Origin of the sequence: Flavobacterium panacis (assembly GCF_024649945.1) — a bacterium.
Lineage (GTDB): Bacteria > Bacteroidota > Bacteroidia > Flavobacteriales > Flavobacteriaceae > Flavobacterium > Flavobacterium panacis.
In genome coordinates, this window is the sequence record NZ_JANKMS010000014.1 from 1 (window position 1) to 57,671 (window position 57,671).

Genomic DNA, 57,671 nt, shown 5'->3' on the forward strand with positions numbered 1-57,671 from the left:
GTCTACGCCGCATCGATGGCGCAGGCAAGTGCTTTGGGAGCAGCATTGGCCATTCACGAGAATTGGAACCCGAAACCCATTCAGAATGATTTAATTGATTTGAAATATTATAAGCATTAAGTACAAAAATCATTTCAGATTTTGTCATGAAGTTTAAATGCGACATTTTTTATCAATGAGATAAACAAGTATAAAACATAAAAACATCTGTCTAATAGAAAGCATTATGAAAAAGAAAATATTTAGTTTACTGTTTGTATTATCGGTGCTTTTTTTCTCCTTTAAAAAGGCATCTTCGTCTGTAGTTTTAGAGGAAGTAACCGTGAAAGCACCATTTGAAATGCCGGTCATTAAAATTCCGAATTTTAGTAACTGCAAGAAATTTTCTATTGTAGATTTTGGAGCCATAAAGGGAGATAAAGAAAAAACTTCTGATGCCATTACAAAAGCAATTGCAAAAGCTAGTAAAGCCGGAGGTGGAACTGTCGTAATACCTGAAGGGGAATGGCTGACAAAGAAAATCCATTTTAAAAGTAACGTCAATCTTTTTTTAAGTAAAGGTGCTGTTTTGCTTTTCTCAGAAGATCCGAAAGATTATCTACCTGCAGTGAATTCAACTTGGGAAGGTTATGAGTGTTACAATTATTCTCCTTTGATTTATGCTTATAAATGTAAAAATATTGCCATAACAGGTGAAGGTGAATTAAAAGCAAAAATGGATGTTTGGAAACAGTGGTTTGCTCGTCCGAAGGCACATATGGAAAGTTTAAAAAGACTGTATTATCTGGCTTCTTATAATAAACCAATGAAAGAAAGACAGATGGTTAATGATACTGCAAATTTCCGTCCGCACTTTATCCAGTTTAATCGTTGTGAAAATATTGTCATGGATGGTGTCACGATTACAAATAGCCCGTTTTGGACCATTCATCCCTTTTTATCAAAAGATGTTGTATTACGCAATCTAAAAGTATATGCACATGGTCATAATAACGATGGTGTAGATCCTGAAATGAGTCAGAACATGTTAATTGAAAACTGTGTTTTTGATCAGGGAGATGACGCAATTGCTATTAAATCGGGAAGCAATCAGGATGGATGGCGTTTACACACTCCATCTAAGAATATTGTCATGCGTAATTGTCTTGTAAAAAACGGACATCAATTGGTCGCTATTGGAAGTGAACTTTCGGGAGGTATAGAAAATGTTTTTATCGATAATTGTACTGTCGCTGAAGGCGCAAAATTAAATCATCTTTTGTTTATTAAAACGAATGAAAGAAGAGGTGGTTTTGTAAATAATATTTATATGACTAATGTAAAATCTGGTAAAATTGATCAGGGAATTTTGGGTATTGAAACGGATGTTTTGTATCAATGGAAAGATTTAGTTCCAACAATTGAACGCAGACTTACTCCCATTAAAAATGTTTATCTTGAAAATGTGAATGCGACAAGCGTAGAGTTTATTTCAAGAATTCAAGGTCAGAAAGAACTTCCCGTAGAAAATATATTCTTAACTAATGTTACTGCAGAGAAGGTAAAAAGAGAAAATGAGATTAACGAGAATGTGCTAAATTTTACAAGAAAGAATTAATCTTTTTTGAATTAAAAAAATAACGAAGAAAAACTACATATTTTAACTTCACTGGAACTGTCTTGTCCGATAGAAAATGTACTTTAATTATATTTTAAAGTATGATTTGTCTTAAGAACGAGGTTTAGACAAATTTCTGTCGTACATGACAATAGTTCCCGCTACAGCTACATTTAAACTTTTCTCAGATTTAAATTTTACTAGATGATGACATTTTTCCATTACTTTTTTGGATAAGCCATGATCTTCCGCGCCCAATATATAAACACATCTTCTTGGGTGTTCAAAGGTTTCTAAATCAGAAGCTTTTTCAGATAATTCAACACCAACTAATCTTGCTCCTTTAGGTAAATTTTCAAAAAAGGCTTCAAAAGTATCGTAATGAAAATAAGGTATTGCTTTTACAGCATCGTGGGTATCACAAGCTTGTTTGGCATATCTGTTTCCTATGGTAAATATATACGTAGCGCCTAAATTTTGAGCAGATCTCCATAAAACGCCTAAGTTTTCTGGTGTTTTACCATTTTGTATTCCTATTCCAAAATACTCATTTGTAAAGTTATCATTCATAGCTGCAAAAATACAAACTGTAAATACATAAATCAATTTTTATTACAATTGAAATAAGTTTATAATTAGTAATTCAATAAAAATCCATAACAAAGAGCTATTAAAAGTACTCTGTTGTTATGGATTTTTTAATTATAAACGTTTATGATTTATGAAGAAACTGTCTTAAAACGTATTGAAGGATTCCGTCATTTTTGTAATATTCGATTTCGATCTGTGAGTCAAGTCTTGCTATAGCTGTAAAGTTGAATATTTCTCCATTTTCTTTTACAGCTGTAATTACTAATTCTTTTAAAGGAGTGATGTTTTCAGCAATTCCGGTTATGCTGAAGATTTCTCTTCCCGTAAGTCCTAAACTTGCTGCATTTTCACCATTTTTATATTGCAATGGTAATACACCCATTCCGACCAGATTGCTACGGTGAATTCTTTCATAACTTTCTGCCAAGACCGCTTTTACTCCAAGTAAAAAAGTTCCTTTAGCCGCCCAATCTCTTGATGATCCGCTGCCATATTCTTTTCCGGCAAGAATGATTAAAGGTGTTTGATCTTTTTTATAGTTAACAGAAGCTTCATAAATACTCATTTCTTCTCCCGTTGGAAGATAAGTTGTAAAACCTCCTTCTTGTTTCGCCAATCCGTTTTTGATACGCACATTTGCGAACGTTCCTCTGATCATAACTTCATCATGACCACGACGTGATCCGTACGAATTGAAATCATTTTTTTCTACACCACGGCTTAGTAGATATTTTCCTGCAGCAGAATTTTCTTTGAAAGATCCTGCAGGCGAAATATGATCTGTAGTTACACTATCTCCCAAAACTAATAGGGTACGGGCATTGGTAATATCCTGAAGTGCTTTTGGTTGATCCGGAAGATCTTTAAAAAACGGAGCTTCTTTTATATAAGTTGAATTATCGTCCCAGCGGTAAATTTTTTGATCTGGAATTTGAAGCTGTTGCCAAATTTGATTGCCTTCAAATATGGTCGAATAACTGGATTCAAATTGCTTTGGAGTCAGAACTTCATTTAAAATTTTACTGATTTCATTCTGCTCTGGCCATAAATCTTTAAGATAAACCGGAAGCAAATTAGAATCGTATGCCAGTGGTTCATTTATAATATCGAGATCAACCCTTCCAGCTATTGCAAAAATAACTACAAGCATTGGAGACATTAAAAAATTCATTTTGATTTGTGGATGAATTCTGGCTTCAAAATTCCTGTTTCCCGAAAGTACAGAAGCAAGCACAAGGTCATTTTCGTCTGCAGCTTTAGCAATATGTGGTGGAAGTGGGCCCGAATTTCCAATACAAGAAGTACAGCCATAACCAACCACATGAAATTTTAATGCTTCAAGATCTTTTAATAAATCAGCTTTTATTAAATAGTCGGTTACAACTTTTGAGCCTGGAGCAAGTGATGTTTTTACCCATGGTTTTATATTGACTCCTTTTTCTCGTGCTTTTTTTGCAATTAATCCAGCACCAATCATCAAAAACGGATTAGAAGTATTGGTACAGGAAGTAATAGCAGCAATACCAACTGATCCGTCAGAAATGGTAAACTGTTCAGATCCAATGGTTACAGATACACTTTTACTGCCATTTTCTGTTTTAGGATCGATTTGTACTTCATCAGGAACCGGTTTACTTTCGTTTAAAGGTTGTGAGCCACCTTCAGCAAACCAAGTGGTCATTTGCTTAACGGTTTTATTGTATTTTCTACCAAAATTTTTATCTAATGCATCAACAAAAGCAGGTTCAAGATTTTTAAGGAGAATTTTGTCCTGAGGTCTTTTTGGACCAGCAATTACAGGTTCTACTGAAGAAAGATCAAGTTCCAGTACATCGGTATAAACAATATTATCATTGCCTTTTCTCCAAAGTAGATTGGCTTTGCAATAATCCTCTACTAATTGAATCTGCTCTTCGCTTCTTCCACTGAGCTTCATATATTCTAATGTTTTTTCATCAGTAGGGAAGTAGGTCACTGTACATCCAAATTCTGGGGACATATTTCCTATTGTGGCACGATCAGGTACACTTAGATTATCAAGTCCGGGACCAAAAACTTCTACAAATTTTCCCACGACACCATATTTTCTAAGAAGTTCGGCAATGGTAAGCACCATATCTGTGGAAGTAGAACCTAACGGTATTTTTCCTGTCAGTTTAAGTCCTATAACTTCTGGCATGATAAAGTATATAGGTTGTCCCAGAATTGCGGCTTCGGCTTCAATTCCACCAACACCCCAGGCAATTACACCAATTCCGTTTACCATCGGAGTATGACTATCTGTTCCTACAAGAGTATCTGGAAAAACTTCTCCATTTCGTTCAATAACACCTTTTGAAAGATATTCAAGATTAACCTGATGACAGATTCCCATTCCGGGTGGTACTACACTAAAATTGGTAAAAGATTCCTGAGCCCATTTTAGAAATTGATAACGTTCGCTATTGCGTTTGTATTCTTCATCCATATTGCGCTGGTAAGCGTATTCTGTTCCAAAATAATCTACTTGAACAGAATGATCTACAACCAAATCTACAGGAATCAACGGATTAATAGCATCGGGATTTTTTCCTCTTCTTGCCGCTTCAGCACGCAGCGATGCAATATCTACTACTGCAGGAACTCCCGTAAAATCCTGCATCAAAACTCTTGCAGGTTTAAACGGAATATCTTTATCTGACGCTTCCGGTTTCCAGTTTAATAATGTTTCAATATTTTCTTTTGTAATGGCAAAATCATCAAAATTTCGCAATACATTTTCTAACAGAATTCGGATAGAAAATGGCATTTTTTCGATTTCATATCCTTTGTTCTGCATTTCAGCAAGACTGTAGTATGAAAACTCTCTGCCTGCCGTTTTTAGTACTTTTTTAATCTGGTAAATGTCGTTTTGCATAGTAAAGATGTATAAAATTAAATATCAATAAAAGTTACCATTTCTGAACCGATTTTGGTCATAAGCAAAAGTTAAAAAAAGCCAGCTAATTTTGAACCTATTTTGAAGCATCGTTGATTTTGAATCAATTTTACAATGTACATTTTAAAACAAAACTTTTAGTTTGCTTAAATCTCATTGCTACTTTCAACATGTTATTAATGCTGGTTTTACTTCTTTTTAATAACTCCGTTATAATATCTAAAAATAGCAATAGTTCTTTCAACCACTAAAGATGAGTATTGACTTGTTTGAATATTTGATTGCATTGTCCCGCCTCCTGAATAGTGTTCATCAGTCATCGTTCCAATTAGTTTGGATTCAGCATCGCGAAACGCTAGCCAAGCTCTTTGCGCCGTGATAAGCACTTTTTTATCTTCAGGTTTAAGTAATTTCATAAGCTTATTGTAATACTTATTCATTAACTTATCATAAGAATTAGTTAGTTCATCTACTGATATATTCATTCCAGTTGTCGAATAATCAATGTCTATTCGTCTGGAAGTTATTTCCTGTATTCGAAACGTATCTATTTTAAATTCAATTTCATCTGCATTCAATTCTTGTTTTGCAAGTTTAAGCTTTAGTTTAGGGATTTGTGCTTCAACTTCGCTTGTGATTTTTTTTAAGATTTCTGGAGATATTTGTTTTGGACTATTTTGACCTACAGCAACTTGTCCAAAAAAGCAAATCATTATTGATAACAAAAAGGATTTCATATTTCTCAAGGATTAAATTTTAATATATTTTTGATTTTTGTGATTGATTATCAATAGTTAAGTGTACTAATCTATTTCATCTTGCCTGTAATATCTTTATCTTTGTTTAAAAGAAATAAATCTAACAAGGTTGATTCTTTGATAATCACTCAAATTTAAAATATTTTCCTATAAATATTCCAAAATCCTTAGAATTCGCTAAACAAAAAGCCATCCCAATAAGGATGGCTCTTTCAAAAAATAGTGGTGTGTTTTGGGTTAGACCCAGTTTAGTATTTGAATTAATTGATTTTAACCAAATGTTTTTCAATTGCGGCTCTTTGAGGCTCGTATTGTGCTGGAAGTTTTAAGTTTTTACCCAATTCTTCTAAGCTTTCATCTACTGTAAACCCAGGATTATCAGTAGCAATTTCGAATAAAACTCCTCCTGGTTCTCTGAAATACAAAGAGTGGAAATATTGTCTGTCAATTTGTGGTGTAATCTGCAATCCGTAGTCTTCGATTTTTTCACGGAAGTGCATTAAAATTTCATCATTTTGAACACGGAAAGCTACGTGGTGAACAGTTCCGTTGGCATTAAGACCACGTTTTTCGTCAGCCAATTCTACCAAGTCTACAATTGCAGCGTTTTCTACAGCATCTGTAGCATAACGGTAACGGTTTACATCTTGATCAATTAATTTGTAACCAAAGATTTCTGTTAAAACTGCAGCCGTTGCTTTGATATCGTTTAAAGTCAAAGTAATATTATGAAAACCTTTTGTAGCAACGTCAGTTTTTACTTCGTCAGTTTCCCAAGCTTTTCTGTTGTCTTCTGTTTTAGATTCTATTAATTCTAATTTTAAACCATCTGGATCTAAAAAAGTCAAATATTTTTCACCGAATTTCTCAGCTGGTTTATTGTAGATTACATTGTATTTTTCAAAACGTTTTTGCCAGAAATCCAAGCTTCCTTTTGGAACAGAATAACCAATTTCTGTAGCCATTCCAGAACCTTTTCTTCCTTGTTGAATTCCTTCTCCCCAAGGGAAAAAAGTTAATATCGTTCCTGCACTTCCAACCTCATCACCAAAATAGAAGTGATATGTTCCAGGATCGTCAAAATTGACTGTTTTTTTAATGAAACGTAATCCTAATATGTTAGCGTAAAAGTTGAAGTTTCTTTTTGCGTCTCCTGCAATTGCAGTAATATGGTGTAAGCCTAAAATTTTATTTTCCATGGTATTTGTAATATTAAATTGTTATTTGATTTCTCATTGATTTCTTTTACAAATTTACACCCGTTATAGCTCTGGATCGATTAACCTAGATTAAGAAATAAGAGACCTATAAATATCATTATAAAAATAAGAACCAAATAATATTATTTTTGTTTTAATATGTTGTTTATTAGTGTTTTATTTGTGATGCAAGTTATCGTTTTACAATATATGGCAATTAAAAGTTTGAGGTCTTTTTATTTAGAAAAGCTATCGAAATAATAGTAAATGAAAAAGCCGACAAATTGCCGGCTGTTTATAATTTTATAAAGATTGATTTTCGAAGTTTGGGTTCGATATTTTTAGTTTTATGCCCTTTTCCTGTAGTATCTTCAACCAATAAAATAGATCCTGTTTCAATTTTTCTTTTTTCTCCTAAGGAAGTTTCGATTTCGACACCGCCTTCCAATAAAACAATATATTGGCGGTCTGGTGCATTATGAAAATCATAGTCATAAGAAGGTTTAACTTCTCTAAAGACGATTGATTTTACAGGTTCATCATCAGATAAAAATCCGATATCGCCATTGTTTTTCAATGGAACTTCGAAGTCTTCAAAATGACTTTCGCCGTGGGAATCACTGTAAACTCGGGTTATCGTAATCATTACTTTTTATTAAAAATCAATGCATTGGCGCAGTCCACTTCATCTTTACTAATCGTATGCCCCATATTTGGATAAATCTTTTTGGTAACATCTGCGCCCATTTTTGTCAGAAGAGTTTCTGAATCATTTACTCTTTCAACAGGAACATGAAAATCAGGATCACTTGTTCCTATGAAAATAGGAGTGTTTTCGAAATTTCCAGCATAATGATTTTCATATACTTTATCGCCAATAAGTCCGCCTGTAAAAGCGACAACACCTCCATATTTCGCTGCATTTCTAGCCGTAAATTCTAGAGCTAGACAAGCTCCTTGAGAAAATCCAAGGAAATAAATATTCTCTTTTTCGATTCCGTTTTGTTGAATAGCCACCACGACTTGGTGAATGGCTTCTAAAGATTTTGAAAAAGAAGGTTCATTTTCGTTAAGAGGCGCTAAGAAAGAGTAGGGGTACCAAGTTCTGTTTTCTGCCTGAGGTGCGACCAATGCAAAATCATCAACTTTGAGATGTTTTGCAATTGAAAGAATATCATGAGCGCTGGCACCACGTCCGTGAATTAGAATTAAAGCTTTTTTGGCTTCGTTTAAAGGTACACCGTCAGTTAATATATCAGTATTCATAAGTTTTGTGTTTGAATTAATTTTTAAAAGAGTTGAAATTATTTTTTCCAAATATCCTGATATTCTTCAGGGTGTCTTTTAAATTGTGCGTGAACATAAGGACAAAGCGGTAAAACCATCAAATTATTAGCACGAACATATGATGTCATTTCATCCAAAAGTTTTTTGGCATAACCTTTTCCTTCAGCTTCTGGTTCAACTCCTGTATGATAAACAGTAAGTAAATCAGGTTTTAGACTTACCGTCATTTCTCCTTGCTTTTTGTCATCAACATAAAGATTAAAAGCTCCATGTTTTTTTTCGTCTAATTCTAGTTTTATCGTTTCCATATTTTCTATTTGTGGTAATTTGTATATTTAATTTTTACTTTTAAAAATGAAGTCTGCAATCGCTTTTTTTTTACAGACTTCATTTTTCTTTCCTTTTAACGTTATTCTTTAATGAAAGCCAAAATATCTTTGTTAATTGTTTCTGCTTCTGTGGTTGGCATTCCGTGAGGAAATCCAGGATAAGAAATTAATTTTCCGTTTTTCAAAAGTTTTGCCGCTTTTGGTGCTTGATTGTAAGGCACAATTTGATCGTCTTCTCCATGCAATACAAGAACCGGAATATCTAAACTTTTAAGATCTTCTGTAAAATCTGATTCAGAAAAAGCTTTAATTCCTTCATAATGAGCCAATACAGAACCCATCATTCCCTGACGCCACCAATTGTGTTTTATTCCTTCTTGTACTGTTTGTCCTTCGCGATTCCATCCATAAAACGGAATTGGGAAATCGTAAAAATATTGTGATCTATTGAATCCTGTTCCTTGTCTTATTTCATCAAAAACAGATAAGGGCACACCATCAGGATTATTTTCGTTTTGAATCATAATAGGGGTTACAGCGCTTATGATTACTGCTTTCGCAACACGTCCTTTTCCATATTTTGCAGCATAACGAATTACTTCTCCGCCACCTGTTGAATGCCCTACGTGAATTGCATCTTTTAAATCAAGAGCTTCTGTCAAAGCTGCAACGTCAGCTGCGTAAGTTTCCATATTATTTCCTTCTGAACTTTGACCAGAACGACCATGTCCACGACGATCATGCGCGATAACTCTATAACCTTGTTTTAAGAAAAACATCATTTGTGCATCCCAATCATCGCTTGATAAAGGCCATCCGTGGTGAAAAACTATTGGTTGTCCAGTTCCCCAATCTTTGTAAAAAATTTCTGTCCCGTCTTGTGTTTTAATAGTGCTCATTTTTCTTTTGATTTAGATTAATAAATTTTAATTTTTCTTGTTGTTAAATTTCTTTTACAAACTTAGACAAGACCCAGAAGTCTGTCGATTAATCTAGATTAAGAAAAGAAAAATGAGTTGTTTTAAAATACTTTCTCGATCTAATATTCCTTATACCTAAAGTTACAATATCTAATAAAATTATGAAGTTAATTGTGTAATTTGTTGATAATGAATTGTTTTTTGGTTGTTCGAATCAAGAGGAATCAATAAAGAAATTCTGAGTACTTCGTTGAAAAATATTCTGCATTTTAGTGATATTATAGAATAATTTATATGAGAATAGTAAATCGTTCTAAATTGTTTCTGGTGAGCTCAAATCAAAAAAGCCTTTAACTTTTAAAAAGTTAAAGGCTTTTTTGATGTAAATCAGGTTTTTGAATTCCTTAATTATTATTTTACTGTCACAGTAAAAGCAGTCAGAGTATTGGCAGTACCTCTATAAAATCTCATTCTGTTGTAGGTTCCCGCAGGAGTTCCCGCAGGAACTTTTAATACTATTTTATAGGTAGATGAACTTACAATCTCTACAGGATAAGTTACAGCTGCGGCAGTACTGTTATACATTATAACAGAGGTAACCGTATTCATTAAGGCACCACGTACTTCGAAAGTATCTCCTCCCTGTTTTTGAACAGGAGATCCAACTAATTCAGCACTAAATAAAGTAGGGTCAATAACACTAACTTTGAATCTGTTTTCTACACTTCCATTCTGCAGGATATATTTCCCATTTTTTACACGTAAATCATAAGTTCCAACAGGCATATCCTCAGGAAGAAAATAATAAATTCCATAACTGATAAAAGGTGTAGTAGCTGACGTTCCTAATGGTCCGCCTAAATGAACGATTTCTGCTGTATATTCCGTTTTCTGATCAGCTGCAGCTACTAGATATACTCTGGTATTTTCTAGGCTTAACCACAGATTTTCAACTCCATTCGTACTGCCACCAGTCGCAATGTTAACTAATCTCTGCAATGAACCTTTTGTATAGGTTTCTGGAGCTGCATATGTCCATGTCTGAGGCTCAACTTGTCTAAAATCTATTTTTAAAGTATATTTTTTTGTAGTTCCTGCTTTTGATGTTACAGTATACTCAGTACCATCTTTAAAAGCAATTTCTGCACCAGAAGCTGGCGAAATAGTAGCTTCAGTTCCCAGCACTATTTCTGGTTTAATTGTTGTTGGAATTGTAGTATTCGTACTCAAAGTAACTATAATGTTTGCATCGGTAATTGCTGCGCTGATTGTATTGTTCTCAGAATCTTTAAAAGAGAATGTTTCAATTTGGGTGTAGCCAGAAACCTTTATAACATCGCCTGGAATTGTATTTACTTTATCAATATATTCTGTGTCACACGAAAAAAATAGTACTGATAAAAAAAGTAATCCAACTGAAAATATATTGGTATTGTTTTTTTTATTCATGATTGTATTGGTTATGTAATTTTTAAATGATTTTATTTTATTAATTTTGCCATTATTGCTAAATGGGCTTTAATATTTTTTAAAATGCCTGTTTTCAATGCTCACAGTAATTCAAAAAGCTGTTTGATAGTCATGGGGTAATGAGATGATAATTGTAATTTGCAGAGACGCCGGTCAAGCTTTACTGCAGTACTTTTAATTATTTCGTAATCCCATGTTACTTTTTTTAGACTTTTATAATTACAATACTCTTGTCCAAGTATAACTAATTGTACTACTTGAAGCTCCTGGAGTTACAGTGCTTACAGTAACTAAATAAGCTTCTGTTGCTGCTGCAGGATTAGTAATTGACTGCGAATTAAGACTTGCAGGAACCGTGTCTACTGCTTTCCAGATTACAATAGCTTTTTCAGGAGTCATGGTGTGATTACTAAGAAGATAAGAGTAATATCCTAACCCATAGTTAGTTCCTGAAATAGTTCCATTGTAGCCTAAAACATTATATTTATCAGTTGGTGCAGCACCAAGATTAGCATTTTTTACATCAATGTTACTTTTCCATGTATTCCAGAATTCGCATTCTGAATCTAATTCTACTGTTCCAACGTACCAATGATCAGTATTGTTTACAGGGCGTATTGATGCACCATAAATACCTTCCCACTGTACATTTACATTGCCAATAGTTGCTGCTACTGGTGTCCAGTTTGAATCCACAGATGATGGAGCCTGCCATCTATTAACCGTTACTGATGTTGAAGTGGCTACACAAGTTTCTTCTAAAGCTGTTTTTGCAGTTTTATTTGTAACCTGCTGTTCTTGTGCTTTCGCCGTTCCCTGAGAATCGACAGTTTGTTCGTCTGTACTACATGATGTAATTGAAATAGCAGCTAATGCTAAAAATGATAAGATTATTTTTTTCATAATGATATATTTAATAGATTAATTTGGGCTTCTTTCATTACCTAAGCAGAAAAGACAGGCATTTTTTATTTTTATTTTGTAATTCTGATTGGATATTTCATTTTTGCTGTCAGATTATAGCTTTCCATTTGTATCCAATAGTCAGTATTAGTCTCTAAGGTCACAGCTGCAGGTAAAGCTCCAAAAGAATATCTTCCAGAAAAAGTAAAAAGATCCAATCCATCGTTATACTGCTGAAATTGCCATTTTTTATTTCCCTGTGCATCTACAGCATATACTTTTGTAACTTCGTAAGAGGGAATGAAATTTTCTCCTTTTACTAGCAAAGTTGTTGCCACTGGTACAGACAAAGTAGTTGTCTCAGTAGATAATTCATTTAAAACTAATTTTGGCTGTTGAATTACCACTTTTACAGTATAAATAGCTGTTGATCCATCTGCTGCTTTTGTAGTATATAAAAAAGGCGTTTTTGCAAATACAGGAACTAGTTCTGTCGCTGCAGGAGAGATAGTTGTTTTTTCAGGCAACGCTATAGAAGTTTCCAGATATTCATATTCATAATAAGAAGGTAGGTAAACCGTTATAGTTCTGTCTAGATTGTTTACAGCGCTATAAATAGCTTGACTTTCTCCTGGGTTTATTACTTTAAAAGAAATAATTCTTCTTGCATCTAAATCGGTTACAATTTCTGTAACATCATCTTCTTTTACATCTGTCCATCTGTCTTCTTCGTTGTCACAAGAAGTTAAAAGACTAAATAATGCAAAAGCAGTAAAAAGTAAAGGTGTTTTAAATTTATTGATTTTAGTATTCATTGATTATTATTTGGATTGGTTATTTAATTTCAAATTTGGTACTTCCTTTTGGCACCATCACATAATCAAAAGTGTAGTACATATGAGGCGTATCTTTGAACCACTCTGATGAACTATAAACATCTTTATAGACAGAAATCATTTTGATTTTAGCATAATTTCCATTAGCCGTTTTAAGAATTACAGTTCTTGCAGGAATAGTAGTTCCGTTTCTAATTTTAAGCGGATCTCCAAGTGCATAAGCTACGTGTGCTTTTTGAGGATTTGTTCCGTCGCTTACTACTACGCCATCAAAATCGTATAAGTACCATCCTGTTCCGTTACCAAAAGCACCAGCATCATCAGTTCCGACGATGTCGATTCCTGTTTTAAATTCGCTATCAGCAGGAATATCTACTACTTCGTCAAAAGGTTTGGCAACAATTGTAATTCCTCCAACACCGCCTGCCTGATAACCATTGTTTTGCGTATTAGTTCCATTATTTCCAGACAAAAAGCTGGCATAAAGTCCGCCAAAAGCTAAGTCCCATTTTTTTGTTTTTTTATAAGAACCATCAACAGACTTATTTTCTTCTAAACTATAGTATAAAGTTGCAGAAGGAGCGGTTGGATTATCATCAGAAGTACTTCCTTGATAATTTTTTACATGTAGAAGTTTATTAAATAATGTGTTATTTGGGACTTCAGTGCCTGGTTCTTCACCATTTCCATTTTCTTCTGCAGGTTTATCATCAGATGAACACGCTGTTAATGTTACCGCGATTAGAAAAAGAGTCAATACGGTATGTGGTATTTTCTGTATTGAAAGTTTAATTTTTTTCATTGGATTATTATTTTGTATTTAAATTTTTGGTTCCATCATTTTGTACATAATATCTAAAAGTAAAGTAGGGAGCAGGCCAGTTTAAATCGGTTACAGCTGGCGGATTTCCTTTATAAGCATTAACTAATTGCAGTTTTGCATATTTGCCATTCGGAAGTTTTATAACGTAAGTTCTGTTCGGAATAGACTGCATAATATGGCTACTCAAACTGTAATAAAACCATCCTGCAGAACTTGCAGAAGATGACCATCCGATTTTTGTAATTTCACTTGCAGCAAATTCGCTGTCAGACGGTGCCTGACTAACATTCTTATAATCTTCATTAATTAAAACTACAGCAGTGTTATTTGCGGGTCCTTCAAATCCCGGGTTATATTGATATTTTGAATTGTTGACATACACTTCACTGTTATAAGGTCCTGTAAAAGCAATATCCCAGTCGTTTGTTTTCATGTATTGTAAAGAATCTGCCTTAGTATGCAGCCATATTTGTTTTTGATCGCTGAAACGAAATAAAAACGTATGAAATCCTCTCTGTTCTTTACCATCTGTATTGCCTCCCATTGAGGCTCCCGTATCTCCTGCAAGGTCTGTTATCACAGTACTTTTACCATCGGCAAGTGAAGCAGAATTATCTTCTTCATTACTACTACATGAGCTTATAACCACTGCGATAAAAAGCGGTATGAGCCACATGCATTTTTTAACTACTTTGTTTGTTTTCATTTGGAAATTATTAATGTTAGTTATTTTTGTGATCTTTAACGAAACGATAACTTAAACCTCCCAAGAGTATTCTTCCCGGTTGTCCTGGCATAAGTGGATCTGTATAGTTGAAAATATTATCGGCAGTAAATCGAATGCTGAGATGATCATTTAAAAAACGCTTTTCTAAACTGGCATTTGTCAGCAAATACTCTTTTACGAAAATGTCATATTTGTCTATAAATTGGTTTCCGTTTCGGTCTCCAAAAGGATATTTTCCTCTGAAATTGACTCTTACACTTGCACTGATTTTCCAAGGCTCATAACGGTAAAAGATTGCTGTGTTGGCCATGTGCCTTGATCGGTTTTCAATTCCCCAGTAATCCTTTGGTCTTGGTTTATAAGAGTTTCCTGTTGCTGGATCATGAATGTTTTGATTATAAGGCCATTTTCCAGCTCGGATACTGTCTTTGACACTTAAGTCCTGAGCAATTAAATACTGATAGCCAGCACTTATTTCGAGGTTTTTTATGGGACTCAGTTTAAGACCAACTTCAAATCCTTTATTAACAGCTTCGGGTAAGTTTTGATAGGTATAAATAATTCGATTATTCGAACCTGTAGCAACTTGTATACTGTTTATTTGATTGGTTATTTTATGATAAAAAACATTTCCTTCAATTTTAATTTTTTTAGAAGGTTCTAAAACTAGTCCAGCATTATAAGAAGTGCTTTTTTCTGCCTGAAGATTCCCTGCGGTTTGATTGAGTACATATTGTCTGATTTCACTAATCTGACCGTCGTCTTGTAATTGTTGAAGAGTAGGAGCGAGAACCGCATTTCCGATTACGAGATAATTACTGCTGGAATTATAAAAGACTAAGTAGTTTGTTTTAAAGTCAGGGGCTTTAAATCCTGTTCCGATTCCTGCTTTTAAGGTTAATTTAGGGGTCACAAAATACTGTAATCCAAAACTAGGGTTTAATCTTCCTCCAAAATTGTTGGTATGATCGTATCGTAAACCACCAACTGCTTTTAATTTCTGAATGGGTGACCATTCACCTTGAATGTAAGAGAAAAAAGTCTGTAACGAATTCACACCATTTAGAGCTTGATCATTCATGTTTTCAACGCTGCCGCCAATTCCACCGACGAGCTGATATGAATTATTGTGACTAAAAGAAAACTGCTGTTCCAGACGGTGTAGCGTTTGTCTAAAAACATCCTGACTTACCGAACTGTTGGTTTGTTGCCAGGCTACACTCATATCGGCTGTATAATTGGTGAGATAATATCGCGTAATGCTTCTTAGATTGCTATTAAATCGATGATCGAAAGAAAGCGATAAATTAAGATCCTGCTCATCCTGATTGTCTCCGGAAATATGCCCCAAACCAAAATCTTTTTGCATAAACGAGCGACGAAGTCCGTAGCGTCCACTTAAATTCAGGAAACTATTTTCATTGATTTGATAACGGGATCTTCCTTGAAGACTGTAATTGTCATACGGAGGTGAAGTAGTACCCTGAATATATTTTGAGTTGGTATTAAAACCATCTGTTCTGTAATAGTTGGCTGCAATATTTGCTGTGCCTTTATTATTTAAAAAAGGAGTTTCGCCTTCTAATGTTGCGTCGACGATATTTAATGATCCGTAACTTAAAGATGCCTGTAGTTGTGGATCAATAACTCCATGTCTTGTAATAATATTGATAGTTCCACCTAAAGCTTCACTTCCATAAAGACTAGAAGAAGCCCCTTTTATAATTTCAATACGTTCGATGTTTGAAACGCTGATTCGGGAAAGATCAAAATTTCCATTATTTCTCCCTACCATAGGTTGTCCATCAATTAAAACCATGATATATTCACTTCCAAAACCTTGCATTTGAACACCAACCGATCTTGCGCCACCACTAATGTTATTGACTACCGCAATTCCGGTTTGTTCTTTTAATATTTCATCGAGTCTTCTGCTGCCCATGAGTTCTATCGTTTTACGGTCGATTGTAATTACTGGCATTGCACTGTATTGAGCTTTTATTAGAGTTTCCGGATTATTTTTAGTAGTAGTGCTTCGACTGTTTACATTTACCTCTTTTAAGTCAATTCCAGTTTCTTGATTGTTAATTTGGGCTTGTATGAAATTGATGTATAATAAAACAAAACTTAAAATGACTTTTTGTTGATTCAGACCGAAGATGCTTGTATTTTTCATTGAATTTTTCCGACGTCTTTATTTTAAGAATTCCCTCATTTATTTATTCTTATTTAGACTGTGTAAAAATAGTTATTTATGATATACTAATAGTATTTTTTTTACAGACGAAATATGAAAGCTATTCTTTTTTTTAAAGTATTACTTTGTATAAGTTTGTTTAAATGCCATATATTTAGATATTTATGTTTTTTAATGTATTTTTGCCTATTTTAATATTTTAAGAAAAATTTAACATAATTAAAGTTTTAATATTATGTTAAAAAAATCTCCAATTTTGGTAAAATATAACAAGTTTAAAATCGACTTTTCTTAGATATAATCGAAAGTAGAGAGGATGTAATTCTGTAAAATCATAAAGAATTTGGAGCTCATAAATTATCCGATTAATAGACGATAATTTGGACAGAATATTCTATTTTTTGACTTTGTTTAGAAGTTTTGCTATTTAATAATCATTCTTAATTTCAATGAGGATTACTTTTAAAAGCCTATTTTTTTACATCATTTTAGTTATGTTTTGCAATGAAAGATTTCTTTTCTCTTTTAGATTTCTTATTTTTAGTATTTAAACCCAAAAATCCGATTCTGATATGAGTTTAGATTCAAAAAAACGTTTATTGTCTTCTTTACTATTGTTACTGGTATTTTTCATTAAACCGGAAATAGTTTCAGCTCAGTTATTAGGAGCAGGGAAAAGTACAACTGAAGAAACTGCAAAAGCACCTGAAGATTCTCTTGGAAGAAGAACTCCTCAAGGAACCGTTAACGGATTTATTAAGGCAATTGGCGATCAAAATTACTTGCGTGCCAGTCAGTATTTCGTATTAAGTAAACGTTCATATCGTAAAACCGCTGAAAGGATTCGTATTGCAAAGACTTTTCAACAACTGTTAGATCAGGGAGGAAATTTATCACCATCTTCCATTATTAGTAATAAAGAAACTGGAAGAATGGACGATGATCTGGCAACTGGCGTTGATCATGTTGGAAACATAACTACAGGTAAAAGTGTAATTGAGCTTTATGTCGAAAATCAATCAGATGACAGTCAGCCACCTGTATGGCTTTTCTCTGCAGAAACAGTAGAATCTATTTTATCTGCTGATATAACAGGAGAAAAAAGCTTTTTAGATAGGGTGCTTCCGACTGTTTTAAAAGAAAGGAAGTTAGGCAATGTTCCAATCGGGCATTGGACCGTAGTGGTTATAATGACTGTTTTATCTTATTTACTGGCAAGATTACTGGTGTTCTTAATTGGTTTGCTGGTTCAGAAAACATGGAAAAAAGCGGCGACTGAACAAGGAACAGCAATTATAGAAGCCCTTACATTGCCACTTCACATGTATCTGACCGTAATTTTATTTGTGGCATTTACTCAACGTATGGGGATTTCTATAATCGTTCGACAGCGTTTCAGTATTATTATCATTACAATCTCAATACTTGCTTTTTTAATACTGCTTTGGAGAATGACGGACTTTGTAAGTATGTTTGCCCGAAGCAGAATGAGTAGAAAAGGTCGTATTTCGGCTATTTCCGCTATATTATTTTTAAGTCGTACCACCAAAGTTGCCATTGTTGTAATTGGTATTATTGCTTTGCTCGGAATTATCGGAGTAGATGTAACGGCTGGACTTGCTGCACTGGGGATAGGAGGGATCGCTTTGGCATTAGGAGCACAAAAAACAATTGAAAATTTTGTGGGAAGTGTCAGTCTTATTGCTGATCAGCCGCTTCGTGTTGGGGATTATTGTAGAGTTGATGATATAAAGGGAACTGTAGAATCTATCGGAATGCGTTCTACAACGCTGCGTACTGCCGCGCGAAGTATTGTAACGATTCCAAATGGTCAGCTCTCAGCCAGTAAAATAGAGAATTATGCACATCGTGATCGCTTTATTTTCAATCCAATATTTAATTTCAGAATGGAAACATCTCCAGATCAAATGCGTTATTTATTGGTTGAATTAAGATCTTTATTATTTGCTCATCCATCGGTGTTAAATGTAACGCCAACAGTACGTTTTACTGGTATTACAGCCGATGCATTAAAAGTTGAAGTTACGGCATATATTCAGGCTATTAATGTTGAAACTTCACAAGAAGTACAAGAAGATTTATTATTACGAATGATGGATATAATAGAGAAAAGTGGAACTTCACTAGCGTACCCATCGCAGACATTGTATATGGCGCGTGATACTCCTTTCTCAAGTGAAAAAGCAGAGGAAATTTCCAAAACAGTTCAAAAATGGAAAGAAAATAACGAATTACAACTCCCAAAATTCGATCCTAAACGTGTAGAAGAATTAAAAGATAGTCTTAAATATCCGGGAGACGGTAGTTTTAATCCCGATGAAGAAAACATATTCTAAAATAATAAAAATGGCTGTCATTCTTGACAGCCATTTTTTACTTTAATCTTTGATAATGCTACCAGAACTTAACATAAAGCGCTACAATGATCAATAACGTAATTACAATAAGAACAGTTGTTTGCGGTTGTACTTTAAACATTCCAGGCTCAGTCTCGAATGCTTTAGGGTTTACTTTTGGTCCAGCGAAACTGATCAGGATCATGGCAATCATTGTAAACAAGAATGATAATCCCATACAGATGTGGAACGGAATTTCGAAAGCTCCTTTTCCGTTAGCGTAAGCTGTATATAAAAGTGTATCGTTTCCAAATAAAGCCGGAGCGTATTCGTTGAATAAAACAGATAATAAGAATCCTAAGATCACCCCAACGATTGCAGCTGTTCCAGTAGTTCTTTTCCAGAACATACCCAAGAAGAACATAGCAAAAACTCCAGGGCTGATGAATCCTGTGTATTTCTGGATGTAGGTGAATCCACCAACACCACCGATTCCTAAGATGTCGTTCCATGTAAATAAAACCGCTAAAAGCATGGCAACAAATACAGCAAGACGTCCGATGTTTACCTGTTGTTTTTCACCCGCTTCTTTTTGGATGTATTTTTTATGAACGTCTAATGTGTAAATTGTAGAAATACTGTTTACTTTTCCAGCCAAAGATGCTACGATTGCAGCAGTTAAAGCCGCAACAGAAAGTCCTTTTAATCCAGTTGGAAGGAAAGTCAATACAGCAGAATAAGCTCCGTCTTTTCCTCCAACCAATTGAGGTAAATGTCCGTTTGTATATAAAACGTAAGCAGCAATACCAGGAAGCATTACGATTAATGGCATTAATAATTTCAACATACCAGCAAACAAGATTCCTGTACGAGCTGTTTGTAAATCTGCTCCAAGTGCTCTTTGCGTAATGTATTGGTTACATCCCCAATAGTTCAGGTTGATGATCCAGATACCAGCAGCGTAAGATAACAACCCAGGGAAAGTCAAATATTTGTCAATCTCAAGTTGAGAAGATGCTGCAGTTGGTTTTGGGATAATCATTTTGAAATGCTCAGGAGCTTCTTTCATCAAAACTTTGAAACCTGCAATTGCATTTTCACCAACACCAAAGTATTGTCCAACTGTTGTAAGAGCGATGTAAGAAGTTACCAAACCTCCAATGATCAATACAGCCACCTGAATAACGTCTGTGTAAGCCACAACTTTCATTCCTCCAAGAGAAATAAATAAAGCAAAAACAGCCAAACCGATCATAATAGCGTGAAGATATTCTCCTCCCGCAAGACCGTTGATAGCAACAGCTCCTAAATATAAAATAGAAGTCAGGTTCACAAAAACATAAAGGAACAACCAGAAAACCGCCATAATAAGAGCAGTAGATTCGTTGTAACGAGTTTTTAAGAATTGTGGCATCGTGTAGATCTTGTTTTTAAGATATACAGGAATAAACCATACAGCTACAATAATAAGAGCAATAGCAGCAAGCCATTCGTAGGCAGCAACAGCGATTCCTAAGAAGAAACCTTCACCGCTCATTCCGATGAATTGTTCTGCCGAGATATTAGAAGCAATAAGAGAAGCCCCGATTGCCCACCAGGTTAAATTTCCTTCAGCCAAAAAGTAAGCTTTAGCATCTTGTTCGTCTTGTTTACGTTTGCGATAAACGGTGTAACCGTAGACAGAGACTACGATAAAGTAGATAATAAAAACCGCATAGTCTGCGAAAGCGAGGTTTTGGTTCATTGTAAAATTTGATTAATAAAGTGGTTAATAGTTAGTTTTATAGTTGTAAAAGGTTATTTCTCAAGCGTAATTGTTTTGCCCGTAAAGTTTATTCTTCCGCTTTGAATATCATTAGAACCATCAGGTTGTTTTCCTCCAACAAAAATGGTAAACCAGCCTGGTTCTACCACACGTTGTTTTTTCTTGTTGATCATAGAAAGCTGTCTTGGCGTAATGATAAAACTAACGGTCTTTGTTTCTCCTTTCTTAAGATGAATGCGCTCAAAACCTTCTAATTGGCAAATCGGACGTGGAGTAGAAGCTTTTTCATCTTTTACATACAATTCAGCCACTTCATCACCATCGCGATCTCCTGTATTGGTGATATCAACAGAAACTTTAAAATCTGCATCAGAATTGAAGTCTTTTGGAAGCTGTAAGTTAGAATATTTGAAAGTAGTATAACTCAAACCAAATCCAAACGGATATAAAGGTGTTTTATGGAAATAACGATACGTTCTTCCTTCCATATCATAATTTTCAAATTTCGGAAGCTGATCTACTGATTTATAATACGTAACAGGAAGCCTTCCTGCTGGATTATAATCTCCAAAAAGAACATCAGCAATCGCATTTCCGCCTTGTTGCCCCGGATATCCAGCTGTTAAAATAGCAGGCAGATTATCATTTGCCCAATTGATAGAAAGCGCACTTCCGTTAATTAAAACCAATATAACAGGTTTTCCAGTAGCTTTAACGGCTTTTATCAGTTCTTCTTGATTGGCCGGAAGATCCAGACTTGTTCGGTCACCGCCATTAAAACCATCTGCTTCCACTTTCATTTCTTCGCCTTCTAAGCGCTCATTCAATCCTAAAACCAAAATTACAGCATCGGCTTGATTGGCATTTTGCACCGCTTCCTGAACTAAGTTTTCTTGAGGTTCAGCCCATAACAATTGCGCAATGGCATCTCCGTAGAAATTCTGGTATTTAATCTCTATTTTGTATTTTTTTCCTTGTACTAAATCTATTTTCTGAGGACGAAAACGCGGATGGTGATTGTTTTTTCCGCCCGTACTTTTTCCGCCTTCAATTTCAACAGTCATAAAAGGTTTTGACCATTCCGATATATTATAAGTTCCCGATTTTGGAACCGTAAGATAACCTGTCCATTTTACACTATAATTTCCCATTTTTAAACGAGGATCAGGCGTGTTGATATCCCAATGAAAATCGACATTATCATCTGTACGAGTAAAAAGAGGTTTTCCGCTCCATTCGCTGTTGTCGTAATATTCTCCAGTTAATCCCTGAGTTCCGTTTTCATTTTGAAAATATATGGATGGTATAATTTTCATAGCAGGAACTCCTTTTGCTAAGTCTGTTCCTTTGGCATATAAAACTTTTGTACTTGGTTCTAATTTATTTTGAATTCCCTTTAAAACAGTAACAGGATTACTTGGAACTCCGCTGTAATTTCCCCATAACGATTGAATATCATCAGCATTTGGGCCAATTACAGCAACTGTTTTGATATTTTTAGAAAGAGGCAGTGTATGATTTTCATTCTTCAAAAGAACAATACTTTTTTGTGAAGCTGTTCTAGCAAGAAAATCATTAGCTGCATTATTATTCGTTGAATATGGAATTTGTGCAAAAGGAACAATCTCGTCTGGATCAAACATTCCTAATTTAAAACGAGCTGTAAATAAACGTTTCACAGCAATATCAATATCGGCTTCTGAAATTATTTTGCGGTCAACAGCTTCTTTTAGAGACTTAAAGCTACTGCCACATTCCAAATCCAAACCATTTTTTACCGCCAACGCAGAAGCACTTGCAGCATCATTTGTAATTTTATGGTATTTCCAAATATCGGTTACAGCACCACAATCCGAAACGATGTAGCCGTTAAATCCCCAAACATTTCTAAGAATATTAAAAAGAAATGGACTCGCACTAGCCGATTCTCCTCTAAAACGATTGTAAGCGCCCATAACAGAATAAACATGTCCGTCTTTTACCAAAGTTCTAAAAGCTGGAAGATAAGTTTCATAAAGATCGATATCACTTGTATTAGCATCGAAAAAATGTCGAGATGGCTCTGGTCCTGAATGAACTGCATAATGTTTGGCCGTTGCAACTACTTTTAAATATTTGTCATTTGTACCTTGAAGTCCGTTTACGTAATTAAGTCCTAATTGGCTTGTTAAAAACGGATCTTCTCCATATGTTTCATGCCCGCGTCCCCAACGTGGATCACGAAAGATATTTACGTTTGGCGACCAGAATGTCAAGCCTTGGTACATTCCATGTTGTCCTCTTCTTAAATATTCGTGATGTTTGGCACGAGCTTCATCAGAAATCGCGTTGGCAACCTCTAATATCAATTGACGATCCCAAGAAGAGGCAATTGAAATAGATTGCGGAAAAACAGTTGCATATCCTGCACGTGCAACACCATGCAACGATTCATTCCACCAATTGTATTCGGGAACTCCTAAACGATCAATTGCAGGAGCAGAATCCATTAATTGATTGATTTTTTCGTCTAATGACATTCTTGACACCAAGTCATTAACACGTTGCTCAGTTGGTAAATTAGGGTTTTTGTACGGAAAACTTTCTTGCGCAAAGGTGGTTAAAGCAAAAAAATGTAACGCAATAACTATGGATTTTCTTTTCATAGGTTTTGGATAGTGTTAGATTTATTATTTTTTGATTCCTGTTTTTAAGAAAATAGAAATACGAATTAACAAGGATTTAAAGAGAGTAAACTATTAAGTTTCTGCCGACTCACAAAATTATGTTTTTATACTGCTAAAGTTAGGATAAATTGCTATTTAGAGTGTGTTATAAAGCTTTGTATTAATCTTTTATGATTTTGGTTGAAATGCAAAAGGGAGATAAATCACTATTTTTATGGTGGTATTTTGCTTAAATAAAGACTTCTTTTAGGTTAGGAAAGGAATTTTGATATTTTTGTGATTTGCTTAATTTTATAAAGTTTTAAATGAAAAGAAATCTACTCGTATTCTTTTTTTATTGGATTACTATTTTATGTACTGCTCAACCTTCTGGGACACTGACTCATTTTGCAAACGATTTGAAGTTAAGACAATCGCGTATCTTGGATATTCAGCAAGACAAAAAGGGATTTATCTGGTTGTCTACCTTTAATGGACTGATCCGTTACGATGGAAGTACTTTTCAAAAATTCAGAGTCAAACAAAATGGCTCTCTGGATTTAATCTCCAATCGTGTCTTTAAATTTAAGTTTGATAATAGTGATCGAATTTGGATTCAGTCCGAAAAAAATGATATTTATTATTTCGATACCCGTCAGTTAAGTTTTCATTATCCAATTGAAGAAGGACCTTTAAAAGCAGCCAATATTGCATTTGTAGATTTTAAAGTAATGCCTTCAGGAAGAGTTTGGCTTTTTCCCGAAGAAAAAAATTATCTAATTGCTTTTGAAGCCAATAAAAAAGTTAGAAAAATTGCTTTCGATCCTGCAAAGCGTTGTGGAAAAATCCGTGACATTTTTGAAGATAAACATGGAATAACTTGGTTCTTTACCGAGGCAGGTATTTGTAGATTAGATAAATCTGGTGCAGAACCTCAATATTTCTTTTTTAACGGAAAACCTAATTTGTTTAATTCATTTTTAGAAACAAAAGAAGATATAATATTTGGAGGTAACAAAGGGGAACTTGTACGATACAATAAAAAAGCAAGTACTTTTTTTGATTTTATAATCGACATTAAGGAAGATATTGTTTATACAGAGCTTGTTGCAGATAGTAAAATGTTAATTGTAACAGGAGGTCAGGTTTTTTATTTCTATGATTTAAAAACGGGCAGGTTAGACGCTTATAATAATAAAAGTTTAGCGGGATTTCCGAACAAAAAAATCAATTATTTAGGTTCAACACGTTCCAGACAATTTTGGTTTGAAGGCCCAGGTGAAGGTGTGTTTCAGTTTGATTTGCAAACTAAAAAGATAACACGCATGCCTGTTGATTATAGTGATTCTGCAGCTGCGGGAGGAGAAAGAAAAAGTTTCCTGCTTACTTCGCCAAACGGAACGGTCTGGATCCAGTCCAGTAATGCTCCGTTTTCGTATTGGGATGAAAAAAGCAACAAATTATGTTCTGTAGTTCGATGTATAAGAGAATCGAAGGAATCTATTTCAGATTTGATGCATACTGCGATGTTTGATAGATTAGGAAATCTTTGGTTTTGCTCTTTTAAACAAGGATTAGATTTAGTGACTTTTAGTAATAGTAATTTTTCGACTTTAAATTTAGATTCATCTGGAAATTCTCATAAGCATAATGTGCGAAGTCTGATGAGAGACAACAAAGGAAATCTTTGGGTAGGCAGTCGTAAAGAGAAAATTGCTTTGTTTGATGCTCATAAAAATAAAATCGGATTTTTGGCTTCTGACGGAACATTATCAGCATCGGGTCCTAACTGGGGAGCTGATATTTACAGTATGTTGCAAGATAATAAAGGCAGAATCTGGGTAGGAACGAGAGGAAACGGATTGTTTCGTTTGTCTCCAACAGATCAGGCTTTCAGGTATAAAGTGGTGCATTATAAATATGATGAAAAGAATAATTACAGTATTAATTCCGATGATATTTTTAAAGTATTTCAGGCTACAAATGGAGAAATTTACATTGCAACATGGGGCGGTGGTGTAAATATTGTTCGCGAATCAAACAACGGACTTCGATTTATTAATTTCAAAAATGAATTAAAAAATTATCCAATAAAAACGGCAGATAAAGTCCGTTCTATAGTAGAAAACAAAGACCATAAAATATTTTTTATATCCTCTTATAAATTATTTTCTTTTTCAGAAGATAAAAAGTCAGTTGATAAACTTCAGTTTAGGGAATATTCGCAGGTTTCTGGAAATGATATTTTGGATATTGTGATAATGCACGACAATCAGATGGCATTGGCAACCAACGGTATGGGGTTGATATTGGCTGACTTAGACAAGAAAGGGCAATTGAATGTTAAATCGATTTGGAATGAAATGGTTTCTTTTCCTGTGGAAGGAGTAGTAGCTATTGAGGAAGATAAAGCCGGAAAGATCTGGCTCATGAGCGACAATCAAATTGTACGTTTTGATCCTAAAAACAACAGTGCTGAGACCTTCCCTGAATTAAAATCAATTATTGGTACAGAAATATTTTCTGAAGCAACAAAATGTAAGCTTCCAAATGGAGAAATAGCTATAGGTTACTCAAATGGGGTAATTTATTTTAAACCAGAAAATATAAAACCATTTCATTTTAAACCTTATTTGGCGATTTCTGGATTTTTAGTAAACAATAAAGAATTGCATGAAATAAATCCCGAAACTCCCAAAAATGCTGATTTGTTGGAAGAAGTGACACTTGAACACAATCAGAATTTTTTTAGAGTACAGATTTCAGCTTTGGATTATTTAAAAAGCGAAAATATTGTATATCGCTACAAACTGGAAGGAATTGATAAACAATGGAACTATATTAAAGGTGGACAATCTATTAACTATACCAATTTAGGACGTGGTACTTATACACTTTTAGTTTCTTCAACCAATGGTCATAATTTATGGATGGATAACGAAAGACAAATCAAAATTACGATTCGTCCTTCTATCTGGGGAACCAATTTTGCTTATTTCTGTTATCTGGTATTGGCTTGTGGTTTGTTTTTCGTAGTCAATAGAGCTATTCTTACTATTTTAAAATTGCGTAGTGATGTAAAGCTGGAGAAACAAATGAGCGATTTAAAACTAAAATTCTTTACTGATATTTCGCATGAAATTCGAACACCGCTTACTATGATTACAGCGCCTTTAGAAGTGATTCTTTCAGACAATGATATAAAAGAATCTACAAAAGGTCAGCTTAGAATTATTGAAAAAAGTAGTAATAAATTATTGAATTTAGTCAATCAGATTTTGGATTTGAGAAGAGTTCAAGATAAAAAACTAGCTATTCGCGAAATCAATTTAGGAGAATTTGTTTCGCAAATGTGTGAAGATTTTGAAGAAATGAGCAATCAGAGCCATATCAATCTGAAAGTAGATATCGCTCCATCAAACCCAAAAGTTTGGGCAGATCCAGATAGTTTAGATAAGATTTTAATCAACTTACTTTCTAATGCTTTTAAATATTGCAATAAAGGAGATTCGATTGAAGTAAAAGTAGAAGAATCAGAAAAACATGTGTTTTTAACGGTAAATGACAATGGTCCTGGAATTAGTCCAAATCTTCAAAAGAGATTATTTGTTCGATTTTCAAATTATAATGAAAACCTATCCAATCCTAGTACCGGTCTTGGACTTTCTATTATAAAAGATATTGCAGATAAACATGGGGCAGAAGTTTTGGTAGATAGTACTCAAGGAAAAGGAAGTAGTTTTCAAATTGCATTTTTAAAGGGATATCAGCATTTTAAAGGTGATGTAGATATTTTATTAGACGAAACAGAAGAACATTTTTCTGATGAAATAAATCAGGAATTTGAACTAGAACACGAAATAATTATACCAGAAGAATTACGTCGAGAACATCCAATCGGACTTATTGTAGAAGATGATCCAGAATTGCGTGATTTTATTGTTTCTATCTTAGAAGCGGATTACACGATTTATACTGCCGAAAATGGCGATGAAGGATATATAAAAACAGAAGAAATTTTACCGGATTTCATTATCAGTGATATTATGATGCCTGAGAAAGACGGAATTGAAATGTTGAAATTGATTCGAGATAATTTATCAACGAGCCATATTCCTGTCATTTTACTTAGTGCAAAATCATCAATAGAAAGTAAATTGGAAGGATTAGAGTATGGAGCAGACGATTATGTAACCAAACCTTTTAATGTTAGTTTATTAAAAGCAAGAGTCAAAAATATGCTGGAACAGCGTGCTCGTTTGCAACAATTGTTTTCAAGTGGCAGTACTATTGAAATTTCTAAAGAAGAACCGCTTCAAATTTCGAATAAAGATCAGAAATTTATGTTTCAGGTTATTGACTTTGTAAAAGAAAACATGTCGAATTCTGATTTTTCTGTTGATGAATTAGGAAAATTAATGTGTATGTCACGCGCCAGTTTTTTCAATAAACTCAAAAATATTACTGGGGCTTCTCCTGTTGTTTTTATTCGAGATATGCGATTAAGCGAAGCAGCAAGACTTTTAAAAGACGATGATTTACTAATAAAAGAAATCTGTTTTGAAGTAGGATTTAATGATCTTAAATACTTCGGAAAATGTTTCAGATCGAAATACGATTTTACTCCAGCTGAATATCGTCGACAATTTCGTTAATCAAAATCCTTTTCAATAAAAGCCAATGATTTCAATATTTGGAACGCAATGAGTCTTATTCAAATATTGAAATCATTGGCTATGTTTTTCTCCAGCATTTATATACAATCCTTTTTAAATATAGCCCAAGGTTTTAACCATGGGGACGTAATGTATTGTCACAATATTTCTCTTCAGGATTTATATTCACAATATTTATTAAACATAGCCCAAGGTTTTAACCTTGGGGACATAATGTATTGTTTTCAGTATTCCTCTCCAGGATTTATATTCACAATCCTTAATTAAAATTTCCAAAGATTTCAACCTTGGAAAATGATAGAAAAAGTATGCTTTACGATATCTTTTTTTATTTATGATATTTTTTCTGCAATAAATAAAAAAAGTAAGAAAAAGTTAGTAAATAACTGATTTTACCCGTTTAAATAGCGATTTAACCCTTTTCGAAAAGCAATATTTACCCCTTTTTAAGGAGTGATATCTCTAGTTTTGCTTTACAATCTTAACTAATATTTTACTAACTAACCTTAAAACCAAAATTATGAACCAAACCAAATTATTTATTCAACTCTCAAAACCTAAGCTTTCTGTTGATAGCTGTAAAAAGTGTAAAAAGACCAATACTCTTCATTTTTAAATTTAGTTGTTATGAAAATCATTAAACACCTAATATTTGGAGCAGGGTTATTGCTTTTTATATTAAGTTCTTGTTCCAATGACGATTTTAAATATGAAAGCTCTGTGGTAAAAACATTAGATTTTCAGTTAAATGGAGTGCCTTGGAATTTGAACGTAGGAATTTCGACCAGACCGCTTTTTATTTACAAAGACAATGGAGAGTATTTTGCTAACTACAGTTCACTTTATCGTTTTTCACTAGATGATGGAAAATACAAATTTGTAGCATCAGATTTTCCAGAACAGATGATTCCGTCTCCAATCAATTTGAATGATCTTATTGTTCCTCAGCCGGCATTGGCTAATCAACATGTAAATCTTTCAGATGCGATGCCGTACGCTTCTCCTTTTAATGATCCTTTAACCTTAAACATTGTGACGCGAACGGGAATACTTCGTTTGAAATCATTGGATATTACAGCGGATAGAAGTTACACAACAATCAAAACAACGATAGCCGTAAAACGTAGCGGTTATAAAGTTTCGGACGGAACTTTTGTAAAAGAAGACATGTTTGTGACAAGAAGCAAAGCAACGACCAGTGGTGGTATTAATTACGCAGAAGATTTTATTTTATTTCAAACTGATGAAGCCGCTAATAATGTTCGTATAAAAATCGAATGTTTAGATCAGAACATGCAGGTTGTTAAGACAAAAGAAATAGAAGGAACTTTTGCAATTGAAGCTAACAAGGTAACGAATGCCGATTTCTTTTTGAATGAGCTTTAAAAAATCTGTTTAAAATACTCAGAAACTTACAATCTAAAATTAGTAGCCTTGAGGGATTCGTATAGGCAGGAATAAGCAATTATGATGATGAGTCATCGTGTTGACTTTTGCTGTTCGGTATCGAAATCTTAAAACTTGGCTTTTAAAATAATTCAAGAAATATTCTAGTTATGAAGATAAAAAAATATATCTGGAGCATTTTGGCTATTCTGTTTTTAACAGGTGGTGCTTATGCTCAGAAGCGTGTGACCGTTACAGGTACAGTAAGGGATAATATGGGACTTATTCCTGGCGCCACTATTATTGTAAAAAATGAAAACACCAATACAGTTACAGATTTTGATGGAAAATTCAGTATCTCGGTAACTGATCCGCAAACGGCTGTCCTGATCGTTAAATTTATTGGTCTAACAGATGAGACCGTAGCATTAAAAGGTCGCACTTCTGGAATTACGGTTCAGATGAAAGAATCGAACAGTGAATTGAACGAAGTTGTCGTAATTGGTTATGGTACACAAAAACGTAAAAACTTAACAGGAGCAATTGCAAGTATAAAAGGAACCGAACTGGCAAAAGTACCAACAGCAAACGTTGCTGAAGCTTTGACAGGAAGACTTCCGGGAGTTCAGGTTACAACTGTTGATGGTTCGCCAGGAGCAGATGTGAAAATTAGAATTCGTGGTGGAGGTTCTATCACTGAAGACAATTCGCCTTTAATCTTGGTGGATGGTTTTGAGGTGGCTAACTTAAATGATATTCCGCCAACAGATATCGAATCTGTAGAAGTTTTAAAAGATGCAGCTTCAACAGCGGTTTACGGTGCGAGAGGTGCTAATGGGGTAATTATTGTTACTACTAAAGTTCCAAAAGCAGGAAAAGTTTCGGTAAACATTCATAATTATACACAGATTAAAACGCTTGCGAATCATTTGGATGTAATGGATCCTTATGAGTTTGTGATGTTGCAATATGAAAATGCACGTAAAGGAAGTTCAAATCCAACGGCATTTTATAATATGTATGGCAAAGCAAACGAATTATACATTTATAAAGGAAACAAAGGAACAGATTGGCAGGATGAAATTTTTGGGAGTAATCCGATTGCGAGATATACAGATATTAATGTGAATGGTGGAAGCGAAAAAACGAAATTCAAATTCACTTTCGTAAATCAGGATCAGCCAGGAGCTTTGGTAGGAACAGGAATGCGTCAGAATTATGTTTATTTAATTATGAACTCAAAACTTACTGACAATCTAACATTTGAATATCAAACCCGTTTAACGAACCAAACTATTGATGGTTCGGGAACAGACGGTGTAAGTTTGCTTAGAGCTTTACGCGAAGCACCAACTGCAGGATTACAGGATTACATGACGTTACCGGATGATAACACATACTTTGATCCAGATGATTATCAGATAAAACCTCGATTTAATCCATTTGAAGAAGCTGAAAAAAATTACCGTAAACGTATTACGAGAATTTTCAATACTCAAGGAGCATTAACCTGGACAATTAGAAAAGGTTTAACATTACGTTCTTCTTTTGGTTATGAATATAAGTATCAAGAAGATGGACGTTTTTGGGGTATAGATACTCGTACCGCAACAGACAACAACAATTTACCAGTTGTATATTGGTCTATGACGCAGTCTCCACGTTGGCAGTTGAATAACGTTTTAAACTATGGTTTTAAATTAAAAGAACGTCACGATCTCCAATTAATGATTGGACAGGAGATAAAAGATCAGGAATCTTCAGCGAAATTTTATCGTACACGTTATTTTCCTGAAGACATAACAGGTGCAAAAGCGTTAGATAATCTGGCTTTAGGAACTCCTTTTGAAAATGGATCAAATGCAGAATCACCAAATAGAATTTCTTCTTTCTTTGGAAGAGCTAATTATGGATATGATGATCGTTACCTGTTTACGTTTACTGTTCGTACGGATGGTTCTACAAAGTTTGGACCTGAAAATAGATGGGGAGTTTTTCCAGCAGGAGCTTTTGCATGGAGAGTTTCTAATGAAAGTTTCTTAAAAGACAGCCAAACAGTTTCGAACTTAAAACTGCGTTTGAGTTATGGAGCTTCTGGAAATGATAGAATAAAAGCTGATTTATATGCAAAATACTATGGTGTTTCGAGAGATCGTTCTGTAGGTTGGGGAGAACAAAATCAGTACTACTACAATTTTTACAACAGTCAATATCTTAACAATCCAAACGTAAAATGGGAAACGACTTATACAGCAAATGCAGGTGTTGATTTTGGTTTCTTCAAAGAAAGATTAACAGGAACTTTGGATTTCTATTATAACACAGTAAAAGATCTATTAGTGCCTTCTGATATTGCTGCTGTTTCAGGTTTTACTAAAATGATGACAAACGTTGGACAAACTTCTAACAAAGGTGTTGAACTTGCTCTTAATGGTAGCGTGATCAGAAAAAAAGATTTTCAGCTTGATTTGACTTTTAATATCGGTTACAATAAAAATAAGATTGACAAACTGGCAAGTGGAGAACAAGAATGGATATTAAGTTCAGGCTGGGCAGGAACACAACTCCTAAATGATGATGATTACCGTGCGTATGTAGGTGGAACAAAAGGTTTGATTTACGGTTTTGTAAACGATGGTTTCTATAAGATGGACGATTTTGAGTCTTTTGATGCGGTGACTAGAACCTGGAAATTAAAAGAAGGAGTTGCTAATTCAAAAAATCTTTCAGGAGAACCAGTTCCAGGAAGTGCTAAGTTTAAAAAATTAACCCCTACTGATCCTTCTGATCCAAATAGTTATGTAATTGGAGATAAAGACAGAAAAGTAATTGGAGACACAAATCCTGATTTTTCTGGTGGATTTGGTGTAAATGCAGTTTGGAAAAACTTTGATTTGACAGCATTCTTCAATTTCATGTATGGTTTTGATGTATACAATGCTAATAAGATTATGATGACTTCTTTTTACCAAAACAACCAAAATAATTTTGGTATGGAAGTAGGACTTGATAAACGTTGGAGAAACTACGATGATATGGGGAACGACCTTCGTTATTCACCAGAACTGTTAGCAAAACAAAACGAAAACGCTACAATGTGGAATCCTGTTAGTATTGGTCGTCCAATTGCCATGTCTTATGCAGTTGAAGATGGATCTTTCTTAAGATTAAACACCTTGAGTATTGGTTATACAATTCCAAAACAACAAAGTAAGGCAATAGGATTAAGCAGAGTGAGATTGTACGCTACAGGAAGCAACTTATTTATTTGGACAAACTACTCAGGCTATGATCCTGATGTAAATCTAGAAACTGGTTTAACACCAAATATTGATTATAACTCTTATCCGAGAACACGTAACTACGCTTTTGGAGTACAGTTATCATTTTAATTAAACAATATTAAATCACGTAATGATGAAGAAAAAGATATTATTTAGTTTTCTGTTAGTTTTTACACTGTTTTTTACAGCGTGTGAAGAGTATCTAGATGTTCAACCTGGATCAGGTTTTACTCAGGCAGAAGTTTTTAAATCAGAAAAAGACATCCAATCTGCTGTTGCAGGTGTATATACGCTTATGCTTACAGATGATGCATATGCTAATCGCCTTGCTTTTGTTTTTAACATGAATACAGACGTAGAAATGTCTGGTATTTCTACTAATACTGTAAATGGTAACGGTTCTGATATTGCATGTTATGACCCAAAACCGTATTGGACGACTTTAAATTCTACATGGAATGTCATGTATAAAATTATCAATACAGCTAATGATGTAATTGAAGGTATTGAAGGATCAGATTTATATAAGGTAGATCCAAAATCACAGCCTTCTAATATTACTCAAATGTACGGAGAGGTGAAAACAATTCGCGCAATGGTTTATCTGGATATGATTCGTATCTGGGGAGATGTTGTTTTTCGTACAAAATCTTCAACAGGAGATGAGAATTTTGCTCAAGGCACAACAGACCGAAATGAAATTCTTGAATTCTTAATTGATGATTTGAAGTCAGTTGAACCTTTAATGAAAAATGCCAGTGAGATTGAGTTTGGTGTAGAACGCGCTTCTAAAAGTTTTAATCAAGGTCTGATCGGATTATTAGCCTTGACAAGAGGAGGTTGGACACTTCGCCCAGACGAAAATAATCCTGCTAATATCGGACATATGGAAAGAGGTAAAAACTACGAACAGTATTACGATATCGCAATCCAATATTTAGATAAAGTAATTCAAGGTAGACAACATGATTTAAAATTAGGTTTTAGAGAGTTTTGGATTAAACAAAACAATTGGGAAACACCAGTTAATGATGATGTAATTTTCTCTATTCCAATGTTAAAAAATTCTACAGGGGAGTACGGCTATTTTGCTGGAATTCCGATTACTGCAGGAAGCCATCCTTATGGTTCTGCTTCTGGATCTCTTAGTTTATGCGGTGAATATCTTTTTTCATTTGATAAAAAAGATTTAAGAAGAGATGTTACGTGTGCACCGTTTTCATACGATCAAAATTTGAATCAAGAGATTCGTCTGGATCTGGCTCGTTTGGCAGTTGGTAAATGGTCTAAGCTTTATATGACAAGTCCTTTAGGTGGTAGTAGCGAAAAAGGTACAGGAGTTAACTTCTCTTGGATGCGTTTTGCAGATGTGCTTTTAATGTACGCAGAAGCAGTAAACGAACGTTTTGGTCCACGCGAAGATGCTAAGGAATGTCTAAAACGTGTACGCCGAAGAGCTTTCGCTCAAGCTGATTGGGGAGAAAAAGTAGACAATTATGTACAGTCTAAAACATCTCCAGATTTATTCTTTAAAGCGATTATGGACGAGCGTAAATGGGAATTTGGTGGAGAAAGCAAACGTAAATTCGATTTGGCTCGTTGGAATAAATTCAGCGAAGTAATTTACAATCAATACAATAAACTATACAATTGGGGACGTGTAGCAAATGGTGCTTATGTACCAGGTATCGACCAAGTTCCAGGAAGTATTTATTACAAACTTGTTACAGATCCAGCCAATTCAAGCAGAAAAATTTTAGACATAAAAGGAATTGATGAAGTTGTGACTGCAAATCCTGCAGGATATACAGCCTTTCCATTTGCGGTTAGTTGGTACGCATTAAACAATGACACGGCAAGTTATGAGCCAAGAAACGATATTAAATGGAGTTTTAGAGGATTTATAAACTACAATAATGCTTCATCGGTATCTCCAACAGATCCGTTGCGTTATTTATGTCCTTATCCATCTAAGGTGATTACAGATCATCGAGGAGCCATTCAAAATTTTTATGGTTTTAATTTTTAATTGAATCAAGTATGAAAAATTCAAAAAAACTAATTTACAGTTTATTTCTTATCGGAATAATTGTTTTTGGAGTAATACTACAATCTTGCGATAATGATGAATTTCGTTATAAACCAGTAGATGATTTATTCCAGCCAAAATTTGTCCTTACAGCGCCTTTAGTAAAAAGTAATTCAATTGCGGTGGTTTGGTACAAAGTAAATGACGCGGCATCTTATACGGTAGAACTACATTTAGATAATTATTACAAAAGTCTTTATAAATCGTATACTATAACAGATACCCAAATTTTGATGGATGATATTCCATATAAGACACAGTTTTATATCAGGGTAAGATCGAATCATGTTAATGGAGAACACAACTCACAATGGGCATACACAAGTGCTCTGACAGAAGATCGTCCAGCATTTGATCCTATTTTACAGCCAATAGAAAGAGTAAATATTACAGAGACAGATGTTACGGTAACGTGGGCAGTTTCTTCAAAAAATCCAGTTGACAGTATCTCTGTCGCTCCTGCACAATCTGCAGAAATTCCTGCTATCGGACGTAAACTTACTCCATCAGAAATGATGAGAGGTGAAGCAACCGTAACAGGTTTAGAGAAAAATACCTTATACAATGTAAACATCTTCGATAATATTAAACCAAGACGTTATGATAAACCTTATAATCAGGTTTCGTTCCGTTCTGCAGGACCATCAGCAGCCACTATCATTGTAACAAAAGGAATGGATTTGGATGCTTTGTTAAGAACGAATAATGACGATCCTACAGTGCCAGAAGGAACAGAGTATTTCTTAGAAGCGGGCTCATTGTTTAAAATCACACCTTTCACTATTTCTAAAGGATTTAAACTGACAGGTGGAACTCAGGGAGAACGTCCTCAGATTGAAATGAACGGAAACTGGAATATTGCGGAAGGTTCTTATTTATCATCTTTAGCTTTCGAAAACATTCGTTTCTATCAAACTATCGATGCGAGTTACTTCTTCAATAGTGGAACAGCTTGGAAAGTAGATGAAATTACTTTCTACAATTGTGTTTTCAACTATTTCAAACGTGGTTTCTGGAGACATCAGGGAAGTGGTAAGTACAAAGAAATTGGCAATTTTGATATGAGCTATTGTACTTTTGATCAGGTTGGAGGACACACAGGCCCTTATGGAACATTTGTTTTTGGTTCAGCTGGTGCTGATAATGTGAAAAAAGCGGTTTTCTCTAATTGTACTTTCATGAGAGATTACTATCAGACAACAGATCAGAATCGAAACTTTAAAAACTTATTTGATTATGGTACATCAGCATATCCAATTCATTTAGAGTATCAAAATATTACAATTTATGATTATGCTTACAACAGATCATTAATTAATATACCAAATGCTGTAGGTTCTACTTTAATCTTTAAAAATGTTTTGATGGCATCTGCTTGTGGAAAAGTGATTCAGGCAATTGCAGCCAATACACCTACAACATACGGTAACAATTATACAACAACAAATTACCTTCTTGGAGCAGCTGCTATACAAGGAACGGAATTAGGAATCAGTGCTCAAAATCTATTTGTAGATCCGGCAAACGGAAATTTGATGATCAAAGATTCAAATTCTCCAATTGTAACCAACAGAGTAGGAGATACAAGATGGTTGCCATAAATTTTGTTAATTAAGTTAAGTGGTTTCAGTACTCAGGAAGTATCCTTGTGGTTGGGGATACTTCTATGTACTGTGTTTCACTAATTTGTGAAAGAAAAGAAACTTTAAAATGTCAAGGATTGTTCTAAGATATTTTAATGAAGCGAATTATATAATAAAAATCAATACAATGAAATTCAAACAATTACTACTGACCTTAGGATTATTTTGGTATATAGGGGCAGGTGCACAAGGCTGGAACGCTGATTTGGGAAATGGAAAATATAAAAACCCAATCTTACATGTCGATTATTCTGATCCCGATGTTTGCGCTGGAGAAGACGGTTATTACATGACGGCATCTAGTTTTAATAGTGTTCCGGGACTTCCTATTCTTCACTCAAAAGACCTTGTAAATTGGGAATTGGTTGGATATGCATTACAAAATCAGTTTCCTATAGAACATTACCGTACGGTTCGTCATGGCGATGGTGTTTGGGCTCCGTCCATTCGTTATCATAACGGAGAATACTTTATTTACTGGGGCGATCCTGATTTCGGAATTTATATGGTAAAGACTAAAAATCCTGCTGGTGTTTGGGAAGAACCCGTTTTGGTAAAAGAAGCAAAAGGAATTATAGATACGTGTCCGTTTTGGGATGAAGACGGAAAAGCTTATCTATCTTATGCTTTTGCAGGAAGCCGTGCCAATGTAAAAACAGTTTTGATGTTATCTGAAATGACACCAGACGGAACGAAACTAATAGGAAATCCTTCTTTAGTTTTTGATGGTCATAAAGGACATACTACAGTAGAAGGTTCAAAAATGTACAAACGCGATGGTTATTACTGGCTTATGGCTCCCGCGGGAGGCGTAAAACCAGGATGGCAATTGGCAATGCGTTCTAAAAATGTTTGGGGACCTTATGAGTTTAAAGTGGTTTTAAACCAAGGAGATTCACCTGTTAATGGGCCACATCAAGGCGGTTATGTCGAAACGCCAAACGGGGATGGATGGTTTTTACATTTTCAAGATCGTTGGGCTTATGGACGTGTCGTTCATTTGCAACCTGTAACTTGGAAAGACGGCTGGCCAATTATGGGAAAAGATGCTAATAAAGACGGAATTGGAGAACCTGTTATGGAATGGACTAAACCAAACGTAGGCAAAAATTATCCAGTAACTCCATTAATTTCTTCTGATGAATTTAATAGCCATCAATTTGGATTACAATGGCAATGGCAGGCGAATCAAGATCCTGCGGAACATTGGGGATGGTCATCGGCAAATCTTGGATTTTTACGTTTGAATTGTATTCCGAGGAAAGAAGGAATAAAAACCATGTGGATGATGCCGAATCTGTTATTGCAAAAATTCCCTGGAGCCAATTTTACTGCAACAACAAAATTGACTTTCGAAAATAATCCAGATGCAGGAGTTTGTAGTTCAGGTTTGATTGTATTTGGTGAAGATTATGGTTATATCGCTATTGAACAAGATAAAATAGGCAATTTGAATTTGGTACAGCGTTCTATGAAAAGCGCTAGAACTTCTAAAGAATTAGAGAAAGAAATAGTATCAATTCCTGTAAATAAAAAAGAAGTTTATCTGCGTTCCAAAGTAGAAATGGTTCAAAACAAAGAACCTTTTGATGCAAGAGTAACTTTTTATTATAGTTTGGATGGAAAGAATTTCAAAAAGCTAGGAGAATCATTTAAACCTAGTGCAGGAAGATGGGTTGGTGCTAAAATTGGACTTTTTGCAACGGGATCTAAAATTATTAACGACAGCAGTTACGCCGATTACGATTGGTTTAGAGTTGAAGAAAATTAAGAAATTATGACATATAAAATCAAATATTGTTGTCTTGCTTTGTTCGTTGGTTTGATTTCATTTGGACAATCAAAATCAAAAGATAAAAAAGAATTAACTCCAATTGAATGGGCAATAAAAATGGCCGATTCAGATCAGAAACGTGTTCCAAATCCAGTGTTTTTGGATGGTGTAAAATATCCTAAATGGAATTATACAAATGGTTTAGTAGCTCTTGCGAATCAGAAATTGTATGATTATACCAAAAATCAAAAATATTGGGACTACGGACTTTCGTATGCCGAACAATTAATTGATAAAGATGGAAATATTCAAGGCGGATATGAAATTGATAAATACAGTCTAGACCTTATAAATTCAGGAAAAATACTTTTTGATATTTATAAAAAGACCAACGATTCTCGCTATAAAATCGCAATGGATGTTTTGCACAAACAATTAGAAGGACATCCAAGAAATTCTGATGGAGGTTATTGGCATAAAAAAAGTTATCCGTGGCAAATGTGGCTGGATGGCGTTTATATGGCCGATCCTTTTTCAGCACAATACGGACAAGTTTTCAATAATCCAAAAGCAATTGACGATGCTATTCTTCAAGCAGAATTAATTCAGAAACACACATTTGATGCTAAAACAGGATTGAATTTTCATGGTTATGATGAAAAACGCGTACAATTCTGGGCGAACAAAACGACTGGAACTTCATCGCATATTTGGGGACGGGCACAAGGCTGGTATTGTATGGCTTTGGTTGATATTCTAGACTTTGTTCCAGAAAATCATCCCAAACGAAAAGATTTAATCAAAATCGTTCAAAAAGTTTTTGATGCTGTTTTAAAAGCTCAAGATTCTAAAACAGGTGTTTGGTGGCAAGTAATGGATCAGCCAGGAAGAAAAGGAAATTATTTGGAATCAACTTGTTCTACAATGTTTGTGTATTCGTTTACAAAAGCGTATAACAAAGGTTATGTGGGTAAAAAGTTCTTGAAATCGGCACAAAAAGGTTTTAACGGAATTCAGAAAGAATTTATAAAAGACAATACAGACGGAACCATTTCGATTACAAAATGTTGTGCTGTTGCTGGATTAGGAGGTAAAAATCCTGAAGATAGAAACGGTTCTTTCGAATACTATATTTCTGAACCTATTAGAGAAGACGATGCAAAAGCTGTTGGACCTTATATTCTGGCTGGTATCGAATTGCAAAAGTTTCAAGACAAAAAATAATGTTTCAAAATTACAATCGATTATGATAAAAATTAAAAGTACGCTTCTGATAACAGCATTTCTTCTTACGACTTTAGCTGGTTTTAGTCAGAAGAAAGGAACTTTAAATGTGGCAGAAAAAAAAGCCAATTCAGGTTTGAAAATTCCTTTTAAAATGCCAGAAGTACAAATTCCGAAGTTTAAAAACGATACATTAAATATTGTTGATTTTGGCGCAATTCCTAATACAGAACAGCTTTGTACCAATGCTATTAATTCGGCAATTGAAAAATGTTCAAAATCTGGTGGAGGAGTTGTAGTAATTCCTGCAGGACTTTGGACAACAGGACCAATCAAACTAAAAAGCAATGTAAATCTGCATACGCAAAACGGTGCTTTTGTTTCTTTTACAAGCGATTTAAAACAGTATAAACTGATCGAATCTTATTTTGAAGGAAATAAAGTCATACGTTGCGAATCGCCTATTATGGGAATTGATTTAGAAAACATTGCCATTACAGGTCAGGGAATTTTTGATGGAAATGGATTTGTTTGGAGACCAGTCAAAATCGGAAAAATGACCGCTGGACAATGGAGCGATTTGGTTAACTCTGGTGGTGTTTTATCTAAAGACGGTAAAATCTGGTATCCTTCAAAAGGAGCTTATGAAGGAAATGAGGAAAGAAATAAATTGCCTAAAAAGGAAACCGTAGAAAATATGGAACCTTACAAAGAAGCGCTTCGTCCTGTTATGGTCAGTTTGGTCAATTGTAAAAAACTGCTTTTAGACGGTGTTACATTTCAAAATTCTCCTGCGTGGAATGTCAATCCGTTAATGTGTGAGCATTTGACTTTACGCAATTTAACAATTCGCAATCCATGGTATTCTCAGAATGGCGACGGTTTAGATTTGGAATCTTGCAGAATAGGAACCGTAACCAATTGTCGTTTTGATGTTGGAGACGATGCGATTTGCATTAAATCTGGAAAAGATAAAGAGGGAAGAGATCGAGCAAAACCAACAGAATTATTCGTAATTACGGATTGTGTGGTGTATCACGCACACGGAGGTTTTACCATTGGAAGCGAAATGTCTGGCGGTGTTAAAAATATTTACGCTAAAAACCTAACATTTAATGGAACAGATTGCGGACTTCGATTTAAATCGGTTAGGGGACGTGGCGGAGTGGTAGAAAATATCTGGATGGAAGACATTCGTATGAATAATATTCCAACAGACGCTATTAATTTCAATTTGTATTATTTCGGAAAATCATTATCAGAAGATAAAGAAACGGGAGAAGTAACCGTTGCTAAAGAACCTATTACAGAGGAAACGCCTGCATTTAAAAATATGTATTTCAAGAACATTTATGTAAACGGTGCATCTCAGGCTTTAAAAATCATGGGAATTCCAGAAATGCCAGTTACCAATATCGAATTTGAAAATATGATTATCCGTTCAGATGTCGGAGTTCAGTTAAATTACGCAAGCAAAATTGCATTTAAAAACCTTGATTTAAGATTAGACAAACCTGGAATTGCGGTAAGTTTTTCAAACAGCAAAAACGTGAGTTTGGATGGACTAAAATCGACTGGAGAAAATCAGATGTTTTGGGTTGGTGGTTTAGAAACAAAAGATATTTCATTAAAAACAAATGGAAAGAAAATGGTTTTTAATAAAGATTTAAAAGTTTTAGAATCTATTAAAAGTGAAGTAAAAGTTTTGGAATAAAAAGCATCAATTAGAAGAAAAACAGAAATGAAAAATAGTGTTCTTTTATTGGTATTAGTATTTGTTGTCGGTTGCAGTTCGCATAAAAGCAATTGGCAAGACAACAAAACATCTTCGTTTTCATCTGATAATGGAGACGGTACGTATACCAATCCAATTCTCCGTGCCGATTATCCCGATCCTGATATTATCAGAGTCGGAGAAGATTATTATATGGTGAGTTCCTCTTTTGTAGCAATGCCAGGGATTCCAATCTTGCATTCAAAAGATTTGATTAATTGGAAAAATATTGGACACGCTTATGACAGTATTACTTTTCAGCCTCAATATAGAATGGAAGATGGCAAAACGGCATATAGCAGAATTTGTTGGGCACCAACATTTAAATATCATGAGGGTATTTTTTATATAGGAGTTAATATCAAAGACGATGGTTTTGTCATGTTTAAAAGTACTAAACCAGAGGGACCTTATACGATGCATAAGTTTTCGAAACCTTTATACGATCCTGGACTTTTTATCGATGAAGATGGTAAAAAGTATGTAACGCACGGAATGAATAAAATTCTCATCACCAGAATAAAAGATGACGGAACTGATGTACTGAATCCTGATGATAACGGAACTTTAATTATTACTGCTCCAGAAAATTATTCAAGATATTTTGAAGGCTGTCATACTTACAAGAGAAACGGTTGGTATTATGTTTTTAATCCTGCGATGGGTTATGATGGAGTACAAATGGTAAGCAGATCTCGAAATCTTTTAGGGCCTTATGAAACAAAACTATTGATCAAAGATGATATTAATTATGCTGGTGCAGGAGTGCATCAGGGAGGTTATATCGAAACTCTTGAAGGAGAAAGCTGGGCTTACACTTTTCAGGACAAAGATTATTTAGGTCGATGTCCGATGTTATATCCGATGAAGTGGGTGAATGACTGGCCTGTTGTTGGTCCTGACGGAAAATCGGAAAAAGGAGTTGTAACGTACAAAAAGCCTGCAGTAAAAGCGAAAACAGAATTGCAATATCCTCAGGAATCAGATGATTTTGATTCAAAAGAACTTAAACAGGTTTGGGAGTTTAATCATGTTCCTCAAAGGGATAAATGGAGTCTTACGGATCATTCAGGTCATTTTAGAATCTATTCGCAATATGCTTCAGGATTTTATACCGCTAGAAATTCGCTTACACAAAAAGTTTCTGCATTAAGTTCAAGCACTGTTTTATTAGACGTTAATGGACTGAAAGAGGGTGATTTTGCAGGAAGCGGTATTATGGGAAGTCAGATGTATCAGTTAGGTGTTTTTAAAAAAGAAAGTAGTTTTTATTTAGAAATTCACGAAGGTGGAAAAAACATTGAAGACGAAAATGTTTTGAATAGCCTGAAAATTGATGGACAAAAGATTTATCTGAAAACGGAAATAACCAAGAAAGGCTCGATTCTTTTCTATTACAGTTTTGATGATAAAAAATACAATCGTTTTGGAGATGAACTAGTTTCAAATTTCTGGGGATTTCTAGGTATTCGCCACACTTTATTCTGTTATAATGTAATGAAAGGAAATAGTAATGGTTATGCCGATTTTGACTTTTTCAGATTAGAAGGAACGCAGAGAGGAAATCATTACAATGCTTTTTCAGAAGTAGATTTTTCTCAATATGATGATCGCTCAGGAATGCAGTTGATTCGTCCCATTGCGAAACGTCCAATGCAATATGTATCAGAAATAAAAGAAGACGATTGGATGGTTTTCAATAATCTGACTTTTAAGAAACAGCCTTCAAAATTCAAAATTGAAATCCAAAACGCCAAACAAGGTGCTGTTGTTGAAATTAGAAAAGGTGTTTTATCAGGTAAGCTTATTATTAAATGTGAATTGCAAAATCAGGAAAAAGATCAATGGGAAGTACAATCATTTGATATAAACTCAAAAGAAATTAAAGAAAAAGAAAAATTGTTTTTTGTTTTTAAAGGACAATGTCAGGGTCTTTCAGTAAAAAGCTTCTTTTTCGAATAACAATATGATTTTCATTAGATAAAAAAGAAACAAAATGATAGTATTCAAATTTTTATTAAGCGCTATTTTCTTTCTGAACTTTTCATTTAGAAATGATGTTGTAAAAACTCCAACTAAAGAAATTCCAAAAGAAGTTAAATCTTATGACATTATTGTAGATGTTAACGGAAAAGGAGATTTTAAAACTGTTCAGGAAGCTTTTAATGCGGTGCCTTTATTTAAAACTTCAGAAACTAAAATCTTTGTGAAAAATGGTATTTATAAAGAAAAACTTGAATTGGCTTTAAACAAAAACAATGTGACGCTGATTGGAGAAAGCAAAGAAAATGTCATTCTAACTTACGATGATTATGCTTCAAAATCAAATGGTGAAGGAGGAACAATTGGAACTTCTGGATCGGCAAGTTTTATTGTTACGGGGAATGGTTTTAAAGCGCAGAATATTACATTCGAGAATTCATCTGGTCCTGTCGGGCAAGCCGTTGCTGTAAGAATCGATGGAGATAGAATCATTTTCGAGAATTGTAAATTTCTTGGTTTTCAAGATACTTTATATCCAAGAGAAAGTGGCAGCAGACAATATTATAAAAACTGTTATATCGAGGGAACAACGGACTTTATTTTTGGAGGTTCAACTGTGATTTTTGAGGATTGTGAAATCTTCTCTAAAAAAGGAGGTTCTTACATTACTGCTGCCAATACGCCGGAATCCAATTCATACGGATTTGTATTTCTAAATTGTAAACTAACAGCGAATTCTAGAGACAATTCTTATTTCCTAGGAAGACCTTGGAGAAATTATGCCAGAACCGTATTTCTAAAATGTGAAATGGGTTCACATATAAAACCACTTGGATGGAATAATTGGGGAAAACCAGAAGCAGAAAAAACAACTTTTTACGCCGAATATGAATCAAGAGGAGCGGGAGCAAATACAGCTTCACGAGCTAATTGGTCGCATCAGCTTTCTGTAGAACAATTTAAAAAAGAATACTCGATGAAAGCGATTTTCAAAGATTGGAAACCGAATTGAGTTTTTTACCATTAAGAGATTAAGGTATTAAGGTTTAGCATAAAGCTTAATTTTCTTCTTGACATTAAGAAATGAAGTCAATTAAGGTTTAAGACAAAGCTGAGGTTAACTCTCTTAATATCTTAATGGTAGAAAACAAAAAAACATTACGTAACGATATTTAATCAATAGAAATGATAATAATTCAAAACAGAAAATTAAAAGCAATATTGATTTGGGTTTGCATTGTATTTCTTCAAAAGATGAATGCGCAATATTTGGAAGGATTAACTCAAGTTAGAGATACTTCTTTCAATAATAAAAGTGCCTTCAAAAAGACGTTAAAGCATTTTCCAAACACAACTTTGGTTCCCGAAATGCATTTTGATGACGTTGTGCAAAAGAACGATATCGTGTATTGCAGTTATGGAAAACGTAAAATGAAACTCGATGTTTTCTTCAATAAAACTAAAAAAGAAAAACAAACAGCCATTATCCTTATTCATGGCGGAGGATGGCGATCTGGAAGCAGAGACCAACATCATCAAATGGCGCAGAAATTAGCAAGCTTGGGTTATGTTTGTTTTACACCAGAATATCGACTTTCAACAGAAGCGCTTTTTCCTGCTGCAATTTATGATCTAAAAGCTTCTATTCGGTGGATAAGGGAAAATGCAGCAAAATATAATGTAAATCCGAATCAGATTGTTTCTCTCGGATTTTCTGCTGGAGGACAATTAGCTGCTTTTGTAGGCGTAACGGGAAATATGCCTTTGTTTGAAGGAGAAATTAATAATTCAAAATCAAAATCTCAAATCAATGCCATAGTTGATATTGACGGAACGTTATCGTTTGTGCATCCCGAAAGCAGTGAAGCAAAAGATCCTAAAAATTTTGGCGCAAGTGCACAGTGGATTGGGTATTCCATGTATGACAATCCAAAACTTTGGGAAGTGGCTTCTCCTTTGACTTTTGTAAGCGCTTCGACACCTCCGACATTATTTATCAATAGTTCGATTCCGAGAATGCATGCAGGAAGAGATGATTTCAGAAAAGTTTTGACAGAAAACCGAATCTATTCTGAAGTTCACGAATTTGAGAATTCACCACATACTTTTTGTCTTTTCAATCCTTGGTTTGAACCGACAATTCAATACATAGATCAATTTTTAACTAAAGTTTTTAAATAAAATATTAGAAGATATTTAGAACGCTGATTTTACTGATTTGCTTTCGCAAAGACGCTGATCTACGCTGATTTTTATTTTAAATAAAATCCGTTTTTATCCACGTTCTCGTGCAACGAATCAGTATCATCCGTGTGTAAACAATAACAATTAAAAAAATCACAAACCGTCAAAAGGACGTGAAGAAAGAAAGCCCTTTTGACAACTATTTACTAACTAAAACCATATTTAAACCAAAATGAAAAAAAACTTTATTTATCTATTTCTCATACTGTTTACAGTAATGGGGTACTCTCAAACTATTGAGAGAATTGAAGCTGAGAAATTCAATCAGGCTTCGGGTGCTAGAGCCGAAACGAATGCTTCTCTTTCGGGAGGAGGAAACGTAGGTTATATTAAAAATAATACCTGGATTAAATTCAATGCCGTCAATTTTACCGAATTTGTTACCCGCTTTGATATAGCGGCGGCGGGCGCAGTAGGAGGAACTATTGAACTCAGATTAGGATCAGAAACTGGAACTTTAATTGGAACCGCTACAGTTTCAGGAAGTACAAGTTTTACTGATTATAAAAAGTTTTCTACGGCAATTCAATCCACAACAGGAACTTATGACTTAGTCTTGGTTTTTAAACATCCAACCAATACTGGATATTTATTTAACCTCGATTATCTCGAAAAAGTAACAGATAACCCAAATGCCGTTACACACAAATTGACTGTAGATGTAAATCCGGTATCTTCTGGAACTGTAACGCTTAATCCAGCTGGAACTACATTTGTAAAAGGAACTGAAATTAAGTTGACAGCCAATAAAAATTTTGGTTTCAATTTTAAACAATGGGTGGATGATAAAGGAGCTGTAGTTTCAACTGCCAATCCGTTAACTTATACCATTAATGCCGATGCAACGCTTATCGCACAATATGACGCCGTTGCAACTTATACTTTGAACGTTACTACAAACGGAGCTTTTGGCTTAGGTGATTATAGTATTTCTCCAGCGGGAAAAGACGGTGCCTTTTCGGTTTATGAAAACGGTACCAATGTGATGATTACTGCTGTTGAAAATGATATTATAAAATTCAGTAACTGGTCTGATGGTTCAACTTCACTAAGTACTTCTGTAGTGATGAATGAAAATAAAACGGTTACAGGAACTTACGCCAATCAAACTTTTATTGCGGGATGGACTTTTAAAAATGATCAATATGCAAATCCAAGAGTGGCCGAATTATATTCTAAAGTAGAAAACAAACCACAATTATTTGCTTATAATGTAGCAGATAATGTTTTTGCACCAAACGTAAGACTTCAAAACAGAGGCGGAAAAAATGGTTTTTGTGTTTGGAATACCGAAAGAGGGAATCTTTATTATTTTATGACAACACTTTCTACAGTGGGGTATAAAAACATAAACGTTGCTTCAGGTTTATTGGGTTATTATTATGGATGTGATGAATGGACTTTTCAATATTCCTTAGATGGAGTAAACTTTGTAAATGTTTCTTCATTAATGACAATCAATACCAATACAATCACCAATATCGGCGGTATTCTTCCCGCTGAGGCGGAAGGAAAAGAGAAAATCTATTTAAGATGGTTTCCTAATATCAACGGACCAAAACATGGATCTGCAATTGATGTAACGGCTACTATTTTATCCAATTTAATGATTAAAGCCGATGAGGTTTTGGTTACAGATGCAGTACCGCCAGTTTTAGAATCTTCATTTCCATCTGAAGCGGCGAGTTCTGTCGCTGCTAATGGAAGCATCATTCTAAATTATAACGAGCAAGTTCAGTCAGGAACAGGAAATGCCGTTTTAAATGGTAAAAATCTAAGTGCCGAATTTGTAAACAAAACAGTAAAATTTAGTTATTTCGGATTAGAATATAACAAGCAATATACTTTTACGCTTCCAGCAGGATTTGTTAAAGATCTTTCTGGGAATGATGGTCCAGCGCTTACTTTGTCTTTTAAAACAATGGAAAAGCCAGTTCCAACAAAACGTAAATTTGATTTGATTGTAGATGCTGATGCAACTGCAGATCAAATTGCTTCTGGAAAATATGTAAAAACTATTGCCGAAGCTTTTAACGCAGCGCCTAATAATTCGGCATCCAGATTTTTGGTATTGATTACCAACGGAACTTATAATTTGGGTGGAGACGGAACAAATCCGCAGGATATTGTGTTGAAGCTTCCAACTGGTAAAAACAATGTTTCTTTGATTGCACAATCCAAAGACAAAGTAATTTTACAAGGAAATCCAGGATGGGGAATTAAAAATGCCGTTCTTTCTATCGAAGCGAATGATTTGTACATGGAAAATGTAACCATCGAGCACAAAGACGGTATCACCACTTCTGGACAAAGACCCGCTTTGAATCCTGCGGGAGATCGAAACGTTTATAACGGAGTTCGCCTTAGAAGTAAACAAGATACTCAAGTTACAGGAGGAAAAAGAAGTTTTTATTATAAATCGACAATAGAAGGAGATGTTGATTTTATTTGTGGTGGCGGAACACATTGGTTTGAAGAATGTAAATTGGTTTCGGTTGCTTCAGGATATATTGTAGCACCAAATCATGATACCGCTACACAGTACGGTTATATTTTTAATAACAATACGATTACCGCAGCAACAAGCTATTATTTAGGACGTCCTTGGCAAAATGCGCCAAGAGCAGTTTATCTAAACACCAAAATGATTAATGAGCCAAACACAGCAGGTTGGGCAAGTATGGGGACAGTACCAGCACTTTTTGCAGAATACAATAGTGTAAACGGAAACGGAATTGCCATTAATACGGATAACAGAACCAATATATTTAATGTAAACGGTGTCGCACAGACAGGAAACTACAATCCAGTTTTGACAAAAGCACAGGCCGATCAATTTACAATAGAAAATGTTCTAAGCGGCACAGATAAATGGGATCCGCGTGTTGTAGTAGAACAAGTGGCAAAACCAGCAAACCTTGTTGTTTCAGAAAAGAATACTTTAAAATGGGATGAGAATAAATACGCGATGTGTTATGTAATTAGCAAAGACGGTAAAATCTTGGCTATTACTACAGAGCCTACTTTTTTAGATGCTTCTACAACAGCAGGAACATTTAATTATACCATTCAAGCAGCAAACGAATACGGAGGATTAAGTGATATAAGTACTATTTCGATGTCAATTAATGGAGGAGATACTAAATCATCTATTACTTATTTGAATTCTATTGATAATGCGCCTTTAGCAGGATTAACTCCAATAGAATATACCGAGGGAACTTTGCAGACTTTGCCAGTACCAACTTTAAAAGGGTATACTTTTTTTGGATGGTCTGCTTCGGCATCACAACCAAATTCAATTAAAGAAATTGTAACAACTGCAACAGGAAATCAAACTTTTTACGCTTTCTGGGGAATAGCAGGAAACAATAAACCTGACGAAGTAACTCCTCCAAGTAATTTTGATTACGAATTTACGGCGGCTATCAGTAAAAGCTGGGACAATGCAGGCAATTACAATCCAGCAGTAATGCCTGAAGCAGGTAAAACTGTTTCTTGTACAAAAGAAATAGAAACAACAGGAACCGTTTTTCCTGCTGATATGACTTTGTCTGGTGCAGGAGTACTTCGTCTAAGAGGAGCGCATAAAGCTACAGGAACATTGACTTTTAAAGAAGGTACACGAGTGTATTACAATACAAGCGGAGCAGGAATGACTTTAGAAGCGCCAATACTTATTTCAGGAAATGTAAAATTCGAAATGATGTCAGGGATCGCCAATCAGACTACGATGACATTAAGCGGACCAGTTTCAGGAAGCGGCGTTATTCAACCCATGAATATCGGTCAGGGAACTGTTGATAATACAGGAGTTTTACTTTTAAAAGGAGATAACACAGAGTTTATTGGAACTTGGGACTTGACTCAAAAAAGCACCAAATTTCCAGCTCTAACTTATCCAACAGTAATTGAAGGAGCTTCTGCAAGTGCTTTTGGTTCAGCAACGATTAATGTTGGGCAGAATAATGCTGTGATTTTTAGTCACGAAAGAGCTGCAGGATCAGAGTTGAAAATGAATTTTACAGAAAATGGAAAAGCAGTTTTAAATACGGTATTAAACGTTCAAAAGCTAACAGTCAATGGAGTTGTTTTTAGCACAGGATCTTATGATAAAACCTCACATCCTTCATTTTTTGATGGAAATGGTAAAATTGAAGTTACTGGAGAATATACAGGAGGAGGTACAGATGATACACCAGCTTTTCCTGGAGCAGAAGGACATGGTAAATATGTTACAGGAGGCCGTGGTGGAAAGCTAATTTATGTAACCAATCTTAATGATTCGGGAGCGGGTTCTCTTCGTGCAGCGATTAACCAAAGCGGACCTAGAATCGTTGTTTTTAAAGTTTCTGGAACCATAAAACTAGAAAGTGAATTAAGCGTTACAGATAATATTACTATTGCGGGTCAAACAGCTCCAGGTGGAGGTATTACGCTTAGAGATTACAATGTTAAAGTAAGAGGAAATAATGTTATTCTGCGTTATTTACGTTTTAGAATGGGTGATACGCACAATGTGGAAAATGATGCACTTGGGGGACGTTTTCAACAGAATATCATTATTGACCACTGTTCGATGAGCTGGTCTACAGACGAATGTGCTTCATTCTACGAAAATAAAAATTTCACAATGCAATGGTGTGTGATTTCTGAAAGTCTTAAAAATTCAGTTCACGATAAAGGAGCACATGGTTATGGTGGAATTTGGGGAGGTTTAAAAGCTTCTTTCCATCACAATCTTTTAGCACATCATGACAGTAGAAACCCAAGACTTGGTGAATATGCTGGACGTACGGTACCTTTAGAAGGATTGTTAGATATACGTAACAATGTTATTTATAACTGGGGAGGAAATAGCTGTTATGGTGGAGATGCTATGAATGTGAATCTGGTAAACAATTATTGGAAACCAGGACCTGGAACATCTAATTCTACAAAAGAACGTATCCTATCAACAGGAAGAAATCAAGATCCAGCGTCTACACTTTATAACATTTGGGGTAAATTTTTCGTAGACGGAAATTATGTAAACGGTTCACCAAGAGCTACAGAAGATAACTGGACTTATGGAGTTTATAATCAGTTTCATGGAAGTCAGCTTCCAGTAAGTGAAAATGATAAAAAAGCAATGAAAATTGATCAACCGCACAATCCAGGTGAAATTACCACACATACAGCAACTAAAGCTTACGAATTGGTTTTAGATTATGCGGGAGCAAGTTTGTATAGAGATGCTGTGGATAAAAGAGCCGTTACGGATACAAGATCTGGAGCTGCAACAATTATGAATGGTGGTAACGGAAGTACAAACGGTTACATTGATACGCCTTCAGCGGCTGGTGGATGGCCGGAACTTCCTACCGCAGAAGCACCTGTAGATACAGATAATGATGGTATGCCAGATGCTTGGGAAAAGGAAAGAAAGTTAGATCCACAAAATCCTATTGATGGTAATTTAAAAACTTTAGACGGAAAATATACGAACGTTGAGGTTTACATCAACAGTATTGTAAATCATATTACAGAGAACCAAAATGGGAGTTTAGATGTGTATGTAAATCCGCAGAATTTTGTTGAAAAATACAATGTTGCAGAAAACGGAACAAGATTTATTATGGCTAGTGGTACTTATACGACAACTACAGATCTTGCTGTTAAGAATCATAAATATACTTTTATTCCTGATGAAAATGCAAAACCTGTTTTTGCTGGATCGTTTGCATCAGAAAATCCAGAAATTGTTTCAGGAAGCTTTAGTTTTACTGGTGTTGATTTCGATTTAACAAATGCTGGCATCAATGTATTGCAATTGAAAAAAGGTGCAAGTGTATCTAGTTTCGAAATTAAAAATGCTTCTATAAAAGGAATCAAACAAAGTTTATTAGTAGCAGAAGGAACTACTGAAAATCCTATTTCAAAAATTGTTTTAGAAAATTGTATTATTGATGGAAGTGCGGCAACTGGAGGAAGTTTTATTCAACCAGATTCACATCTTGTAAATTCTATTTCGGTTAAAAATTCAACTATTTTCAACTATGAAAAAGGAAATAATTTTATAATTCTTCAAAACAAAAATACCACAACAGAAACGGTAAGTATTACTTTTGAAAGTAATACGATTTATAATGCTGGAACACAAACTGGAAATGGTTTTGTTTATGTCGACAATCAATACAATGCGGCATCTACTTTTTCTTTCAAGAATAATATTGTTCAGGATGAACGTGAGAATCCAAAACCGATTTATTTGTTCAATTCTAACAATGCCAATGGAGCAGGAAAAGTAGTTTTAGACAATAATCTTTTGGTTGGAGTTTCTTCGCAAGTAGTTAAAGGAACAGTTACAGTTAGCGAAACTAATGTTAAGACTGTATTAGGTTTAGGCTTAACAGCACTTGCGTATCCAAATCCAGTGCAAGGAAATTTCAGCTTCTCTAAAAATTCTCCTTTAGCAAAAGCTTCTTTAGAAGGAACTGCTTTAGGAGATCCAAGATGGTTAAAAGCGGATGCAAAATTTTCTAAGATTAGTTATGTAAATTCTATAGATGGAAAAGCGATAACACTTTCTCCAACGGAATATATGGAAGGATCCGTAACCAACTTAAAAACACCAAAATTAGAAGGTTATACGTTCTTTGGATGGTCTGCTACAGCGACTACACCAGGATTATTAAAAAACATTTCGGCAACTGCTACAGGAGATCAAACATTTTATGCTTTTTGGGGAGAAGGAGGAAATAATAAACCTGATCCGAAACCAATTGTAAAATCGGCAGTTTCATACCTGAATTCTATTGATGGTAAAGTGATTTCGGGTCTAAATCCAATAGAATATACTGAAGGGACAGCATTGACCTTACCAATTCCAACCTTAAAAGAGTATACTTTCTTTGGATGGTCAACTTCTGCGACAACGCCAAATTCAATTAAAGAAATTGCTATTACAGCAACAGGAAATCAGACTTTTTATGCTTTTTGGGGAGTTGGAGGGAATAACAAAAAAGATGAGGTGATTCCGCCGACTTTTTACACACTTTCTTATTTGAATTTACCTACTGGAACTGTTAACACAAATAAAACTAGTGTTCAGACTGGAATAGTATATACTTTGGAAGAAGCTCAATGTCCAGGTTATCGATTCTTAGGATGGTACGCAGATGCTTTGTACGGAAAAGAAGTAACAGCTTTTGGTATTACACAAAAAGAAAACTTTACGCTTTATGGACGCTGGAAAAAGCTGGGAGAATTCTATGCTTTTCCAACGGTTGCATCTGGCAAAGTTACTTTGAAATCAAGTACTGATAATGATCGTATAGCCATTTTTAGTATAAATGGTCTGCTCATAAAACAAGTTGATCTGTATGGATTAGAAACAGAAATTTCTACTTCAGATTTGGCTGCCGGAAGTTACTTTATCAAAAGTTTGAAAACAGGATTGTCGGCGAGAATTATAGTAAAATAAGTTTTTAAAATTAGGGCATGAAAGTTTCGTCTTTCATCCCTTATTTAAAACGGAATTCATCAGTATTAAAAAATAAATCATTATAGATATGAATAATAGCATCAAATTATTAGTGCTGGTTTTCATTACTTTATTGTCGTCTTGTTCAAGTGATGCTGAAAGTGATGAAAATGCTAATGTAAATCAAGGATATTTAAAAATTGGAAGTCAAACGGTAGAATTATCTCAAGGATTTCTTGAAAATTATGGTATTCGAGGGAATGCCTACAACATCGATTTTTCTCTAAAATCAAAATCAATTTCGGATAAGGAAGATGGAGCAGTAGTGTACTTCGAAATGTTCTCTTCACTTCAAAATAATTTGGCCAAAGGAGATTATACGTATGGAGGTTATTCGGAAGCGTTGGTTTACACGTATACAAAATGGGGACAATCCTTATTGGGAAAAAACATCAATGCCGCAAAAGGCGGAATGTCTGTAAGTAACGGTGTAAGCATAAGACCAACAAGTGGTACTTTTAAAGTTAGTGAAAATGGACAAACCTATAAAGTTAGTTTTACAGGAAAAGGTACAGCAAGTTATTATAAAGACGGAGTGCTCGCTTCTAGTCAGAATGATGTTAGTTTTATCATGCAGTACAAAGGCGATGTAAAACGCTCAGAAGGCAAAACTTTTACAAGTAAAAGCGTGAATTCAATATTAGGATTAGAAAAAAATCACGCTGTTATCTTTAAAGGATTATAATTTAAGTTTTAGGAAAACAAAAAAGCTGTCTTAGATTTTAAGACAGCTTTTTTTATGTTTTTATTGTCTTGTTTTGAAATAACGATACACAAAAAACTCATAAATTGAACATTTACAAAAGAATACAGGATACTACATGACAGGCTAAAAAGAGTAATTGGATATATTTGGTAATGATGCTCAACAATTGTCTAATACTAATAACTTCCATAAAAATGTATTCTAAGTGTCTATTTTCATTTTTTTGTATTTGTATCATTTCCTGCTGTGCGCTCGGACAGCAATCAAATGTAAAAGAAGCCCTCTTTGGATTTCAGAATCCTCAGGATAGTACAAGAACCAAAGTATGGTGGTTTCATGGAGAGACAGAAACAACTAAAGAAGGGATAACAGCAGATTTAGAAGCTTTTAAAAAAGCAGGAATAGGTGGAGTAGTTTATTACGATCAAAGCCATGGAAAAGCAACTAATGCCTTAGAAGGTTTTTCTTCTGAATGGTGGAAAATGCTAAAATTTGCAGCTTCAGAAGCTAAACGAGTTGGTTTAACATTTGAACTTCATATTTCTAATGGATATGTTGCGGGAGGTCCATGGATTACAAATGAGACAGGTATGAAGCGTTTGACTGCAACAGAAATTTTGGTAAAAGGTGGAAAACATTTTTCAGAAAAACTACCTGAGCCTCAAAATAAGTACAATTTTTTTAAAGATGTTGCTGTTCTGGCGTTTCCGGCACAGAAAGGAGCTGGTAAATCTTCTTTTTCTCAAAATGTAAAAATTACTTCTACAGATAAAAGTATTGATACAGAGAAACTTTTTAATCCTTATTCTAATAATGTGTCTAGAATTGAAAGAAATAATTCTGGAGTATACATTACGATGGAATTCTCTGAAGATTTTGAAGCTCGTAGCATTACTTACAAAATGCAGCCAAGAGGCAAAGCTACATCAAGTGCGACTAATGTACCTGGAGAATCTGGAGATACATTTATTGGGACAGGATATAGAGTACTCCCAGATTTTGGAAACCTTGAAGTTTCTTATGATGGTAAAAATTACGAAAGAATCTGTGATTTGAAACCAATTTATAAAGCTCACGAAAGTTGGAGACAAAAAACAATAGCATTCAAGGCAGTTAAATCAAGATACTACAGACTCTATTTGCATGATTGGTGGGAAGAATCAGAAAAGAATCAGGAGCTTTTATTGAATTCTATAGTATTAAATTCTGCTGCAAAACTTGATCAGTATGAGGAAAAAGCGGGGCTTTTTAGCGAATATATTGAAAAAGACAAAACACCTCAATATAATGCTAGTGAGGTAATAGACGCTACAAAAATTATAAACCTAACGGATAAGATGGATACTCAGGGCAATCTAAACTGGGATGTTCCTAAAGGAGAATGGATGATAATGCGTTTTGCTTACGAGCCAACTGGAGCTTCTACAAAACATGGTAGAGCAAATTTAATAGGAAGAGAATGTGATAAACTTTCAGTAAAAGAGGCAGAAATTCATTGGAATAATTATGTAAAGGTGATAGCCGATTCATTAGAGATTTCGCATAGTGGACATCTTTCAGGTATAGCTATGGACAGTCACGAAGCTGGTGCCCAAAACTGGACAGATGAGTTTATAAATGAGTTTAAATCGAGAAGAGGGTATGATCCTTTGGTTTATTTGCCAGCAATGATGGGCTATGTGGTAGATGATGTTCAGAAATCGGATGGTTTTTTGTTTGATGTCAGAAGAAATATTGCCGATTTGATATCGGACAATTATTATGGAACATTTGACCAGTTGGCGAGATCTCGTGGTCTAACCTTTACTGCTCAGGCAATAGGAAATGCTTTATGCATTAATGGAGATCCTATTCAGGCTAAAAGCAGGGTTCAAAAGCCGCAGGGAGAATTTTGGGTAATACATCCTGATGGTAATTATGATATAAAAGAAAGTTCATCGGCGACGCATTTGTACGGAAAAAAAATTGCCTCAGGTGAAGCATTTACAGATGCTAAATACTCAACTTCATTGTCGGATCTTAAATCACTTGCAGATTATGCCTATGCATTCGGAATTAATGAATTTGTAATCTGTGCTTCGGCGTATCAGCCTTGGATGGATAAAATTCCGGGCAGTACTGGAGGCGGACGTCAATATGCAATTAATAGAAACAATACTTGGTGGGACTATAGTCGTCCTTTTTGGGATTTTCAGGCGCGTAGCTCGTATCTCATGCGTCTAGGAAAATCAACTGCTTCTCTCTGTGTTTATCTTGGTGAAAATGCTCCTGTCAAAATTGTAGCAAATCGTTTACCCGATATACCTGGTGGATTTGATTTTGATGCTTTTACAACCGATGCGCTACTAACCAGAATGGAAGGTAAAAAAGACGGTATAGTTCTATCTGATGGAGTTGCATATAAAATGATGGTACTTCCAAAAAATGGAGATATAACACTAGATGCGCTAAGAAAAATAGGAACTATAGTCGAAAATGGAGGTTTAATTTACGGACCAAAACCGCTTTGTTCTAAATCAGGCAGAGATATTGGAAAAGAAAAAGAATATAAAGATCTGGCAGATAAATTGTGGGGAACGAGTACTGAAAATAAAGGTATGAAGAGTCTAGGTAAAGGAGCCGTTTATTGGGGAGGAACTCTCTCTGAAGCATTACAATCTGCCAAAATAGATCCAGATATTTCTCTAAAGGAATCTGACTGCAAAAAAAGAAATATTTATTTCATACATCGCAAACTCAATGATGCTGATTTGTATTTTATCGACAGTCACAAAGATAGTCTTGAAAATAATGTTTTTTCATTCTCCACAAAAGGAAAATATGCTCAACTCTGGGATTTGATAACAGGTAAACGTTATGCATTATCAACAGAAAAAGTAGCTAATGGTAAACTTGCAATTCAGTTGTCTTTAAAAGGTCGTGAATCTTTTTGTATTCTCATAAGTGACACGTTTGAAAAGCTTCCTGTTTTTAATACAAATAATACAGCTGAAACTCGTTTAATTGATGGATCTTGGGAAGTTTATTTTGATGAAAAGAAAGGTGGTGCGGGTATTGTCACTTTTCCACATCTTCAGGATTGGACAGAATTTGCAGACCCTAAAATAAAATATTTTTCAGGCACCGCGGTTTACAAAAAAAATATAAGGATTGAACCAAAAGGTAAAAAGGTAAATATTGAAATTGATAATCCTGGATTTGTGGCTCAGGTACTCGTAAATGGGAATGATTGCGGAGTAATATGGTGTTCGCCATGGCAGCTGGACATTACAAAATTTCTAAAAGCAGGAAAGAATAAATTAGAAATACGTACTGCAAATGCACTGACAAACAGAATGATTTATGATTCACAACTTCCCGAAAATGAACGAGTGACTTTTTCCTATCCTCCAATAGTAAATTCTATAGATCAATTAGAACCTTCGGGCCTAAAAGAAGTGAAACTGCTAATTGAAAAAATTTAAATATTTGTTTTAATTAGAAAGTATAACTGATTTTAGTTAATACTAAAAAAACAAAAGCTGTCTTAAAATCTAAGACAGCTTTTGTTTTTTTATCAACGTTTTCAATTTTTAATAATCACAAGCTTTTTAAAACGTCCGTGATGACTGATTGAAATATCCTGAAGTGTATGAGCAGTTTTTAGAAACGGAATACCATTTTCGTTTTTTATAATTTCTTTGTTTTCAACTTCAATTACTCGATTTATATTTTCAAGAAGGTTTACAGCAATGGTATGAATGCTTTCAGAAGAAATAATGCTTTTCGTGTAATACACATTTTCGTTACAGATCACTTTCCCCGTTGCTTGATTTGATTGTAGAAAATCTAAAGTACAAGAAAGTTTTTTAGGTATAAATTCTCGTATTTTGGTTTGACGGTTATAAATCTTATAAGCAGCTTCTTTCATACTCCAGAAGAGCCATACCATAATTTCTGGTTCATGAGAATCGGATATTGACTGTTGTTCTTCCATCGTAAAAAGTTTTTCTATAAAACCTTTTCGCTGCCATCGGCTGTCAATGCGGGACTGCCTAAGATC

Annotated in this window: 33 protein-coding genes (1 of these 33 running past the window's edge); 16 read left to right on the top strand and 17 right to left on the bottom strand. The window is 34.6% G+C overall.

Features of this window, described 5'->3' with window-relative positions:
* Nucleotides 1-226 precede the first annotated feature (226 nt).
* Complete coding sequence (locus NQQ59_RS22665; protein ID WP_144212243.1) at nucleotides 227-1,597, top strand: glycoside hydrolase family 28 protein; 1,371 nt, start codon at nucleotides 227-229, stop codon at nucleotides 1,595-1,597.
* Between the two features lie 111 nt (nucleotides 1,598-1,708).
* On the opposite strand, the gene NQQ59_RS22670 is transcribed toward NQQ59_RS22665, so the two are convergent.
* The 14 genes from NQQ59_RS22670 to NQQ59_RS22735 form a co-directional block, all read right to left on the bottom strand.
* Nucleotides 1,709-2,167, bottom strand: coding sequence for an RNA methyltransferase (locus tag NQQ59_RS22670; protein WP_144212245.1), 459 nt, complete (start codon nucleotides 2,165-2,167; stop codon nucleotides 1,709-1,711).
* A gap of 142 nt (nucleotides 2,168-2,309) precedes the next feature.
* Nucleotides 2,310-5,084 carry an aconitate hydratase AcnA gene (gene acnA, locus NQQ59_RS22675; protein ID WP_144212247.1) on the bottom strand — a complete coding sequence of 925 codons (2,775 nt, stop codon included), beginning with the start codon at nucleotides 5,082-5,084 and terminating at the stop codon, nucleotides 2,310-2,312.
* 209 nt (nucleotides 5,085-5,293) lie between these two features.
* Nucleotides 5,294-5,842 carry a lysozyme inhibitor LprI family protein gene (locus NQQ59_RS22680; RefSeq protein ID WP_144212249.1) on the bottom strand — a complete coding sequence of 183 codons (549 nt, stop codon included), beginning with the start codon at nucleotides 5,840-5,842 and terminating at the stop codon, nucleotides 5,294-5,296.
* A 281-nt stretch (nucleotides 5,843-6,123) separates the two neighbouring features.
* A complete protein-coding gene (locus NQQ59_RS22685) occupies nucleotides 6,124-7,062 on the bottom strand; it encodes a ring-cleaving dioxygenase (protein WP_144212251.1) in 939 nt (312 codons plus the stop codon).
* A 295-nt stretch (nucleotides 7,063-7,357) separates the two neighbouring features.
* Nucleotides 7,358-7,708, bottom strand: coding sequence for a cupin domain-containing protein (locus NQQ59_RS22690; protein ID WP_144212253.1), 351 nt, complete (start codon nucleotides 7,706-7,708; stop codon nucleotides 7,358-7,360).
* The gene (locus NQQ59_RS22695; protein ID WP_144212255.1) at nucleotides 7,708-8,328 is read right to left on the bottom strand and encodes an alpha/beta hydrolase; all 621 of its coding nucleotides are present in this window, start codon (nucleotides 8,326-8,328) and stop codon (nucleotides 7,708-7,710) included. Before NQQ59_RS22695 ends, NQQ59_RS22690 begins: the two co-directional genes overlap by 1 nt.
* A gap of 38 nt (nucleotides 8,329-8,366) precedes the next feature.
* On the bottom strand, nucleotides 8,367-8,657 hold the full coding sequence (locus NQQ59_RS22700) for a GNAT family N-acetyltransferase (protein WP_144212257.1): 291 nt from the start codon (nucleotides 8,655-8,657) through the stop codon (nucleotides 8,367-8,369).
* A gap of 101 nt (nucleotides 8,658-8,758) precedes the next feature.
* Nucleotides 8,759-9,577, bottom strand: coding sequence for an alpha/beta fold hydrolase (locus NQQ59_RS22705; protein WP_144212259.1), 819 nt, complete (start codon nucleotides 9,575-9,577; stop codon nucleotides 8,759-8,761).
* 432 nt (nucleotides 9,578-10,009) lie between these two features.
* Entirely contained in the window at nucleotides 10,010-11,047 is a 1,038-nt protein-coding gene (locus NQQ59_RS22710) for a hypothetical protein (RefSeq protein ID WP_144212261.1), read from the bottom strand.
* 240 nt (nucleotides 11,048-11,287) lie between these two features.
* The gene (locus tag NQQ59_RS22715; RefSeq protein ID WP_144212263.1) at nucleotides 11,288-11,971 is read right to left on the bottom strand and encodes a hypothetical protein; all 684 of its coding nucleotides are present in this window, start codon (nucleotides 11,969-11,971) and stop codon (nucleotides 11,288-11,290) included.
* A 71-nt stretch (nucleotides 11,972-12,042) separates the two neighbouring features.
* A complete protein-coding gene (locus tag NQQ59_RS22720) occupies nucleotides 12,043-12,786 on the bottom strand; it encodes a hypothetical protein (protein WP_144212265.1) in 744 nt (247 codons plus the stop codon).
* Nucleotides 12,787-12,805: 19 nt separating this feature from the next.
* The gene (locus NQQ59_RS22725; RefSeq protein ID WP_144212267.1) at nucleotides 12,806-13,609 is read right to left on the bottom strand and encodes an HmuY family protein; all 804 of its coding nucleotides are present in this window, start codon (nucleotides 13,607-13,609) and stop codon (nucleotides 12,806-12,808) included.
* A gap of 7 nt (nucleotides 13,610-13,616) precedes the next feature.
* Nucleotides 13,617-14,336 carry an HmuY family protein gene (locus NQQ59_RS22730; protein WP_144212269.1) on the bottom strand — a complete coding sequence of 240 codons (720 nt, stop codon included), beginning with the start codon at nucleotides 14,334-14,336 and terminating at the stop codon, nucleotides 13,617-13,619.
* A 16-nt stretch (nucleotides 14,337-14,352) separates the two neighbouring features.
* Nucleotides 14,353-16,533 carry a TonB-dependent receptor plug domain-containing protein gene (locus tag NQQ59_RS22735; RefSeq protein WP_257698439.1) on the bottom strand — a complete coding sequence of 727 codons (2,181 nt, stop codon included), beginning with the start codon at nucleotides 16,531-16,533 and terminating at the stop codon, nucleotides 14,353-14,355.
* A 593-nt stretch (nucleotides 16,534-17,126) separates the two neighbouring features.
* Between NQQ59_RS22735 and NQQ59_RS22740 the strand changes: the two genes are divergently transcribed.
* Complete coding sequence (locus NQQ59_RS22740) at nucleotides 17,127-18,911, top strand: mechanosensitive ion channel family protein (RefSeq protein ID WP_144212271.1); 1,785 nt, start codon at nucleotides 17,127-17,129, stop codon at nucleotides 18,909-18,911.
* A 58-nt stretch (nucleotides 18,912-18,969) separates the two neighbouring features.
* Here NQQ59_RS22740 and NQQ59_RS22745 read toward each other — a convergent pair whose 3' ends face one another.
* Nucleotides 18,970-20,655, bottom strand: a complete 1,686-nt coding sequence (locus tag NQQ59_RS22745; RefSeq protein WP_144212273.1) for a sodium/sugar symporter — start codon at nucleotides 20,653-20,655, stop codon at nucleotides 18,970-18,972.
* 53 nt (nucleotides 20,656-20,708) lie between these two features.
* Complete coding sequence (locus tag NQQ59_RS22750; RefSeq protein ID WP_144212275.1) at nucleotides 20,709-23,321, bottom strand: beta-glucosidase; 2,613 nt, start codon at nucleotides 23,319-23,321, stop codon at nucleotides 20,709-20,711.
* A gap of 326 nt (nucleotides 23,322-23,647) precedes the next feature.
* Between NQQ59_RS22750 and NQQ59_RS22755 the strand changes: the two genes are divergently transcribed.
* The 14 genes from NQQ59_RS22755 to NQQ59_RS22820 all read left to right on the top strand — a co-directional run bounded on the left by NQQ59_RS22755 (nucleotide 23,648) and on the right by NQQ59_RS22820 (nucleotide 57,093).
* The gene (locus NQQ59_RS22755; RefSeq protein ID WP_144212277.1) at nucleotides 23,648-27,976 is read left to right on the top strand and encodes a two-component regulator propeller domain-containing protein; all 4,329 of its coding nucleotides are present in this window, start codon (nucleotides 23,648-23,650) and stop codon (nucleotides 27,974-27,976) included.
* A gap of 648 nt (nucleotides 27,977-28,624) precedes the next feature.
* Nucleotides 28,625-29,383 carry a hypothetical protein gene (locus tag NQQ59_RS22760; RefSeq protein ID WP_144212279.1) on the top strand — a complete coding sequence of 253 codons (759 nt, stop codon included), beginning with the start codon at nucleotides 28,625-28,627 and terminating at the stop codon, nucleotides 29,381-29,383.
* 170 nt (nucleotides 29,384-29,553) lie between these two features.
* Nucleotides 29,554-32,775, top strand: a complete 3,222-nt coding sequence (locus NQQ59_RS22765; RefSeq protein ID WP_222104863.1) for a SusC/RagA family TonB-linked outer membrane protein — start codon at nucleotides 29,554-29,556, stop codon at nucleotides 32,773-32,775.
* A gap of 25 nt (nucleotides 32,776-32,800) precedes the next feature.
* Nucleotides 32,801-34,696, top strand: a complete 1,896-nt coding sequence (locus NQQ59_RS22770) for a RagB/SusD family nutrient uptake outer membrane protein (RefSeq protein WP_144212281.1) — start codon at nucleotides 32,801-32,803, stop codon at nucleotides 34,694-34,696.
* Between the two features lie 11 nt (nucleotides 34,697-34,707).
* A complete protein-coding gene (locus tag NQQ59_RS22775; protein WP_144212283.1) occupies nucleotides 34,708-36,357 on the top strand; it encodes a DUF5123 domain-containing protein in 1,650 nt (549 codons plus the stop codon).
* A gap of 169 nt (nucleotides 36,358-36,526) precedes the next feature.
* The gene (locus tag NQQ59_RS22780) at nucleotides 36,527-38,170 is read left to right on the top strand and encodes a glycoside hydrolase family 43 protein (RefSeq protein WP_144212285.1); all 1,644 of its coding nucleotides are present in this window, start codon (nucleotides 36,527-36,529) and stop codon (nucleotides 38,168-38,170) included.
* Nucleotides 38,171-38,176: 6 nt separating this feature from the next.
* On the top strand, nucleotides 38,177-39,397 hold the full coding sequence (locus NQQ59_RS22785) for a glycoside hydrolase family 88/105 protein (protein WP_144212287.1): 1,221 nt from the start codon (nucleotides 38,177-38,179) through the stop codon (nucleotides 39,395-39,397).
* Between the two features lie 22 nt (nucleotides 39,398-39,419).
* Nucleotides 39,420-41,111 carry a glycoside hydrolase family 28 protein gene (locus tag NQQ59_RS22790; RefSeq protein WP_144212289.1) on the top strand — a complete coding sequence of 564 codons (1,692 nt, stop codon included), beginning with the start codon at nucleotides 39,420-39,422 and terminating at the stop codon, nucleotides 41,109-41,111.
* Between the two features lie 27 nt (nucleotides 41,112-41,138).
* Complete coding sequence (locus tag NQQ59_RS22795) at nucleotides 41,139-43,133, top strand: family 43 glycosylhydrolase (protein WP_144212291.1); 1,995 nt, start codon at nucleotides 41,139-41,141, stop codon at nucleotides 43,131-43,133.
* 34 nt (nucleotides 43,134-43,167) lie between these two features.
* On the top strand, nucleotides 43,168-44,166 hold the full coding sequence (locus NQQ59_RS22800; RefSeq protein ID WP_144212293.1) for a pectinesterase family protein: 999 nt from the start codon (nucleotides 43,168-43,170) through the stop codon (nucleotides 44,164-44,166).
* Nucleotides 44,167-44,339: 173 nt separating this feature from the next.
* Nucleotides 44,340-45,335 carry an alpha/beta hydrolase gene (locus tag NQQ59_RS22805; protein ID WP_257698440.1) on the top strand — a complete coding sequence of 332 codons (996 nt, stop codon included), beginning with the start codon at nucleotides 44,340-44,342 and terminating at the stop codon, nucleotides 45,333-45,335.
* Nucleotides 45,336-45,570: 235 nt separating this feature from the next.
* Nucleotides 45,571-52,863: a pectinesterase family protein gene (locus NQQ59_RS22810; protein ID WP_144212295.1), complete on the top strand. Its 7,293-nt coding sequence runs from the start codon at nucleotides 45,571-45,573 to the stop codon at nucleotides 52,861-52,863.
* A gap of 88 nt (nucleotides 52,864-52,951) precedes the next feature.
* Nucleotides 52,952-53,608 carry a hypothetical protein gene (locus NQQ59_RS22815; RefSeq protein WP_144212297.1) on the top strand — a complete coding sequence of 219 codons (657 nt, stop codon included), beginning with the start codon at nucleotides 52,952-52,954 and terminating at the stop codon, nucleotides 53,606-53,608.
* Between the two features lie 215 nt (nucleotides 53,609-53,823).
* Nucleotides 53,824-57,093, top strand: coding sequence for a glycosyl hydrolase (locus tag NQQ59_RS22820; protein ID WP_222104864.1), 3,270 nt, complete (start codon nucleotides 53,824-53,826; stop codon nucleotides 57,091-57,093).
* A gap of 101 nt (nucleotides 57,094-57,194) precedes the next feature.
* Here the strand turns inward: NQQ59_RS22820 and NQQ59_RS22825 are convergent, their stop codons facing one another.
* On the bottom strand, nucleotides 57,195-57,671 hold the 3' portion of the coding sequence (locus tag NQQ59_RS22825; RefSeq protein ID WP_144212301.1) for a 4'-phosphopantetheinyl transferase family protein. It continues 21 nt past the right edge of the window; only the last 477 of its 498 coding nucleotides appear in the window; the start codon falls outside the window, past its right edge; it ends in the stop codon at nucleotides 57,195-57,197.

Bases quoted from the DNA above. Each gene is read 5' to 3' on its own strand.
- NQQ59_RS22665 (WP_144212243.1), top strand. From the start codon at position 227: ATGAAAAAGAAAATATTTAGTTTACTGTTTGTATTATCGGTGCTTTTT.
- NQQ59_RS22670 (WP_144212245.1), bottom strand. From the start codon at position 2,167: ATGAATGATAACTTTACAAATGAGTATTTTGGAATAGGAATACAAAAT.
- acnA (WP_144212247.1), bottom strand. From the start codon at position 5,084: ATGCAAAACGACATTTACCAGATTAAAAAAGTACTAAAAACGGCAGGC.
- NQQ59_RS22680 (WP_144212249.1), bottom strand. From the start codon at position 5,842: ATGAAATCCTTTTTGTTATCAATAATGATTTGCTTTTTTGGACAAGTT.
- NQQ59_RS22685 (WP_144212251.1), bottom strand. From the start codon at position 7,062: ATGGAAAATAAAATTTTAGGCTTACACCATATTACTGCAATTGCAGGA.
- NQQ59_RS22690 (WP_144212253.1), bottom strand. From the start codon at position 7,708: ATGATTACGATAACCCGAGTTTACAGTGATTCCCACGGCGAAAGTCAT.
- NQQ59_RS22695 (WP_144212255.1), bottom strand. From the start codon at position 8,328: ATGAATACTGATATATTAACTGACGGTGTACCTTTAAACGAAGCCAAA.
- NQQ59_RS22700 (WP_144212257.1), bottom strand. From the start codon at position 8,657: ATGGAAACGATAAAACTAGAATTAGACGAAAAAAAACATGGAGCTTTT.
- NQQ59_RS22705 (WP_144212259.1), bottom strand. From the start codon at position 9,577: ATGAGCACTATTAAAACACAAGACGGGACAGAAATTTTTTACAAAGAT.
- NQQ59_RS22710 (WP_144212261.1), bottom strand. From the start codon at position 11,047: ATGAATAAAAAAAACAATACCAATATATTTTCAGTTGGATTACTTTTT.
- NQQ59_RS22715 (WP_144212263.1), bottom strand. From the start codon at position 11,971: ATGAAAAAAATAATCTTATCATTTTTAGCATTAGCTGCTATTTCAATT.
- NQQ59_RS22720 (WP_144212265.1), bottom strand. From the start codon at position 12,786: ATGAATACTAAAATCAATAAATTTAAAACACCTTTACTTTTTACTGCT.
- NQQ59_RS22725 (WP_144212267.1), bottom strand. From the start codon at position 13,609: ATGAAAAAAATTAAACTTTCAATACAGAAAATACCACATACCGTATTG.
- NQQ59_RS22730 (WP_144212269.1), bottom strand. From the start codon at position 14,336: ATGAAAACAAACAAAGTAGTTAAAAAATGCATGTGGCTCATACCGCTT.
- NQQ59_RS22735 (WP_257698439.1), bottom strand. From the start codon at position 16,533: ATGAAAAATACAAGCATCTTCGGTCTGAATCAACAAAAAGTCATTTTA.
- NQQ59_RS22740 (WP_144212271.1), top strand. From the start codon at position 17,127: ATGAGTTTAGATTCAAAAAAACGTTTATTGTCTTCTTTACTATTGTTA.
- NQQ59_RS22745 (WP_144212273.1), bottom strand. From the start codon at position 20,655: ATGAACCAAAACCTCGCTTTCGCAGACTATGCGGTTTTTATTATCTAC.
- NQQ59_RS22750 (WP_144212275.1), bottom strand. From the start codon at position 23,321: ATGAAAAGAAAATCCATAGTTATTGCGTTACATTTTTTTGCTTTAACC.
- NQQ59_RS22755 (WP_144212277.1), top strand. From the start codon at position 23,648: ATGAAAAGAAATCTACTCGTATTCTTTTTTTATTGGATTACTATTTTA.
- NQQ59_RS22760 (WP_144212279.1), top strand. From the start codon at position 28,625: ATGAAAATCATTAAACACCTAATATTTGGAGCAGGGTTATTGCTTTTT.
- NQQ59_RS22765 (WP_222104863.1), top strand. From the start codon at position 29,554: ATGAAGATAAAAAAATATATCTGGAGCATTTTGGCTATTCTGTTTTTA.
- NQQ59_RS22770 (WP_144212281.1), top strand. From the start codon at position 32,801: ATGAAGAAAAAGATATTATTTAGTTTTCTGTTAGTTTTTACACTGTTT.
- NQQ59_RS22775 (WP_144212283.1), top strand. From the start codon at position 34,708: ATGAAAAATTCAAAAAAACTAATTTACAGTTTATTTCTTATCGGAATA.
- NQQ59_RS22780 (WP_144212285.1), top strand. From the start codon at position 36,527: ATGAAATTCAAACAATTACTACTGACCTTAGGATTATTTTGGTATATA.
- NQQ59_RS22785 (WP_144212287.1), top strand. From the start codon at position 38,177: ATGACATATAAAATCAAATATTGTTGTCTTGCTTTGTTCGTTGGTTTG.
- NQQ59_RS22790 (WP_144212289.1), top strand. From the start codon at position 39,420: ATGATAAAAATTAAAAGTACGCTTCTGATAACAGCATTTCTTCTTACG.
- NQQ59_RS22795 (WP_144212291.1), top strand. From the start codon at position 41,139: ATGAAAAATAGTGTTCTTTTATTGGTATTAGTATTTGTTGTCGGTTGC.
- NQQ59_RS22800 (WP_144212293.1), top strand. From the start codon at position 43,168: ATGATAGTATTCAAATTTTTATTAAGCGCTATTTTCTTTCTGAACTTT.
- NQQ59_RS22805 (WP_257698440.1), top strand. From the start codon at position 44,340: ATGATAATAATTCAAAACAGAAAATTAAAAGCAATATTGATTTGGGTT.
- NQQ59_RS22810 (WP_144212295.1), top strand. From the start codon at position 45,571: ATGAAAAAAAACTTTATTTATCTATTTCTCATACTGTTTACAGTAATG.
- NQQ59_RS22815 (WP_144212297.1), top strand. From the start codon at position 52,952: ATGAATAATAGCATCAAATTATTAGTGCTGGTTTTCATTACTTTATTG.
- NQQ59_RS22820 (WP_222104864.1), top strand. From the start codon at position 53,824: ATGTATTCTAAGTGTCTATTTTCATTTTTTTGTATTTGTATCATTTCC.